The 40,576-nt window shown below is 34.0% G+C and carries 44 protein-coding genes, 4 tRNA genes and 2 rRNA genes (1 of these 50 cut by a window edge); 29 read left to right on the top strand and 21 right to left on the bottom strand.

Annotated elements, in window-relative coordinates; all coding sequences use genetic code 11:
- From EU96_RS00030 to EU96_RS00045, 4 genes are all read right to left on the bottom strand, one after another.
- A 23S ribosomal RNA gene (locus EU96_RS00030) occupies window positions 1-650 on the bottom strand; the annotation flags it as partial.
- Between the two features lie 258 nt (window positions 651-908).
- A tRNA-Ala gene (locus EU96_RS00035) sits at window positions 909-981 on the bottom strand.
- A 12-nt stretch (window positions 982-993) separates the two neighbouring features.
- A tRNA-Ile gene (locus EU96_RS00040) sits at window positions 994-1,067 on the bottom strand.
- A gap of 127 nt (window positions 1,068-1,194) precedes the next feature.
- Window positions 1,195-2,679, bottom strand: a 16S ribosomal RNA gene (locus EU96_RS00045).
- Between the two features lie 611 nt (window positions 2,680-3,290).
- Here EU96_RS00045 and EU96_RS00055 point away from each other — a divergent pair.
- On the top strand, window positions 3,291-4,730 hold the full coding sequence (locus tag EU96_RS00055) for a glycoside hydrolase 100 family protein (RefSeq protein WP_032527608.1): 1,440 nt from the start codon (window positions 3,291-3,293) through the stop codon (window positions 4,728-4,730).
- A gap of 2 nt (window positions 4,731-4,732) precedes the next feature.
- On the opposite strand, the gene petD is transcribed toward EU96_RS00055, so the two are convergent.
- Window positions 4,733-5,215 (bottom strand): cytochrome b6-f complex subunit IV, encoded by a 483-nt coding sequence (gene petD, locus EU96_RS00060; RefSeq protein WP_002808353.1) that lies wholly within the window; start codon window positions 5,213-5,215, stop codon window positions 4,733-4,735.
- Between the two features lie 33 nt (window positions 5,216-5,248).
- On the bottom strand, window positions 5,249-5,905 hold the full coding sequence (gene petB / locus EU96_RS00065; RefSeq protein WP_011375892.1) for a cytochrome b6: 657 nt from the start codon (window positions 5,903-5,905) through the stop codon (window positions 5,249-5,251).
- A 71-nt stretch (window positions 5,906-5,976) separates the two neighbouring features.
- Here petB and ctpZ point away from each other — a divergent pair, with 71 nt between their 5' ends.
- The 6 genes from ctpZ (at window position 5,977) to EU96_RS00095 (ending at window position 10,632) form a co-directional block, all read left to right on the top strand.
- Complete coding sequence (ctpZ, locus tag EU96_RS00070; RefSeq protein ID WP_032527607.1) at window positions 5,977-7,266, top strand: carboxyl-terminal processing protease CtpZ; 1,290 nt, start codon at window positions 5,977-5,979, stop codon at window positions 7,264-7,266.
- Window positions 7,267-7,304: 38 nt separating this feature from the next.
- The gene (locus EU96_RS00075; RefSeq protein ID WP_032527606.1) at window positions 7,305-8,561 is read left to right on the top strand and encodes an HD domain-containing protein; all 1,257 of its coding nucleotides are present in this window, start codon (window positions 7,305-7,307) and stop codon (window positions 8,559-8,561) included.
- A gap of 10 nt (window positions 8,562-8,571) precedes the next feature.
- Entirely contained in the window at window positions 8,572-9,231 is a 660-nt protein-coding gene (locus tag EU96_RS00080; protein ID WP_032527605.1) for a septum site-determining protein MinC, read from the top strand.
- A gap of 111 nt (window positions 9,232-9,342) precedes the next feature.
- On the top strand, window positions 9,343-10,158 hold the full coding sequence (gene minD, locus EU96_RS00085; protein WP_032527604.1) for a septum site-determining protein MinD: 816 nt from the start codon (window positions 9,343-9,345) through the stop codon (window positions 10,156-10,158).
- Window position 10,159: 1 nt separating this feature from the next.
- A complete protein-coding gene (gene minE / locus EU96_RS00090; RefSeq protein WP_032527603.1) occupies window positions 10,160-10,495 on the top strand; it encodes a cell division topological specificity factor MinE in 336 nt (111 codons plus the stop codon).
- Window positions 10,496-10,560: 65 nt separating this feature from the next.
- Window positions 10,561-10,632, top strand: a tRNA-Thr gene (locus tag EU96_RS00095).
- Between the two features lie 178 nt (window positions 10,633-10,810).
- Here the strand turns inward: EU96_RS00095 and EU96_RS00100 are convergent.
- The 4 genes from EU96_RS00100 to EU96_RS00115 form a co-directional block, all read right to left on the bottom strand.
- Entirely contained in the window at window positions 10,811-11,392 is a 582-nt protein-coding gene (locus EU96_RS00100) for an L-threonylcarbamoyladenylate synthase (RefSeq protein ID WP_032527602.1), read from the bottom strand.
- A 22-nt stretch (window positions 11,393-11,414) separates the two neighbouring features.
- The gene (prmC, locus tag EU96_RS00105) at window positions 11,415-12,284 is read right to left on the bottom strand and encodes a peptide chain release factor N(5)-glutamine methyltransferase (RefSeq protein WP_032527601.1); all 870 of its coding nucleotides are present in this window, start codon (window positions 12,282-12,284) and stop codon (window positions 11,415-11,417) included.
- A 10-nt stretch (window positions 12,285-12,294) separates the two neighbouring features.
- Window positions 12,295-12,447: a photosystem II reaction center protein PsbM gene (psbM, locus tag EU96_RS00110; RefSeq protein ID WP_032527600.1), complete on the bottom strand. Its 153-nt coding sequence runs from the start codon at window positions 12,445-12,447 to the stop codon at window positions 12,295-12,297.
- Window positions 12,448-12,550: 103 nt separating this feature from the next.
- Entirely contained in the window at window positions 12,551-12,913 is a 363-nt protein-coding gene (locus EU96_RS00115; protein WP_032527599.1) for a 2Fe-2S iron-sulfur cluster-binding protein, read from the bottom strand.
- Window positions 12,914-13,135: 222 nt separating this feature from the next.
- Here EU96_RS00115 and psbB point away from each other — a divergent pair, with 222 nt between their 5' ends.
- The 7 genes from psbB to EU96_RS00145 all read left to right on the top strand — a co-directional run bounded on the left by psbB (window position 13,136) and on the right by EU96_RS00145 (window position 19,349).
- Window positions 13,136-14,659: a photosystem II chlorophyll-binding protein CP47 gene (gene psbB, locus EU96_RS00120; RefSeq protein WP_032527598.1), complete on the top strand. Its 1,524-nt coding sequence runs from the start codon at window positions 13,136-13,138 to the stop codon at window positions 14,657-14,659.
- Window positions 14,660-14,682: 23 nt separating this feature from the next.
- Window positions 14,683-14,781, top strand: a complete 99-nt coding sequence (locus tag EU96_RS0109550; protein ID WP_032527597.1) for a photosystem II reaction center protein T — start codon at window positions 14,683-14,685, stop codon at window positions 14,779-14,781.
- 99 nt (window positions 14,782-14,880) lie between these two features.
- Window positions 14,881-15,360 carry a transcriptional regulator NrdR gene (gene nrdR, locus EU96_RS00125; RefSeq protein ID WP_032527596.1) on the top strand — a complete coding sequence of 160 codons (480 nt, stop codon included), beginning with the start codon at window positions 14,881-14,883 and terminating at the stop codon, window positions 15,358-15,360.
- A 110-nt stretch (window positions 15,361-15,470) separates the two neighbouring features.
- Complete coding sequence (locus EU96_RS00130) at window positions 15,471-16,562, top strand: 30S ribosomal protein S1 (RefSeq protein ID WP_032527595.1); 1,092 nt, start codon at window positions 15,471-15,473, stop codon at window positions 16,560-16,562.
- A gap of 143 nt (window positions 16,563-16,705) precedes the next feature.
- Entirely contained in the window at window positions 16,706-17,947 is a 1,242-nt protein-coding gene (gene metK, locus EU96_RS00135) for a methionine adenosyltransferase (protein ID WP_032527594.1), read from the top strand.
- A gap of 11 nt (window positions 17,948-17,958) precedes the next feature.
- Entirely contained in the window at window positions 17,959-19,188 is a 1,230-nt protein-coding gene (locus tag EU96_RS00140; protein WP_032527593.1) for an FGGY-family carbohydrate kinase, read from the top strand.
- 88 nt (window positions 19,189-19,276) lie between these two features.
- Window positions 19,277-19,349, top strand: a tRNA-Phe gene (locus EU96_RS00145).
- A gap of 86 nt (window positions 19,350-19,435) precedes the next feature.
- Here the strand turns inward: EU96_RS00145 and EU96_RS00150 are convergent.
- On the bottom strand, window positions 19,436-19,852 hold the full coding sequence (locus EU96_RS00150) for a hypothetical protein (protein WP_032527592.1): 417 nt from the start codon (window positions 19,850-19,852) through the stop codon (window positions 19,436-19,438).
- A 145-nt stretch (window positions 19,853-19,997) separates the two neighbouring features.
- Between EU96_RS00150 and EU96_RS00155 the strand changes: the two genes are divergently transcribed.
- From EU96_RS00155 to EU96_RS00165, 3 genes are all read left to right on the top strand, one after another.
- Window positions 19,998-20,633: a TVP38/TMEM64 family protein gene (locus EU96_RS00155; RefSeq protein WP_032527591.1), complete on the top strand. Its 636-nt coding sequence runs from the start codon at window positions 19,998-20,000 to the stop codon at window positions 20,631-20,633.
- A 118-nt stretch (window positions 20,634-20,751) separates the two neighbouring features.
- Window positions 20,752-20,931 (top strand): hypothetical protein, encoded by a 180-nt coding sequence (locus tag EU96_RS00160; RefSeq protein ID WP_011375871.1) that lies wholly within the window; start codon window positions 20,752-20,754, stop codon window positions 20,929-20,931.
- Window positions 20,906-21,457, top strand: a complete 552-nt coding sequence (locus tag EU96_RS00165; protein WP_032527590.1) for a phycobiliprotein lyase — start codon at window positions 20,906-20,908, stop codon at window positions 21,455-21,457. The genes EU96_RS00160 and EU96_RS00165 overlap by 26 nt, the downstream gene beginning before the upstream one ends.
- Here the strand turns inward: EU96_RS00165 and EU96_RS00170 are convergent.
- Window positions 21,441-21,953, bottom strand: a complete 513-nt coding sequence (locus EU96_RS00170; protein ID WP_032527589.1) for an R-phycoerythrin subunit beta — start codon at window positions 21,951-21,953, stop codon at window positions 21,441-21,443. The two genes, EU96_RS00165 and EU96_RS00170, sit on opposite strands and share 17 nt — an antisense overlap.
- Window positions 21,954-22,112: 159 nt before the next feature.
- Here EU96_RS00170 and EU96_RS00175 point away from each other — a divergent pair, with 159 nt between their 5' ends.
- Genes EU96_RS00175 through EU96_RS00185 form a run of 3 tightly spaced genes read left to right on the top strand, consistent with a single transcriptional unit; the run spans window position 22,113 to window position 26,022 of the window.
- Window positions 22,113-22,331, top strand: coding sequence for a hypothetical protein (locus EU96_RS00175; RefSeq protein ID WP_440589345.1), 219 nt, complete (start codon window positions 22,113-22,115; stop codon window positions 22,329-22,331).
- Window positions 22,332-22,360: 29 nt separating this feature from the next.
- Window positions 22,361-24,769 (top strand): UvrD-helicase domain-containing protein, encoded by a 2,409-nt coding sequence (locus tag EU96_RS00180; RefSeq protein ID WP_032527588.1) that lies wholly within the window; start codon window positions 22,361-22,363, stop codon window positions 24,767-24,769.
- Between the two features lie 5 nt (window positions 24,770-24,774).
- Window positions 24,775-26,022 (top strand): CCA tRNA nucleotidyltransferase, encoded by a 1,248-nt coding sequence (locus EU96_RS00185; RefSeq protein ID WP_032527587.1) that lies wholly within the window; start codon window positions 24,775-24,777, stop codon window positions 26,020-26,022.
- Here EU96_RS00185 and selD read toward each other — a convergent pair whose 3' ends face one another.
- Window positions 26,023-28,194: a selenide, water dikinase SelD gene (gene selD / locus EU96_RS00190; RefSeq protein ID WP_032527586.1), complete on the bottom strand. Its 2,172-nt coding sequence runs from the start codon at window positions 28,192-28,194 to the stop codon at window positions 26,023-26,025. It abuts the gene before it with no gap.
- A gap of 10 nt (window positions 28,195-28,204) precedes the next feature.
- Between selD and mtnP the strand changes: the two genes are divergently transcribed.
- A complete protein-coding gene (mtnP, locus tag EU96_RS00195) occupies window positions 28,205-29,098 on the top strand; it encodes an S-methyl-5'-thioadenosine phosphorylase (protein ID WP_032527585.1) in 894 nt (297 codons plus the stop codon).
- A 41-nt stretch (window positions 29,099-29,139) separates the two neighbouring features.
- Here mtnP and EU96_RS00200 read toward each other — a convergent pair whose 3' ends face one another.
- The 6 genes from EU96_RS00200 to EU96_RS00220 all read right to left on the bottom strand — a co-directional run bounded on the left by EU96_RS00200 (window position 29,140) and on the right by EU96_RS00220 (window position 31,466).
- Window positions 29,140-29,337 carry a photosystem II reaction center protein J gene (locus EU96_RS00200; RefSeq protein WP_011375864.1) on the bottom strand — a complete coding sequence of 66 codons (198 nt, stop codon included), beginning with the start codon at window positions 29,335-29,337 and terminating at the stop codon, window positions 29,140-29,142.
- A 9-nt stretch (window positions 29,338-29,346) separates the two neighbouring features.
- Window positions 29,347-29,466, bottom strand: a complete 120-nt coding sequence (locus EU96_RS09920; RefSeq protein ID WP_002806119.1) for a photosystem II reaction center protein L — start codon at window positions 29,464-29,466, stop codon at window positions 29,347-29,349.
- A gap of 11 nt (window positions 29,467-29,477) precedes the next feature.
- Window positions 29,478-29,624 (bottom strand): cytochrome b559 subunit beta, encoded by a 147-nt coding sequence (psbF, locus tag EU96_RS00205; protein ID WP_052044290.1) that lies wholly within the window; start codon window positions 29,622-29,624, stop codon window positions 29,478-29,480.
- Between the two features lie 2 nt (window positions 29,625-29,626).
- Window positions 29,627-29,875, bottom strand: a complete 249-nt coding sequence (psbE, locus tag EU96_RS00210) for a cytochrome b559 subunit alpha (protein WP_002806020.1) — start codon at window positions 29,873-29,875, stop codon at window positions 29,627-29,629.
- A 136-nt stretch (window positions 29,876-30,011) separates the two neighbouring features.
- Entirely contained in the window at window positions 30,012-31,028 is a 1,017-nt protein-coding gene (locus EU96_RS00215; RefSeq protein ID WP_032527584.1) for a photosynthesis system II assembly factor Ycf48, read from the bottom strand.
- Between the two features lie 9 nt (window positions 31,029-31,037).
- Window positions 31,038-31,466: a rubredoxin gene (locus tag EU96_RS00220; protein ID WP_032527583.1), complete on the bottom strand. Its 429-nt coding sequence runs from the start codon at window positions 31,464-31,466 to the stop codon at window positions 31,038-31,040.
- A 76-nt stretch (window positions 31,467-31,542) separates the two neighbouring features.
- Between EU96_RS00220 and EU96_RS00225 the strand changes: the two genes are divergently transcribed.
- The 3 genes from EU96_RS00225 to EU96_RS00235 are packed head-to-tail and all read left to right on the top strand — an operon-like array spanning window position 31,543 to window position 33,174.
- On the top strand, window positions 31,543-31,905 hold the full coding sequence (locus EU96_RS00225) for an NAD(P)H-quinone oxidoreductase subunit 3 (protein WP_011375859.1): 363 nt from the start codon (window positions 31,543-31,545) through the stop codon (window positions 31,903-31,905).
- A 4-nt stretch (window positions 31,906-31,909) separates the two neighbouring features.
- Complete coding sequence (locus EU96_RS00230; protein ID WP_032527582.1) at window positions 31,910-32,644, top strand: NADH dehydrogenase subunit K; 735 nt, start codon at window positions 31,910-31,912, stop codon at window positions 32,642-32,644.
- Window positions 32,644-33,174 carry an NAD(P)H-quinone oxidoreductase subunit J gene (locus EU96_RS00235; RefSeq protein WP_032527581.1) on the top strand — a complete coding sequence of 177 codons (531 nt, stop codon included), beginning with the start codon at window positions 32,644-32,646 and terminating at the stop codon, window positions 33,172-33,174. Before EU96_RS00230 ends, EU96_RS00235 begins: the two co-directional genes overlap by 1 nt.
- Here EU96_RS00235 and EU96_RS00240 read toward each other — a convergent pair.
- A complete protein-coding gene (locus EU96_RS00240; RefSeq protein ID WP_032527580.1) occupies window positions 33,171-34,556 on the bottom strand; it encodes a gluconeogenesis factor YvcK family protein in 1,386 nt (461 codons plus the stop codon). The genes EU96_RS00235 and EU96_RS00240 overlap by 4 nt on opposite strands.
- A gap of 111 nt (window positions 34,557-34,667) precedes the next feature.
- Between EU96_RS00240 and EU96_RS00245 the strand changes: the two genes are divergently transcribed.
- On the top strand, window positions 34,668-35,477 hold the full coding sequence (locus EU96_RS00245) for an ABC transporter ATP-binding protein (protein WP_241434588.1): 810 nt from the start codon (window positions 34,668-34,670) through the stop codon (window positions 35,475-35,477).
- A 5-nt stretch (window positions 35,478-35,482) separates the two neighbouring features.
- Window positions 35,483-36,328, top strand: a complete 846-nt coding sequence (locus EU96_RS00250) for an MlaD family protein (RefSeq protein WP_032527579.1) — start codon at window positions 35,483-35,485, stop codon at window positions 36,326-36,328.
- A 6-nt stretch (window positions 36,329-36,334) separates the two neighbouring features.
- On the opposite strand, the gene bchD is transcribed toward EU96_RS00250, so the two are convergent.
- On the bottom strand, window positions 36,335-38,482 hold the full coding sequence (gene bchD, locus EU96_RS00255; RefSeq protein WP_052044291.1) for a magnesium chelatase ATPase subunit D: 2,148 nt from the start codon (window positions 38,480-38,482) through the stop codon (window positions 36,335-36,337).
- A gap of 96 nt (window positions 38,483-38,578) precedes the next feature.
- Between bchD and folK the strand changes: the two genes are divergently transcribed.
- The 3 genes in view from folK to EU96_RS00270 are tightly spaced (at most 51 nt apart) and all read left to right on the top strand, a layout consistent with a single transcriptional unit that may run on beyond the window.
- Complete coding sequence (gene folK, locus EU96_RS00260; RefSeq protein ID WP_032527614.1) at window positions 38,579-39,142, top strand: 2-amino-4-hydroxy-6-hydroxymethyldihydropteridine diphosphokinase; 564 nt, start codon at window positions 38,579-38,581, stop codon at window positions 39,140-39,142.
- A 51-nt stretch (window positions 39,143-39,193) separates the two neighbouring features.
- Window positions 39,194-39,757 carry an NUDIX hydrolase gene (locus tag EU96_RS00265; RefSeq protein WP_032527577.1) on the top strand — a complete coding sequence of 188 codons (564 nt, stop codon included), beginning with the start codon at window positions 39,194-39,196 and terminating at the stop codon, window positions 39,755-39,757.
- Window positions 39,754-40,576 carry the 5' portion of a cryptochrome/photolyase family protein gene (locus tag EU96_RS00270; protein ID WP_032527576.1) on the top strand. The gene runs 614 nt beyond the window's last position, so only the first 823 of its 1,437 coding nucleotides appear in the window; it begins with the start codon at window positions 39,754-39,756; the stop codon falls past the right edge of the window. Before EU96_RS00265 ends, EU96_RS00270 begins: the two co-directional genes overlap by 4 nt.

The following is a 40,576-nucleotide window of genomic DNA, read 5'->3' as shown; positions in this document are numbered from 1 at the left end:
CTGTGGCTCCACCATTTCCGGTATAACCCGCCAGTGCCTATAAGTCGCCGGCTCATTCTTCAACAGGCACACGGTCACCCGATTAGTCGGGCTCCCATTGCTTGTAAGCTCACGGTTTCATGTTCTATTTCACTCCCCTCCCGGGGTTCTTTTCACCTTTCCCTCGCGGTACTGTTTCACTATCGGTCACACAGTAGTACTTAGCCTTACGAGGTGGTCCTCGCAGATTCACACGGAATTCCACGTGCTCCGTGCTACTCGGGATACAGCTAGGTCAACTTATCTTTCGATTACGGGGCTTTCACCCTCTGTGGCACGCCATTCAAACGTTTCTTCTAGACTTGTTGATCCATATTGCTGTCCCACAACCCCGACAGTCAAGACTATCGGTTTGGGCTATTCCCCGTTCGCTCGCCGCTACTGAGGGAGTCGTTATTTACTTTCTCTTCCTCCAGCTACTAAGATGTTTCAGTTCGCTGGGTTAGCTCGCACCAACCTATATATTCAGTTGGCCGTACATGGGGTTGCCCCATTCGGAAATTCCCGGATCAAAGTGTGCTTCCAACTCCCCGAGACTTATCGCAGGTAACCACGTCCTTCATCGCCTCTGTGTGCCTAGGTATCCTCCGTGAGCCCTTTGTAGCTTGACCAATAACTTCAAAAATTGAAGCATCAGCTTAATAGAATTGTTATTAATGCATTCGCACAAATAATAAATCTGCATCATTAAGATGCTTATTGTCTTTAAAAATAATCTATGCAGTTGTCAAGGTTCTCTGAAAACAATGAAATTAATTCAATGAGTCCAGCATCTTAATAAGTTTGATTAGGAAGCTAGATTCGTTCAGAATTTGATCACAACTCAAAACAATTCCCTTCTATAAAATTATGGAAGAGGTGGTGATCAGTGGAGGTAAGCGGACTCGAACCGCTGACATCCTGCTTGCAAAGCAGGCGCTCTACCAACTGAGCTATACCCCCAACATAGAGATATGGGCCATCCTGGACTTGAACCAGGGACCTCACCCTTATCAGGGGTGCGCTCTAACCACCTGAGCTAATGGCCCAGGAAAAAGTAATGGGTGTGACCTAGAAAAAACTTAGGAAATAAAATCCTTAAATTAATTTAAGAATGTGAGATACCGATCGACCTAAGGTGACAAAATTAATATTTAACATTTTGTTGTCTCCCTGTTAGGAGGTGATCCAGCCGCACCTTCCGGTACGGCTACCTTGTTACGACTTCACCCCAGTCATTAGCCCCACCTTCGGCGTCCTCCTCCACAAGGGTTGGAGTAACGACTTCGGGCATGGCCAACTTCCATGGTGTGACGGGCGGTGTGTACAAGGCCCGGGAACGTATTCACCGCAGTATGCTGACCTGCGATTACTAGCGATTCCTACTTCACGTAGGCGAGTTGCAGCCTACGATCTGAACTGAGCCACGGTTTATGGGATTTGCTAGCTCTCGCGAGTTTGCTGCCCTTTGTCCGTAGCATTGTAGTACGTGTGTAGCCCAGGGTGTAAGGGGCATGATGACTTGACGTCATCCACACCTTCCTCCGGTTTATCACCGGCGGTCTTTCTAGAGTGCCCAACTTAATGCTGGCAACTAAAAACGTGGGTTGCGCTCGTTGCGGGACTTAACCCAACATCTCACGACACGAGCTGACGACAGCCATGCACCACCTGTCACTGCATTCCCGAAGGCACCCTCAAATTTCTAAGAGGTTCGCAGGATGTCAAACCCTGGTAAGGTTCTTCGCGTTGCATCGAATTAAACCACATACTCCACCGCTTGTGCGGGCCCCCGTCAATTCCTTTGAGTTTCACACTTGCGTGCGTACTCCCCAGGCGGAACACTTAACGCGTTAGCTACGACACCGAAGGGGTCGATTCCCCCGACACCTAGTGTTCATCGTTTACGGCCAGGACTACAGGGGTATCTAATCCCTTTCGCTCCCCTGGCTTTCGTCCATGAGCGTCAGTAATGGCCCAGCAGAGCGCCTTCGCCACTGGTGTTCTTCCCGATATCTACGCATTTCACCGCTACACCGGGAATTCCCTCTGCCCCTACCATACTCAAGCCTTTCAGTTTCCACTGCCATGATGGAGTTAAGCTCCACGTTTTAACAGCAGACTTGAAAAGCCGCCTGCGGACGCTTTACGCCCAATAATTCCGGATAACGCTTGCCACTCCCGTATTACCGCGGCTGCTGGCACGGAATTAGCCGTGGCTTATTCCTCAAGTACCGTCATATCTTCTTCCTTGAGAAAAGAGGTTTACAGCCCAGAGGCCTTCGTCCCTCACGCGGCGTTGCTCCGTCAGGCTTTCGCCCATTGCGGAAAATTCCCCACTGCTGCCTCCCGTAGGAGTCTGGGCCGTGTCTCAGTCCCAGTGTGGCTGATCATCCTCTCAGACCAGCTACTGATCGAAGCCTTGGTGAGCCATTACCTCACCAACTAGCTAATCAGACGCGAGCTCATCCTCAGGCGAAATTCATTTCACCAATAGGCATATGGGGTATTAGCGGTCGTTTCCAACCGTTATCCCCCTCCTGAGGGCAGATTCTCACGCGTTACTCACCCGTCCGCCACTAACCCGAAGGTTCGTTCGACTTGCATGTGTTAAGCACGCCGCCAGCGTTCATCCTGAGCCAGGATCAAACTCTCCGTTGTGTTCAAATCCTTTTGTAGATAAATCTACTCAATATGAATTGCATTCTCCAAATAAAAATAAGATTGACTTATGTTATTTAGGTTCAGCCTCCTTAAATAATTAAGGATTACTTTGAGTGCACATTAAAAATATTTCAAAGTGACTTTCCAAGATCTCAGATCCGTTGGCTTTCAAAAAACTAAAAGTTAGTAATTGAAAACAATTTATATATTCTTGACGGGACCTCACACCTTTATTGCAAATACATCTCAAAATTACCAAATCTAAATTTGATAAAGTTTTGACGCAATAAAAGCATCAGTTCCTAAGTTTTTAAATTTTCTAGGTTCAGAGTTAAGCAACTAGTGGATAACTCACTTCGAAGGGAGAACCCTTCTTCTGGCTGAAAATACTGATCGAAATCAAATCTCCAAAAAACTCATTCAATTACCAAAAATAAGATTTAAGCTAATTGCTTGAATAATGCAAAAAAAAATATTTTTGCCCAGAAGAAAATACTAAACCATCCGACAGTAATTATGCAACCTTTTATACAAAATTTTTTTATTAATTTTTTATTTGTTCAAAGTCTCTTCAAACAACTAGGCTTAAATAAAGGAATATTAATGAAATGGCAGAAAGATTTAGTCAAAAAAATTTAAGGGTAAGACCAAGTTCCGATGAAGAGAAAATTGTAACAAATGCAAAAAAACACTTCGAAAAAACTTTAGTTGAAATATCAGGCGAACTAGTAGGAAGTGTTGCGGCACTAGAACACCCAACAAAAAATAAAAAATTAAATTATGGAGAAATATTTTTAAGAGACAACGTTCCTGTAATGATTTACCTCATTACCCAAAAACGGTACGAAATTGTCAAAAGATTTCTAAGTGTATGCCTTGAGTTACAAAGCACTAATTACCAAACACGTGGTGTATTTCCTACTAGTTTCGTCGAAGAAAACGGAAAGCTCATTGGAGACTATGGTCAGAGATCAATAGGGAGGATTACTTCAGCTGATGCAAGTTTATGGTGGCCCATTTTATGTTGGTACTATGTCAACAAAAGCAGTGATTATGCCTTCGGGAAAAGTCAAAGCGTTCAAAGAGGGATTCAACTATTACTAGATCTAGTTCTTCATCCAACTTTTGAGGGTACTCCCGTACTTTTTGTTCCAGATTGTGCATTTATGATTGATAGACCTATGGATGTATGGGGAGCACCTCTAGAAGTTGAAGTTTTACTTCATGGATGTTTAAAAAGTTGTATAAATTTAATGGAATTAAGTCGAGCAGATCATGTAAGTAGACTTTTGGATCAAAGACTTATTCTTACTAATCAATGGGTTAAAGATTTAGGAAGTTTTCTTTTAAAACATTATTGGGTTACCAGCCAAACAATGCAAATTTTAAGAAGAAGGCCAACAGAGCAATATGGAGACGATCAGCACTTCAATGAATTTAACGTTCAACCTCAAGTAGTTCCCTCATGGCTGCAAGATTGGTTAGAGAATAGAGGTGGTTATTTAATAGGAAATATTAGAACAGGAAGACCTGACTTTCGATTTTACAGTTTAGGAAATTCTTTAGCATGTATGTTTGGCGTGCTGCCCCCTGCAGAACAAAGAGCGTTATTTAGATTAGTTTTACACAATAGACAGCATTTGATGGCTCAAATGCCTATGAGAATTTGTCATCCTCATATGGATGTAGAAGAATGGCAAAATAAAACTGGATCTGATCCAAAGAATTGGCCTTGGAGTTATCACAATGGTGGTCATTGGCCAAGTTTACTTTGGTTTTTTGGTACAGCTGTACTTTTACATCAAAAAAATTATACTTCTGATGATGTCATTCTTATGGAAGAAATGAAATCTTTAATAGAGGAATCTTATTGGTGTCAACTTAATCAATTACCTAAGCAAGAATGGGCTGAATATTTTGATGGGCCTACTGGTACTTGGGTTGGGCAACAATCAAGAACCTACCAAACCTGGACAATTGTTGGTTTTTTGTTAATGCATCACTTTCTAAGACAAGAAAATGAAGATCTAGATATGTTTAAAATTTAAGCTTAAAATAAGCCTAAAGTAAGTGATTTATCTATAGGTAAGCATGCACCAATACCGAGGTATATTGTTAGAAAAGTTCCGAACAAGAAAACGGACATTGCTATTGGTCTTCTAAAGGGATTAGAGAATTTATTAACGTTTTCAATGAAAGGTAAAATCATTAATCCAAGTGGAATTAATGTTTGAAGTGCAATACCCAAAAGTTTATTAGGAACTACCCTGAGTATTTGAAAAACTGGATAAAGGTACCATTCAGGAAGTATCTCTAGGGGTGTTGCGAATGGATTAGCTTTATCTCCTAACATTGCAGGATCTAGAACAGCCAGTCCAACTACGCAAGCAATAGTTCCTAAAATAACTACAGGGAAAATATATAATAAGTCGTTTGGCCAAGCTGGTTCTCCATAATAATTATGGCCCATGCCTTTAGCTAATTTTGCTCTTAATTTTGGATCAGATAGATCTGGTTTTTTTAACGTAGACATTTGGAACTCTAATTTTAATTTGATTGTAAGTGTTTATAAGGGACCTGAAATACCTTGTTTACGAATCATAAGAAAATGCATCAACATGAAAACTGCTAATGACCATGGCAATACGAAAGTATGGAGACTGTAAAATCTTGTAAGAGTGGATTGTCCAACACTTTCTCCACCCCTAAGTAGTTCAACCATAAAATCGCCAATTACCGGGATTGCTGCAGGCACACCAGAAACAATCTTGACTGCCCAATAACCTACTTGATCCCAAGGTAATGAATATCCTGTCACACCAAAAGCAACTGTTATAACTGCCATTACGACTCCTGTAACCCAAGTCAATTCTCTTGGCCTTTTGAAACCACCTGTTAGATAAACCCTAAAAACATGAAGGATTAACATCAACACCATCATAGATGCACTCCATCTATGTACGGATCTTATTAACCATCCAAAACTTACATCGGTCATCAAATAACTTACTGAGTTATAGGCCTGTGTAACCGTTGGCTTATAGTAAAAAGTCATTGCAAAACCTGTTGCAAATTGAATTAGGAAGCATACTAAAGTTATGCCTCCCAAACAATAAAAAATATTTACGTGAGGGGGTACGTACTTGGAAGTTACGTCGTCAGTTATGTCTTGAATTTCAAGCCTTTCTTGAAACCAGTCATAAACAGATGAAGAATTAGCCATCCAAAAAAAAATTAGCTTTGATATAAAGAGCTTACTTAAAATTCTTATACTTGGTGTTAACACTTAACCCAATGAATTCATCTTTTAACAAACTTTTAACATTCAAAATATTGATCACTGTACTAATGGTCAGTATTTTTTCTACCAATTTTTTATTCATCGAAAGAGTAGATGCTCTCAGTGATAGCAAGCAATTAGTACTTGACGCATGGACCTTGGTAAATGAGGGTTTTTATGACCCAGAAAAGTTTGATGAAATCCAATGGAAAAGAATTAGACAAAAAACATTACAGAAACAAATTGAAACAAGTGAAGAGGCTTATTCTGCAATTGAAGATATGTTGAGACCTCTAGACGATCCTTATACAAGAATTTTACGCCCAAAAGATTATGAACTCCTTAAATCAAGTAATTTTGGTAGTGAGATTAATGGAGTTGGGCTTCAATTAGGTGAAGATGATGATAGTGATAAAGTTAAAGTTATCTCTACTCTTGGCGGATCACCAGCCGAAGAAGCTGGAATAGTTAGCGGGGATTTGATAGAGAAAGTAGATGGGACTTCATCAGAAGAATTAGGCCTTGCAAATACTGCCTCTAAGTTAAGAGGTGAATCAGGATCTAAAGTTTTAGTTGAAATATCTACGGAATCCGGGGAAATTAGGGAGGTCGATTTAGAAAGGAGATCAGTAGACCTCAGACCAGTGAGAACAAAAAGATTAAGAGATGATTCTCATACAATAGGATATTTAAGGATAACTCAATTTAGCGAGAGCGTACCCAGAAAATTTGAAGAGGCTCTTCAAGAGTTAAAAGAGAAAGAGGTAGAGGGATTGATCTTGGATCTAAGGAATAATTCAGGCGGACTAGTAAGCTCAGGAATCGCAGTTGCAGATTCATTATTAAGTGAAAGACCAGTAGTAGAGACAAAAAATAGAAATGGAATCAAGGATGCAATAATTTCTCAAAAAGAAACATCTTTTGATGGTCCAATGGTAACTTTGGTAAATAAAGGGACTGCTAGTGCTAGTGAAATACTTGCAGGTTCTTTACAAGATAATGGCAGATCAACTCTCATGGGAGAACAAACCTATGGGAAAGGTTTAATTCAATCCCTAAAAAGTTTGGGGGATGACAGTGGAATAGCAATTACAGTTGCTAGTTATTTAACTCCAAAAGGTAATAACATCCAAGGTCAAGGTATGATTCCTGATAAGTTACTTGATCTTCCGGATGCAAGTGAATACGGCAGTGCTGACGATAAATGGGTGAGAAATGCAGAATTATTTCTGGCTTCACTTCTAGAAAAAGAAGAAGTTTCAATTCAAAATATTGAATTAAGCAATGAAGAAAATATGCCTTAAGCATCAAAAGATTTATAGACAGAAAACTTTAAACAATTATGAGTCTTAAAAGAATTTTTCATGACCCAATTCACAAAGAAATAGTATTTGATTCAGGGAAGCCGGAAGAATTAATGATTATGGAATTAATTGATACGATTGCTTTTCAAAGATTAAGAAGAATAAAACAATTAGGTGCGGCATCATTGATTTTTCATGGTGCAGAATCAAGTAGATTTACTCACTCAATTGGCGTTTTTTGTATCGCGAGAAAAATATACCAGAGGTTAATTGAAAGTAAATCTTCATTTTGTGGAAATAAATTTGTTCTATATGGAGCGGCACTATTACATGATTTAGGTCATGGACCTTTGAGCCATTCCAGTGAAGCAATATTCGATCACAATCACGAACAATGGTCTCAAAAATTAGTTAAAAATTATTCTCCAATCAACTCTATACTCAAAAAATATGACAACGAATTACCTAGAGCAATAGCAGACTTATTTGAATCAAACCAACTATTTTCAAAACCTTTAAAAACATTGATTAGCAGTGAAATAGATTGCGATCGTATGGATTATCTTTTACGAGATAGTTACAATACAGGGACAAAATATGGCTTGGTAGATTTAGAAAGAATTATTTCAGGTCTTACTTTTTCACCTGATGGGAATATTGCAATCAAACCTAAAGGAGTTATTGCTATTGAGCATTTCTTAGTACTAAGAAACTTAATGTACAGAACCATCTATAATCACAGAATTAACGAAATCTCAACATGGATTCTTGAAAAAATAATATCCACAATAAAATATAATTTTAACAAGAAAATCTGGATAGATAGATCATTATATAAATGGATATTTTCACCTAAAAATATTGATTTTGATGATTTCATAAAAAATGACGATATAACCTTTTACTACCATTTAATTAGATGGAAAGATGAATCTTTCGAGCCACTTTCTACCCTATGCAAAATGTTTATTGATAGAGATTTATTAAAAGCATCAGACATAAGTTTTTTAAGTAAAATAGATAGACTAAAAATACTTGCATTTGCTAGAAAATTATGTGAAACAAATAATTATGATTCAGAAACATTTTGTGGAATCAAGGAAAGATCATTTAAAGGTTTTGAATCTAACAATGCATTAAAGATATGGGATGGTACTTATCAAAGCTCATTAGAAAATAGTTCTTCATTAATAAAAACTTTAATGAAATCCAATGAAAGTTCCCTTATTATTTACCCAAATGTGATCAAAAATGAAATTAGAAATCAAATTTTATTAATAAAAAATAATTCCTAATTTTTATTCAATGAAAATAATCATAAATAATACAAGTAACAATCTAGAAATTACATCTTTTGATAATCTGGAGAATATCCATGAAAATTTCAAAAAATTTTCTTTAATCAAAGGCCATCTTGAAGTAAAATTTTTCGCAATAAATGAAACAATAACTTCCCATCAGTTATCAAAATTAAAAAATAATTTTAACAAAATCAATGTTTATTCTTTGCGCCTTTACTCAAATGATAGAGATACAATATTAGCCGGAAAGTCTTTAAAAATAGATTCATTTTTTTTGAAAGAGCACGAGGTCAAGGCTAAGTTACTTCTTCAAGATTCAAAAAAGAAAGACGATCTCCTTCTAGAGGGGACAGTAAGGTCAGGAGATAGAATATCTTCGAATGGAAACCTATGTATTATTGGAGATGTCAATCCAGGAGCCTTAGTTTCAGCCAAAAAGAATATTTATGTTTGGGGCAAACTACTAGGGATTGCCTTCGCAGGAAAGGGTGGAAATAAAAATGCTTCTATTGCATCACTTTATTTAAACCCTTTACAGTTAAGAATTGCTGATGTAGTAGCTATTGGACCAAAGGATAAGCCCAAAAACTATTATCCTGAAATTGCAGTAGTAGATAAACAAACCATAAATATCAAGCCTTACATAATAGAAACTAAAAATTAATCAATGATTTGAAATAAATTAATTCAAACTTTATAAACTTAAGAATTACTTAATATTTAAAATATTTAACTTTCTGAAAGTGGTCTTATTATTTAAAAAATCCTTAATTTCGTGGCGGAAAATACACGCACAATATTAATTTGTTCAGGCAAAGGCGGAGTTGGTAAAACAACTTTAACTGCAAACCTAGGCATAGCACTTGCCAACAGCGGAGCGACCACTGCTGTATTAGATGCTGATTTTGGCTTAAGAAATTTAGATCTTCTTCTAGGATTAGAAAATCGTATTATTTATACTGCTCAAGATGTTTTAGACAAAAATTGTCGTCTAGACCAAGCATTAGTAAGGCATAAAAAGGAGCCCAATCTTGCCCTTTTACCTGCTGGAGATCCCAGGATGTTGGATTGGATGAAGCCGGAAGATATGAAAAAAATTAGTGAGCTGCTTAGTGAAAAATTTGATTTTGTTTTAGTAGATTGTCCAGCTGGAGTAGAGGATGGTTTTAAAAACGCTCTTGCAGCTTGTAAAGAAGCTATTGTTGTTACCAACCCAGAATTATCTGCAGTACGAGATGCCGATAGAGTAATAGGAATTCTTAATACTTCTGATATTGAGCCTATTCAGCTTGTAATCAATCGAGTACGTCCTAACATGATGGCTAGTCAAGAAATGCTATCTATCGAAGATGTTCAAGGTATACTTTCTTTACCTTTATTAGGTATTGTTTTAGAAGATGAACAAGTAATAATTAGTACAAATCGAGGCGAACCATTAACACTCACAGATGGCAGATCTCCAGCAAAAAAATGCTATTTGAATGTTTCTCAAAGACTTACAGATAAAGATGTACCAATTATTGACCCCAAAAAAGAAGGTAAAAGCCTTAAAGATAAATTCATGAGATTAATGCAAACAAAGGTTTTTTAAAATGATGACTCTAAGAGATCTTATAAATAAATTACTAGGCAGAGAAACGTCTAGTGCAAATACAGCTAGAGAAAGATTACAACTTGTACTAGCTCATGACAGAGTTGATATGAGTTCATTAACAACTGATCTTTTGGATAAAATGAGGAAAGAAATCCTCGATGTTGTTGCTAGATATGTTGAGATTGATTTTGAAGAGGTAGCAGTAAGTTTAGAGACTGAGGATAGAATGACGGCATTAGTGGCTAATTTACCAATCAAAAGAACTATTTCAGGAGAAATAAAATTTAAAAAAACTGAAAAAACTGAAAAAACTGATAAAGATATCAAAAAGTAATAAATTTAAAAAAAGCTAAAAAAAATCTGATAATTGACCCTCCCTAATTGTAAGATGGAGAGATTGCCGGCTTAGCTCAGCGGTAGAGCAGCGCTTTTGTAAAGCGAAGGTCATCAGTTCAAATCTGTTAGCCGGCATTTTGGTTTATTTAATTCTGTTCAATAGTTTTTGCCGAAAATAATAAAATAAAACCTATTAGAGCAATGATTGGAAATAATCTTATTTCAAGAACATACTCTAAAAAAGAACCCAGGGGTTCAAATATCCAAGAAGTAAAAAGTTGAATTAATAAAACAAAAAATAATAATAGAAACATTAATACAATTCCCTAACTAATACTTCTCCTTCTCTAATCAAACTCCAATCACCACTTTTCTTCCAAGATATTATAGTACTCGCTTTGCCACTACTTTTTGCCCATGGAATAGGGCCTAGAATTTCTATAGAAGGAAAGTCTAAAGCAACCCCTTCAGCTGTAATTGATCCCGGGAGGCCTGAAATATTTGCACTTGAAGTTAACAATGGGCCAGTTATTTCCAAAAGAGCTTGAGCCATATCTAAATTTGGAATTCTTAAACCAAGAGTAAGATCGTTGCTTGTGAGGATTGCAGTCTGCCTTTCTGAAGAAGGTACTACCATTGTCAGAGCTCCAGGCCAATATTTTGAAGCTATATTTTCGTAATCTTCTTTAGCTGATTTGTGAACATAATCTAGTAATGTTTTTTGCTCTGATCCCATAAGAATTAAAGGTTTATTTCTATCTCTTTTTTTAAACTCATAAATAATTTGTGAAAATTTTGGCAAGCATCCAATTGCAGGTAATGTATCTGTGGGGAAAATTATAGGTAAACCACTTTTAAGCGTCTTCAAAGCTGATTCGCAGTTTATTAAATTCATTTAGATTATTACCAATAATAATCTATTTATATCTCCCAATGGTAAACCTACCAACACCTGAAAGATCATTTACAATTTCTACTGATTTAAATTTATTTTTAATAAGTAGTTGTTTTACTTTTTCACCTTGATCAAAATGATTCTCTAAAATTAGCCATCCCTTCTCTCTCAAAAAAAATGGTGCTTTTTGAATTATTTCTCTTATGTGTTTTAAACCATCTTCACCTCCTAATAAAGCAATTTTTGGTTCGAAATTTTTAACTTCTTCGGGTAATTTTTCATAAGTCTCTTTAGGAATATATGGCGGGTTTGAAATAGCTAGATCGAATTTTCCTTTAAAACTTTCAAGAGGATTCCACCAATGTCCACAAGAAAATTTCAAATTAGATTTATCAGAACAATTCATATAATTTTTATTAGCTATTTCTAAAATGTCTTGATCAATATCAGTTGCTATACCATCCCACAATGGATAAGCTAATGCCAAAGCAATACTGATAGCGCCTGATCCAGTTCCTAATTCAGCAAAAAATAATTTTTGTGATTTCTTTGCAAATATCTTAAATACAATATCAACTATAAGTTCTGTCTCTGGCCTAGGAATAAGTATTTTATCTGTAACTTCTAACTTTAAATCCCTCCAAAAAGTTATCCCACAAAGGTATTGTATAGGCGAAGAATTTAGTAAATGATCATCCCAAAGGGATTCTAGATAACCTAAGTTTTTTTTTAAATACAAATTATCACTAGACTTAATCCTAGATAGGTTGAGATCACTATTTGATATACCGCCTATAGAATCAAGTAAAAGAGCAAGAGATTGATGATCTCCCCCTTTAGAAAGTTGTGTTTTTTTCCAAAATAAAAATTCTTTTACAGAAATGCTAGGCATTTATGAAAGTTTAACGTTTTGGGCCAAGCTTACCTTTACCGGATTCTGAGAAGAAGCTTGATTTTTCGCCATCTTGAGTAGAAATAAATAAACCTATAAGGAATATTGTTGGTACCCCAACGAATAAAAGACTAGCTACGAATCCAAAATTAGTTGTTTCCATTTAAATTTACAGTTCTAATAAGTATTAAGACTATAGACATTTAACTTGAACTAAAGTGGAAAAATCAATAAATATTATCAACTGATTAACAGTCTTAAACAATTTAGCGAGGTAATTTTTTAATTTCACTATTTTTTTTAAGTTCTTCTAAGTTTGAAGGAGGAGATTGTGGTTTTGTTAAAATTACTGCAGAGGATTTTATTAATGTTTGGCATGCAAGTCTCCAATTTTCTGGTCTATTTTTAAGTTTCTCTTCCTCAACAGAAGTTAGTGGGCTCAAGGAATTTTTGCTTCCTCCTTCAACAGAAATGAAACATGTACTACATTGTCCTGCTCCTCCACAGTTTCCTAAAATACCTTTTAATCCATAGAGTTGTAAGTTCTCTTTCATTACTAGTTCCCTTAAATTTTCACCAGAATTGCATTGAATTTCTAAATCCTCACGGATGAATCTAATAGTTGCCATTTTTTTAGTTATTTTTCTTATTTTGGCGCTTTACTTTGAGAATTGTGACCAAAATATTAACATTTTTTAGTCAAAAATTCCTTGAAAACTCAGTAATGTAAATTGATTTGCCCAATTTTTGCAAGAAAATAAATTTATTTACAAAAATCCCTGAAAGACTAAAAAACCCTTACTATCATGATGTTTAGCTGTTTATTCAGCATAGTTACTAGAAATTAACCGATGGGATTGCCTTGGTATCGAGTTCACACAGTAGTTATTAATGACCCAGGTCGACTACTTGCTGTGCATCTTATGCATACTGCATTATTAGCCGGCTGGGCCGGTTCAATGGCTCTTTATGAATTAGCCATTTTTGATCCATCTGATGCTGTTCTCAATCCTATGTGGAGACAGGGAATGTACGTTATGCCTTTCATGGCTAGACTAGGTATCACAAGTAGTTGGAATGGATGGGATATTACAGGTGCTACAGGAGTTGATCCTGGATTCTGGAGTTTTGAAGGTGTTGCTGCTGCACACATTGTATTTAGCGGACTATTGATGTTGGCCTCCATATGGCACTGGACATATTGGGACTTAGATTTATGGGAAGATTCAAGAACAGGTGAGCCAGCTCTTGATCTGCCAAGAATCTTTGGAATTCATCTTCTTCTAGCTGGACTTACATGCTTTGGCTTTGGAGCATTTCATTGCGCAAATGTGGGGATTTGGGTTTCTGATCCTTATGGCTTAACTGGTCATGTAGAGCCCGTATCTCCTTCTTGGGGAGTTGATGGATTTAATCCTTTCAATCCAGGAGGAATAGTTGCAAATCATATTGCGGCTGGGCTAATGGGTATCATTGGAGGTATTTTTCACATTACCAATAGACCTGGAGAAAGACTTTATAGGGCATTAAAACTTGGAAGTCTTGAAGGAGTTCTAGCTAGTGCTCTAGCTGCTGTACTTTTTGTATCTTTTGTCGTTGCAGGCACAATGTGGTACGGCTCAGCGACAACTCCAGTTGAGTTATTTGGACCTACAAGATATCAATGGGACTCAGGCTATTTCAAAACTGAAATTAATAGAAGGGTTCAAAGTGCAATGGATAATGGTGCCACTAAAGAAGAGGCATATGCATCAATACCGGAGAAATTAGCCTTCTACGATTATGTTGGTAATAGTCCTGCTAAGGGAGGATTGTTCAGAGTTGGAGCTCTCGTTAATGGTGATGGTTTACCAACTGGTTGGCAAGGTCACATTGCTTTTCAAGATAAGGAAGGTAACGATTTAGAAGTTAGAAGAATACCTAATTTCTTTGAAAACTTCCCAGTTATACTTGAAGATAAAGAAGGTAATGTAAGAGCCGATATTCCATTTAGAAGAGCCGAAGCGAAGTATTCATTTGAGCAAACTGGCATTACAGCAACTATCTATGGAGGAGACTTAAATGGTCAAACATTTACTGATCCTGCAGTAGTCAAAAGATTAGCTAGAAAAGCGCAGCTTGGAGAAGCATTCAAGTTCGACAGAGAAACTTATAAATCTGACGGTGTATTCAGAAGCTCCCCAAGAGCATGGTTTACATATGCACATTTATGTTTCGGATTGCTATTCTTGTTTGGCCACTGGTGGCATGCTTCAAGAACTCTTTACAGAAATTCCTTCGCTGGAATTGACGCTGAGATTGGGGACCAAGTTGAATTTGGTTTATTCAAGAAGCTTGGTGACGAATCCACAAGAAGAATCCCAGGCAGGGTTTAAACTAAACTTTATTACTTAATTTTATGGAAGCTTTTGCATACGTTCTAATTTTAACTCTCGCAGTTGTTACTTTATTCTTTGCTGTCGCCTTTAGAGACCCCCCTAAATTCGATAAAAAATGATCATAAAAAAACCTCTTTAAAATAAGAGGTTTTTTTTTTACTTTTCATAATTAGCATATTACTCTACTATTAGAGTTAAGGTTCAAATTATTTCACTACATGCAGTGTCCAACCTGTCAAAATACAGATAGCAGAGTTTTGGAATCAAGATCTGCTGATAGTGGAAAAAGTGTTCGAAGAAGAAGAGAGTGCTTAAATTGCAGCTTTAGATTCACCACTTATGAAAGAGTTGAAACAATGCCAGTTTCAGTTATTAAAAAAGATGGAAGCAGAGAATTTTTTGATAAACAAAAATTATTTACTGGTATCTCACGAGCTTGCGAAAAGACTACCTTCAGTAGTGAGGCAATAATTAATTTTGTAGATGGAATTGAATCGCAAATCATACAAGATTCTAATAAGGATATTAAATCCTCACAAATTGGAGAATTAATACTTAAAAGCCTCAGGAAAGAAAACGAAGTCGCTTATATAAGATATGCCTCAGTTTACAGAAAATTTAATGGCGTAAAAGATTTTATCTCTACTCTCGAATCTCTAAAAGGCAGTTCAAAAAATCAATTAGCTTCAATTTTATAAAATTCAGCGCCTTAAAGTGTAGAATATAAAACACAAATATTTTTTTGCTATTGGTTTGCAGGCTAGTAGCATCCCTTTCTAACTACCATAGGTAGTCTGCGATTCAACAAATGAACGAAAATTCTTCCCAAACTATTAAAGAACTTTCTGAAGATAAAGAAATTAAAAATTCTTCTGAATTAGATAATGATTCAGTATCCCAAAATGAGGAAGATTTATCATTCGAAAAGAACGATATACCTTCAGCAGACTCCTCCTCTAGCAGAACAAATACGGATTTTGATAACGCAGGATTCACTCAAGAGGAATTTGCATCACTTTTAGGTAAATATGACTATAACTTTAAGCCTGGTGATCTTGTAAAAGGTACCGTTTTTGCTCTAGAGCCCAAAGGGGCGATGATAGACATAGGTGCAAAAACAGCTGCGTTTATGCCTGTTCAGGAGGTTTCGATAAATAGAGTCGAAGGACTAAATGATGTTTTACAACCTTCAGAAAGCAGAGAATTTTTTATAATGAGTGAAGAAAATGAAGATGGTCAATTAGCACTTTCGATTAGAAGAATTGAATATCAAAGGGCATGGGAAAGAGTTAGACAACTGCAAAAAGAAGATGCAACTATTTATTCTGAAGTTTTCGCAACGAACAGAGGTGGAGCTCTTGTCAGAGTTGAAGGATTGAGAGGTTTTATCCCAGGGTCACATATAAGTGCCCGAAAAATTAAAGATGACTTAGAAGGTGAGTACCTACCATTAAAATTTCTCGAAGTTGATGAAGAGAGAAATAGATTAGTATTAAGTCATAGAAGAGCCTTAGTCGAGAAAAAAATGAATAGGCTTGAGGTTGGTGAAGTTGTGGTAGGTTCTGTTAAAGGTATTAAGCCTTATGGAGCTTTTATTGATATTGGAGGAGTTAGTGGTCTATTGCATATTTCTGAAATCAGTCATGAACATATCGAGACGCCTCATAACGTTTTAAATGTTAGTGACCAAATGAAAGTCATGATCATAGACCTAGATTCGGAAAGAGGAAGAATTTCATTATCTACAAAAGCATTGGAACCTGAACCAGGGGATATGCTAACTGATCCTCAGAAAGTGTTTAGTAAAGCTGAAGAGATGGCTGCGAAATACAAACAAATGTTATTTGAGCAAACTGACGATACTGAAGAAAACCCTATAGCTGCTCCTGAAACAGTCTAAATACTCTTATTTTTATATAAAACAGGGATTTCAAAACCAATAGGCTTTTTAATTTTAATACAAGTATTTTTTAATTAACAATCATTGATTAGGAACTAGAATCTAATTTATGATGGGATTTAATCTTTTACAAATTATATGTAATGAGTGATTTCATTTTCACTTCTGAATCAGTAACTGAAGGTCATCCTGACAAAATATGTGATCAAATTAGTGACGCAGTTTTAGATGCTTTATTAACAGAAGATCCAGAAAGCAGAGTTGCATGCGAAACTGTCGTTAACACGGGTCTTTGTCTACTTACTGGAGAAATAACTTCAAAAGCAAAAGTCGATTACATAAAACTTGTTAGAAATGTAATTAAAGAAATTGGATATGAAGGCTATAGAGCAGGTGGTTTTGACGCAAATAGTTGTGCTGTTTTAGTAGCACTTGACGAGCAATCACCAGATATTTCACAAGGAGTAAACGACGCAGATGATGTTAACGATGATTTGGAAGATAATACCGGAGCTGGTGACCAAGGCATAATGTTCGGCTATGCATGCGATGAAACGCCTGAATTAATGCCCTTACCGATTAGCTTAGCTCATAGATTAGCTATTCAACTTGCCAAAGTGAGACATGAAGAAGTCCTGAATTATCTACTCCCTGATGGTAAAACTCAAGTAAGCATTGATTACGAAAAAGGGGAGCCAGTTTCAATTAATACGATTTTAATTTCAACTCAACATAATCCTGAGATTGATGGAATAACAAATGAAGAAGAAATTCGTCAAAGAATAAAAGAAGATTTATGGACGCATGTTGTAATTCCTGCTACTGAAGATTTAGAAATCAAACCAAACATTAGCAAAACAAGATTTCTAGTAAACCCCACGGGAAAATTTGTCGTAGGCGGGCCTCAAGGAGATGCTGGGCTCACTGGTAGAAAGATTATTGTAGATACTTATGGTGGATATGCCAGACACGGAGGAGGGGCATTTTCTGGTAAAGATCCAACAAAAGTAGATAGATCAGCCGCTTACGCAGCACGTTATGTAGCTAAAAGCATAGTTAAAGCAAAACTGGCAAAAAAGGCGGAAGTACAATTAAGTTATGCAATTGGAGTAGCAAAACCAATTTCCATTCTCGTGGAAACTTTTGATACTGGTCTTATTTCACAAGCTAATTTGACTGAGCTAATTAAAGAGCACTTTGATTTAAGACCCGCAGCAATAATAAAAGAATTTAACTTAAGAAATCTACCAAAAAAAATGGGAGGAAAATTTTTTAGAAAGACTGCCTCCTATGGACATTTTGGCAGAAGAGATCTTGAGCTGCCTTGGGAAAATGTAGAAGAAAAAGCAGCCAAATTAGCAGAGGCTTCCAAAATCTTTTTATAAATATTTTTTCTATGCCTGATAATTTTTATGGAGGGTTAGATTTTGGAACGAGTGGGGCAAGAATATCAATAATTAATCTTCATAAGAAATTAGTATATTCAAATTCAGTACCTTATTCATACAGCTTTAAAAATCCAAATTCTTGGATCAATTCTTGTGAAAATCTCTTAGTTAATTTACCTATTGAGATAAAACTTAACCTTAATAAATTGGCTATCTCCGGCACCTCAGGAACTTTAATAGCATCCAATTTGCGAGGAGATCCAATAGGAGAAGCAATACCTTATGACCAAGCATGTATTGAACATAAGATCCTTCTTGAATCCTTAACTTCTGGAGAAGATCATCTGCGAACTCCATATAGTAGTCTTGCTAAAGCATTAAAACTAATAGATAAATATGGGACAAATATACTTTTACGACATCAATCTGATTGGATCACTGGTTGGTTTTTAAAAGATTGGACTCATGGAGAAGAAGGTAATAATCTAAAACTTGGTTGGGATCTAAAAAAAGAATCGTGGCCAAAAAGCTATCTCAATACTTCATGGCAAAAATGCCTACCGCATATAGTGAAAAGTGGAAAAATTATTGGACAAGTAAATTCTGATTTAGCAGAGAGATTTAACTTAAATAAGAAATTAATATTAACCTCAGGCACCACTGACTCTAATGCAGGTTTAATAGCTGCAGGTTTAGGTAAAGAAGATGGCCTCACAGTTTTAGGAACAACAATAGTGGTTAAAAAAACTATTGATAACCCTATAAAAAAAAAGGGCATTACAATCCATAGAGTAAACGACAATTGGATATGTGGAGGAGCATCAAATGCTGGATGCGGCATCTTGTCTAAGTTCTTTTCTGATTTAGAAATAAAGGAACTCAGTCGACAAATTAATCCATCGAAAAACACTTCTTTGGATCTTTTACCTCTTAATAGTAAAGGAGAGAGATTTCCTGTTAATAATTCTAATTTAGAGCCGATACTTGGCCCCAGACCAGTAAGCGACTCACTTTATTTACATGCATTATTTGAGGGGCTAGCTAAGATCGAATTGAAAGGATGGGAAGAACTAGGCAAACTAACAGGTTCACTTCCAAAAAAAATTATTACTATTGGTGGAGGTTCAAGAAACCCTCAGTGGAGAAAAATAAGAGAAAAAATTATAAATATACCAATAGTTTCATGTAATAAAACCACTTCTTTTGGTACTGCCTTATTAGCGATTAATTCAAAGTAATAATTTTTGATATTTGATAAAGATATAAAATTTTTAATGAAAAGGGTTTCACAAACTACACATCTTAATTTAAAGTATATAGGTTAGAGCCGGGATAGCTCAGTTGGTAGAGCAGGCGACTGAAAATCGCCGTGTCCCCAGTTCAAATCTGGGTCCTGGCACCTTTAAAACCCCTTCATAGAAGGGGTTTTATATTTTCTAGAAATGTAGAAACTCAATTTCATTTTATTTTTAAAATTTAAAATTTTTAGTTATCGAATCTGCAGACTTGACCAATAACACCCAAAATCAGTTTATCTCCATTTGGATCTTGCCAATCAGCTAAATCATTGAAATTACTATGTACTTCATCTATAGAGACATCAACGTCTCTAAATGATTTTTCAAAACAATTTATATCCATTGTATAGAGAATATCCTTAGTGATTTCACTTTTTGTTTTGGGAATAAATTTACTCAATACTCTCACAGAGCCATCCTCGTTCCTTTTTATACTTTGCCTATCCCATAACTGTTCTCCATATTCACTTTTAGGTACTCCAACCCATTCATGAGGCATAGCATTAGATTGTTTTATTGAAATAAATATGGAAACTATTATCGAAAGGACTAAACCAATGCTATTTATAAATATTGAATTAACTTTATTCTTAGAATGAACCATGAATACTTCTGAAATAAAAAATCTTTTATCGGGAGTAAATATAAGATTAAAAACTTATAAAAATTTTTATTGATTAGTATTTCTATTATAGATACAATCGAATATTAAATTAAGAATTTACTTCCAATAAATTTATTAGAAAATAATGAATAAAATACAGAAATTTCTCTCAGTAGTTTTTTTTATCACAATATTTATTGTATTGATTTATTTAATCCAAAATTATGGGATTGAACCCCTCAGGAACAAAATAGAAAGTATGGGGATTTGGGCACCTTTTGGAATTTTCATACTAAGAGGAGTGAGTATTATTTTGCCAGCTCTTCCAAGTTCAGCTTATTCTCTGCTAGCAGGTTCGTTATTAGGATTTCAAAAAGGTTACATGACAATAATCATTTCTGATATCGTTTTTTGCCAAGCTGCTTTCTTTATTGCAAGAAATTATGGTCGGGTTCCTGTACGTAATTTAGTAGGCCAGAAAGCAATGAAAAAGATCGAAAGTTTTAATCAAAACCAACTAGAAGAAAATTTCTTTCTAATGACTGGCCTACTAATGACTGGCCTTTTTGATTTTCTAAGCTACGCAATTGGTATCGGAGGGACTCGCTGGAAAATATTCACTCCAGCATTATTAATAAGTCTTCTAATTAGTGATTCTATCCTAGTAGCTGTAGGAGCTGGTGTTAGTCAGGGAGCAGGATTATTTCTTGGAGTAGCTCTTCTAGGAATGTTTGCATTAGCTACTATTTCAGGATTGGCAAAAAATAAAATGCCTAAATAACAAAACAGCTAAATTTTTTTTATTAAAAGAAGAGAGATATGACATTTTCGCAAACAAGAACTATATGAATAAGAATTCATGCAAAAATAGAAATCGATTAATTTTTTAAAGTTCTTAGATGACTCCATTTAGACCAACTTCATATGATCGCCCTGGAGAACAAATATCAACCACTCCTTCTGGATTAAAAGTAACTTCAGCAAAGAGATTAATGGTGGATTCAATGGTAAGAATGATTCAAAAAGCAGAAAATCATTCCGTAGAAGATAAACTTGACGAAGAATCTAACAACAATTAATCAATTCATTGATAAAAGTATAGGAGAGTGGAAATCCATACGAAGTACTCATACTTTAGCTTTTCAGGAATTTGAAAACTCAACTAGTAAAATATACATTAAAAATATCAACTCAAACAATAAAAAAGTTATTGAAATTTTTAAAAATTACAAATTAAGTTTAAACCTAGAGAGCATAGCCATTTCTATAAAATGGCAAGCTTTTAGTGATTGGGGAGAAGATAATATGAGTGAGGGAGATGAAACTATTTTGATATTTTCACCAAAGAATGAGAATTCAGGAATTGTTTTACGAAATAAAGGTTATACAGAATCCTTTATTTCATCATCCAATTATTTTTTTGATGAACAAAATAATTTACACATTAAAACTATTTACAAATCAAAAGTTTCCGAAGAAAGAATTTCCTTTTTATCCACTCACATAAGATCCAGATTTTCTACTATTAGAAATCTGGGAAATAACTCAGTAATACAGACTTCACATACTTCAGAGATAAGGAATTTAGCTAGTTTAAAAGATTAATTATCCTTTCAAATTGAAACTCTGTTTCAGATATTAATTTAGGAAGAAAGCCTTTGTTTCCTTTCATATTATTAACTGTTGAATTTAAATCAGAGATTGTTGCATCTCGCATTAATTCAATAACCCTTCTTGCATTTCTTAAAGGTACCCCAAGAGCAAGATAAGTGTTTTTAAGATCCTTCAAACAACTTTTTTCTAAAACTGAATCCTCATTAGAAATTAAAAGATAAGCAACAATCCTTAGGATTATTTCTCCATCTCTTAAACAAACGGACATCTTGTTAGTTGTATTTAAAGATATTTTTGAATTAACTGAATCTTGATTTTCGCAAATCATTGCTGTTACAGCATCTGCTGCAATTGCATGTGAATTATTGGTTATTGAGGATATTGCATCTAATCTAGAGTTTGCACTATTAATAAATTCTTTTATATTGCTTAAATCATTTAATTTCTTATCAGCGGACAATAGTTGATTATTCTTTGAAACTGACATTCCTGAAGTGAAAATTTAAAGTTAGAGTTTAAGATTAGTACAAAGCTAGTAAAAACAATACAATTTCAAAATTAACGAAACGCTTCTTAATTAATAACTTCATTCCAAAGTGATAGTTGAAATAATTCAAATAAAAAATTTTTTTCCGCTAATATAAAATTGCGTTTTAATAAATTTTTGGATCAACAAGATTTAAAATTATCAAAGAAACTTATTTCCTCATATAAAAAAAGATTGGAAAAAGAAATTCTTGACAGAAGTATGAAATTAAGAATGCCTCAAAATAAATTTGAAGAAATAATTAATAACAATAATGAACTTATAAATTTAAAAATAGCTTTAGAACGCCTAGAAACGGAATCTGAACCTCATAAGTAAATTCTGATTTTTGAAAAAACCTTCCAAAAGTGTCTCAAACTAACAATTTCCTTTTTAAGTCTTTAAACAATGAACAACTTCAAGCAGTAAAACATGTTTATGGACCACTATTAGTTGTAGCAGGTGCAGGCAGCGGAAAGACAAAAGCTCTTACCCACAGAATTGCAAATCTTATTGAAAACAACTCTATAGATCCCCATAACATTCTTGCAGTCACTTTTACTAACAAAGCTGCTAAAGAAATGAAAGCAAGATTAGAGGTTCTTCTAGCCCAAGAATTAGCTTTTAATCAATTTGGGCAGCCTTGGACAACTCTCAAAGAAATTGATCAAAATCAATTAAGAATAAACGTTCACCAAGAGAGGCTTCAGAACCTTTGGATCGGTACTTTCCATTCCTTATTTTCAAGACTTCTGAGATACGATATTGAAAAATATACTGATCCAGAAGGCCTAAAATGGACAAGGCAATTTTCAATTTACGATGAAACAGATTCTCAAACATTAGTAAAAGAAATTATCAGTCAAGATATGAATCTTGACCCAAAAAGATATGATCCCAAAAAGATTAAAAGATTAATAAGTAATGCTAAAAATCAATGCTTAACTTCTAATGATCTTTTAGAAAAAGCAGATAATAATTTTAATACAACAGTTGCAGAAGCCTACAAGAGGTATAGAATTTCACTCTCAAAAAATAATTCTTTAGACTTTGATGATCTTCTACTTTTGCCTGTTTTCTTATTAAGGCAAAATGATATAGTCAGAGATTACTGGCACAAAAGATTTAAACATATTTTAGTTGACGAATATCAAGATACAAATAGAACACAATATGAACTTATAAAATTAATTACGGCTGGAAATACTGAACCAAAAAAATTCTTCAATTGGGAAGATCGGTCAATTTTTGTAGTTGGGGATGCTGATCAAAGTATTTATAGTTTCAGAGCAGCTGACTTCAGAATTTTAATTGGTTTTCAAGAAGATTTTAAAACTTCAATCAACGACGATACAAAATCATCTTTAATTAAATTAGAAGAAAATTATAGGTCATCTTCTAATATCCTTGATGCTGCAAACTCACTAATTGAAAACAACTCTGAAAGAATTGACAAAGTTTTAAAGGCTACTAAAGAAAAAGGGGAACTTTTAACGTTACTCAGCTGTGATGATGAAATTTCCGAGGCAGAAGCAATTACCAATAAAATAAAATCACTCAAAAACCATAATCAAAACCCAATTTGGAAAAATTTTGCAATTTTATATCGAACCAGAGCTCAGTCAAGAGTATTAGAAGAGTCTCTTGTAAGGTGGCGCATTCCTTATACAATTTTTGGAGGATTGCGTTTTTATGATAGAAGAGAAATTAAAGATGCAATAGCATATTTGAAAGTTCTGGTTAATTCTTCAGATAACGTTAGTCTTTTACGAATCATAAATGTTCCTAGAAGAGGGATTGGTAAGACTACTATTCAAAAACTTAATGAACTATCTAATAGGTTAAATATCCCATTATGGGAGGTTCTTAATGATAAGCAAAGTCTTGAAGAAACAATAGGCCGATCATCAAAAGGAATTAATAAATTTACTGAAGTTATGAATGATCTACTTTGTTATCTTGAAAATTCAGGACCTGCTCAACTATTACAACTAATCTTAGAAAAAAGTGGTTATTTAAGTTACTTGCTCTCTAGTGGGACTGAAGAATCTGAAGATAGAAGAAATAACTTACAAGAACTAATTAATGCAGCTACTCAATATGAAGAAGAAACAGAAAGTGGAGATGTAGAGGGATTTCTTTCTACAGCAGCCTTAACAACTGATAATGATACGAAGAAAAATAATCCCAACTCAGTAACTCTAATGACTCTGCATAATAGTAAAGGTTTAGAATTTCAAAATGTTTTTATCACTGGACTAGAACAAGGTCTCTTCCCTAGCCATAGATCAATAGATACCCCCTCACTGCTTGAAGAGGAAAGGAGATTATGCTACGTAGGTATTACTAGAGCTAAAGAAAGAGTTTTCTTAAGTCATGCCAGAGAAAGAAGATTATGGGGTGGAATGCGTGAAGCAACAATTCCTTCAATATTTCTTTCAGAAATACCTGAAGATTTAATGGATGGCGAATTACCGCAAACTGGTGGTGCTTCAATTAGAAGAGATTGGCATCTTGATCGTTTAACTAGAGTTGATCGAAACAATCCAAATGAATTTGTTAACAAACCAATAAATGCAGTAAGGAAATTATATTCCGGTCCCAGCAAAGGGAAAAGCTGGATAGTTGGAGATAAGCTAATTCACTCAAAGTTTGGGAAAGGTGAAATCATACATATTTTTGGGAGTGGGGAAAAAATATCCTTAGCAGTAAAATTTGGTGATAAAGGAAGTAAAATTCTAGATCCCAGATTAGCTCCAATTCGTTATGTAAGTTAAAACTCATGAACGATATCTCTGATTACATACAAGGGGAATTAATCAAAACTCCATTTAATCTGTATAACCTAATTGCTAAATACATAGAATCTAATAACAATACTAAAGTAGCTTTTGTTGGCGGTTATTTAAGAGATTTATTAATTAGTAAATTCCACAAAAAATCGTTTTCTAAACCTGTAGATATTGATCTTGTTATTGAAGGATCCTCTATTTCTCTTGCAAAATTTATAAAAAAAAATATTGTAAATGTAGATTTATGTTTAATCAAGGAATTTAATTTATACAACACTGTAGAAATAAATATTAATGACTATAAAATTGATATTGCTTCTGCAAGAAAAGAAATTTATTCTGCTCCAGGCTTAAATCCCACAGTAAATAAAAGTACTATTGAGGAGGATCTTAAGAGGAGAGATTTCACTATAAATTCAATAGCCTTCGAGGTCTCGACAAGGAAAATCTATGATCTTTATGGAGGAATTTCTGATATTAAAAGTAAAAGATTGAACTTACTTCACAGTAATAGTATTTCAGATGATCCAAGTAGATTAATTAGATGTGCAAAATATGCTTCAAGGTTAGATTTCAATATTTCAAAAAATTCCCTCAAACAATCTCAAGAAACAGTTAGACAATGGCCATGGAAAAGTTCAGAAATACATCAGAAAATGATTTACCCTCCTGCACTAGGCATACGAATAAGGATGGAACTAGCTGAAATATGCAAACACGATAACTTGACTAATGTAATTTCGATAATTTATAAATGGGAAATTATCTCAATCTTAAATGAAAATATTAAAGTCGATAAAAGGTTTTTAAGAGGACTTAATTGGATTCAGAAGTTAAAGGGAAATCATATTCTTTACTTATTAAAAGATTCAGAAGATTTAGAAAAAGCATGTCAAAGATTTTTGGTAAATAATAGTGAGAAAAAAATATTAGAAGATTATTTAAATATCAAAAAGATATTAAATACAAACCAAACAAATTTCAATCATTTTTCTCCATCAAGTTGGACAGAATTTATTGAGGACAGACACCTTAATGATGATACAGTCAAATTATTAATTTGTGATGGAGGAGCATACTGGCGTAAATTGTTTAAGTGGTTATTTATTTACAAATTCATAAAATCAAAAAAAGATGGAGAAACATTAAAAAAAGAAGGATGGGACTCAGGGAAGAAGATGGGAAAGGAAATTAAAAGATTAAGATATTTGGAAATTGACAAATTAAATAGAAATTAATTACATTTTTACAACTTCACCAACCTTGTACCAATTTTCTTTTAAATGCTCTTCATATTTAGGATTGCAACTAATCAACAAGGGTCCGCATGTTTGAGGATCTAATAGTAATGATATTCTGTCGTTAAAAGTCTCTTGATCTAATGAATTTTCGTTTAAAAAATTAATTATTCTTTTTTGCTTATTTACTTTATAAATTTTGTCAAAAATTTCTTTATTAGATTCAAAGAAAGTACTTTTAACATCTTTTCTTATTAAATCAAATACTCCAGGATAAGCTTTAAATGCAAATAAATCTAATAAAACTTTTAGTGGCTCAAGATTATTGCTTTGCCTATATAAATTAGATGATTCAACCATTTCTTTAAGATGTCCAATAAATCCATATCCAGTAATGTCAGTCGCAGCATTAACTAATAATTCTTTAAATTGATTTTGAAAAAGATAAATTTCATCAATCAAATATTGCTGACTCTTTACTAAATTATTAATTACTTCAGAAGAACTATCTAGCATATTAATATTTTGCATTTGACTGGCAAAGTAAATCCCAACGCCAAGAGGTCTAGACATCATGAGAATATCTCCAATATTCATTCCAGATTTAAACCATGGCTTTGCTCCATTTTTTAAAATACCTTGAACGGTTAAAGAAATATCTATTCCTAATGAATAAGGTTTATTAACTAAACTTCTTGCCTCGAAAGTATGGCCTCCAAGTAATTCACCTCCATGATCCTCAACTGTTGATTTAATACCTTGAAGTGATTGAGAAAAGAGGTAACTCTGAAATTCCCTTTCAACTTTTGGTAATGAAATTAAAGCCTGCGCGGATGAAAGTTTTGCTCCGCATGCCCACAAATCTGAGCAAGCATGCAAAGTAGTAATTTTTGCATTAAGCCAAGGATCACTTACCAAAGCAGGAAATCCATCTACACTTTGTAAGATAATATCTTGACCATTTTGATATATCTCAACTGAATCTTCAGGTGATGAGGCAAAAGAATTTAAATTAGAATTTATTAATGATTTATTCAAAACAAACTGAGGAATTTTAGCTGCACATCCTCTGCAATCATTCAATGAAATATTTTTTTCACTACTTTTCATAATTAGCCTTTTTGATCTGAACTTTTTAATAAAGTTCAGATCAATTTTATGCTTTAAAATCCAAAAAATAAAAGAAGGGCCGAAAACAAAATTGCGATAAATAGCAAAAGCCTTTGGATGATGGCTTGGAAATATATTTACTATTTGCAATCCGATCTTTTGAGGAAACCACTTTTTTAATGATCTCCCTTCTATATCTTTTTTTAGATTTTGGACTAATCTATTTACAACTTTTACTGCAAAAACTCCCGATGCTGGTCTTTTTGCTGAACCTACAACTGCGCAATCACCAACAGCAAAGATTCCAGAGAAACTTTTTATCTGCAAATTCTGATTTGTAATTATTCTGCCATAAGAATCCGAATCTAATAATTTTTTTTGTCCCCATAACGGAGATGTATTTCCAGTACACAAAAGAATCTTGCCATAATCAAAATTAAGTTTTTCAACTAAATCAATATTGGAGTTCCGTAAACTTTTTAGAATTTTATTATTGATTTTCATTGAATCACATAATAGTTTTAAGGATCTATCTCTCCATCTTTTTCTTAAAGCATATGAGACTTCAATTGCAGCGAGACCACTCCCAACAATTACAAAAGGCGGTTCTTTTACTGAATCTAAAATATCCTCCTTTTGTATCAAGTCATAAGCTCTTAAAAAAGGTTTAATTGAAAAAGCCTTTCGATTTTTTACTAGAGTCTGAAATTCTCTTGGAATTTTTGTTTGACTTCCATAATTAAGAACTAACTTCGAATAATTAACTGGGGGTCTATTACTTAAAACAATTTCCTTTAAATTGAAATCAATATCCCTTACTTCTTCTTCTATAAAAGTTACTTTTGCATTTTTTGCTAAAGATTTTATATCAATTAAACTCTCTTCAAAAGAAATTGATTTTGAAATCACTGATGGGAACATCGCCGAATAAACCAAATGAGAATCTCTAGATATAATTGAAATAGGAATTTCTGGCATTAATTTCGGGCACATTAACCATTTCTTCATTAAAAGAACATTTGTGTGTCCTCCTCCAATTAGTACTAGATGATTAAAAGTCATTTACATCACAATGAATAAAGAACATTTATTACCAATTGAAAAATCAAGATTAGGAGTAATTGGCGGGAGTGGATTTTATTCAATGGATCAAATAGAGTACATAAGAGAAATAGAAATCAATACTCCCTATGGTAAACCTTCTGATTCAATAAGAGTATATAAACTTGGAGATCTTGAGATAGCATTCATTCCTAGACATGGCAGAACACATAGATTAAATCCTTCTGAAATTCATTACAAAGCTAATATATGGGCCTTAAGATCAATAGGAGTAAGATGGATTATCGCTCCATCGGCAGTTGGTTCATTGCAAGAACAGATTAGGCCACTTGATATAGTGGTGCCAGATCAATTTATAGACAGGACAAAAAATAGACCAGCAACATTCTTTAATGATGGAGCTGTAGCACATGTAAATATGGGAGATCCCTTCTGCACAAATTTATGCCGAATATTAAGTGAAATAGGGGAAAAAAATATTCCTGGCGGTAGACAATTGCATAGGGGGGGTACTTATCTAGCAATGGAAGGGCCCGCTTTCTCAACTAGAGCAGAATCTAATTTATATAGAAGCTGGGGATGTTCAATAATAGGAATGACTAACCACACAGAAGCAAGATTAGCTAAAGAGGCTGAAATAGCTTACTCCTCATTATCTATGGTTACTGATTATGATTGCTGGCATCAAACTCATCAAGAAGTTTCTGTAGAGATGGTTTTGGATAATCTTAGGACGAATACTGCAGTGGCAAATAAAATAATCTTTGAAGTAGCTAAATTAATAGAAAAAGAAAGACCAAAAAGTAAGTCTCATTTTTCATTAAGAGATGGCTTGATAACCCAAAAAGAAAATATCCCAAGCTCCACAATTGACAAGCTAAGGATATTTATCGATTCTTATTAGGCTTATGTATAAGTTACCGTAGGGATAAAATAAGAGTTTTGTTAACCCCCAGCCCCTACACCTTGGTATGAACCATAAAAGAATATTCCTAAAACAAAGATAACTGCAATTCCACCTGCTGTAGCAACAAGCCACAAAGGAAGAGTTCCTTCAGTCCATCTTCTTTCCCATGCAACTGCTGGTCTACCGTCTGGAAGTCTATCTGGAATTCTTCCATCAGGTCCTTTTAATTTGCTCATAATTTTAATTTAATTGAAAAAGTAACTGGAAAATAAAATTCCCAATACAAAAACTGATAATAAGCCTAAATAAAGACTTGTACGGTTAAGTTCAACTGGAACTTTGTTAGGATTTTCGTTTACTTGCATGATAGTTAAATTTATCGGGCTACAAATTGCATAGCGGCAATAGCACCCAAAAAGAATACTGATGGAATTGCTAGAGCATGAACTGCTAACCAACGAACAGTAAAAATTGGATAAACGCGGACTTCCGCAGCTTGCATTGGAGCTTGAGAATTAGTCATTGTTATTTTGTTCTTAAATCTAGTTGGGACTTAGCTTCATATCTTTGTGTTACGACAGGCGCTTTAGATTCAGATGATTGGAAATAACTATCCGGACGAGGAGTTCCGAAAGCATCGTAGGCTAAACCTGTATATACGAATAAGAAGCCTGCTATAAAAATAGCTGGTAATGTTACTGCATGAATAATCCAGTACCTAATACTGGTGATTATTTCAAAGAATGGGCGTTCACCCGTTGAACCTGCGGCCATAATCACAAATGTTTACCCTATGATCTTACAGTGTAAAATCATAAGTTCGTGAAGAAATTAACAGCTTGGTTACAGACAGTTGCTAAATTCATCGAAAATTAAGTTTTTTTTTAACTATTTAACTAAATATTCAAACTTAGCTATTCCATTTAAGGATATAACCACGTTCACCAAGTACGAATCCTTTTCGATTATCTAAAGTCTCCTTATCAAGAAAAACAATTTTGATGTAGTTTGTAGGCAATTCAGAAGCAGTAGGATCTGAATTCCAAGTTTTACCTTGATCTTTACTTACTATTAAAGTGCCATTACCACCACCTGCCCATATATCACCATTTGGATCCCATCCCATGTTTAGATAATTGTATCCGTTAAGAATAGGAATTATAGGCTTTGACCAATTTTCTAGGTCCTTATTATCATCATTAAATCTAATTTCTGCACCTCTAGAAAGCATCCATAAACTTCCTTCTGGATTAAAACCAATACTTTGAACTCTTTTGCTACTTGCTCTTTGATGAGCTATCCATGTATCACTATCCTTTTCCAAAGTAGAAAAGAAATTTCCCAGACTACTTACACTGACATAATCTCCATTAGAAGTTCTCCTTAAATCTCTAACCCCTCCAGAGACTGAGGCATCTAAAACTTTCGCATTCCATGATTCACCGCTATCTGTTGTTTGATATATTGCTCCTGCAGTCGTAGCCAATTCTGCAACACCATCATCAACTGTTGTTATAAGAAAAGGTTGGCCTGGTAATTTATTTCCTAGTGATAAACGAGTCCAGTTTTTTCCCGAATCAACTGTGTGCATAATTAATGATGGTTGGCCTATTAACCATCCTTCTTCACCTTTAAAATCAATATCTAACAGACGAAAGTTCTCTTCACTTGGTAAATCTAAATTCCTTTTTTCCCAAGTTTCGCCTCCATCATTTGATTCCATAATAAGTCTGTTAGAGCCAACTAAAAAACCATTATTATTATCTATAAAATCAACATCTAGAACATTTGCCTGGTCTTCGAACTGAATTGTTTTCCAAGGGCTGCTTGCATTCATCTTTACTCCTGTAGATGAACAACTGCTCAAGACAAAAGAAAGAAGTAAAGATAAAAGAAGATTAGGAATGCTGGTAAAAGTTTTTTTCATTTAATTATTTTAATGCAAAGAGTATAAAGAAAGGAAACATGCAGCAGCAAAAGCTAAACCTCCAAAGATTAATATATTTTTCTGGCCAGGAGGTAAGCTATTGAAACCAAATCCGTAAGTTAAGTTTTCTTCAAAGCCACTAGGTTTAGATTTTGGACCAATATCTTTATAAAAGTTTTTTCCAGCTCTGCAAACGGGGCAAACGAATGTATTACCGTCCAATTCTGAAAAGGGCGTGTTTTTGGGAATGTTTAATTTTTTGTTTCCTTCAGACGGATCATAAATGTATCCACAACTTCTACATTCGAATCTATTTTGTTCTAAGTTAATAGAAGATTCTTCAACATTTACTCCTAAAGGTTTTTCGGATAGTTTTTCCTTCTCAAAGTTTTCAACTATTTTGTTTTCCTCAGAGGCTGGTTGAATGTTTTCACTCACGGTTTATTATTATTCTTTAAGAACTTTAAAAGATTTTGCTTAATTAAGCGAATTTTATTCAAAATTAATTTTTAAGATGTTTTTATTAACTGGCTATGAATATTTTTTAGGTTTTCTCTTAATTGCCGCTGCTGTTCCAATATTAGCTCTAGTTACTAACCTAATAGTTGCACCTAAAGGCAGAACTGGTGAAAGAAAACTAACATATGAATCTGGAATGGAGCCTATCGGAGGAGCATGGATTCAATTTAATATTCGTTATTACATGTTCGCCTTAGTTTTCGTTATATTTGATGTGGAAACAGTATTCCTTTACCCTTGGGCTGTTGCTTTTAATAGATTAGGCTTATTAGCGTTTATTGAGGCATTGATTTTCATTGCAATACTTGTTATCGCTTTAGCTTACGCATGGAGGAAAGGTGCTTTAGAATGGAGTTAAAAAATTGAACCCACAATTATCCCCAAAAGCAATAAGAGAAATCAGGGAAGGGACTTGCAATCCACTTGGTGCACCACAAGTTACCACAGATTTAAGCGAAAATATCATACTTACAAGTCTAGACGATCTTCACAATTGGGCTAGATTAAGTAGTCTTTGGCCTCTACTGTACGGCACAGCTTGTTGTTTTATTGAGTTTGCTGCCCTAATTGGATCTAGATTTGATTTTGATAGGTTCGGATTAGTGCCGAGAAGCTCGCCAAGGCAAGCTGATTTATTAATAGTCGCAGGTACAGTAACAATGAAAATGGCTCCTGCTCTAGTAAGACTTTATGAGCAGATGCCTGAACCAAAATATGTTATTGCCATGGGAGCTTGTACAATCACAGGAGGAATGTTTAGCGCAGATTCCACTACTGCTGTCAGAGGTGTTGATAAACTGATACCAGTAGATTTATACCTTCCTGGATGTCCTCCAAGGCCAGAAGCAATTTTTGATGCGGTAATAAAATTAAGAAAAAAAGTTGGTAATGAATCAATTTCAGAGCGTACAAAAACTGAGCAAACACACAGGTACACAACATTTGATCACGAAATGAATCTTATTTTCTCTGAAAATAATGGTGAATATCTAAACAAAACCTCAACAAATGTTATTTCTTCCTCCAACAAAGAAAAAATAACTCAATTATCTGAGATCAGCGAAAAATCTGAAATTATTAATACTAAAGAAAATTAATGGAAAAAGACGATTTAGCCAAATCCTCTGACAAATCAATAGAATCAGGAGGATTTGTGAGCCAAAATTTATATAAGGATGGCATTCCAAATCAATCATTAGCTAATGATCACTTAGGAATAGAAAATATCTCAGTGGAACCTAGCAAATTATATGAAGCTGTATCGGCTTTAAAAAATTACGGTTTTAACTATCTCGAATGTCAAGGTGGTTATGATGAGGGGCCAGGAAAAAATCTTGTAAGTTTCTATCATTTTATAACTGTTGATGACTTGCAAAAAATTAGAAAGATTAAAGAAGTTAGATTAAAAGTCTTCTTAAAAAGAGATTCGAATTTATCAATCCCTAGTTTGTACAAGATTTTTAAAGGTAGTGATTGGCAAGAAAGAGAAACATATGACATGTTTGGAATAAATTTTATTGACCATCCAAATCCCAAGAGACTCTTAATGCCTGAAGATTGGAGAGGGTGGCCATTGCGAAAAGACTATATTCAACCAGACTTTTATGAACTTCAAGATGCTTATTAGTTTAATTTCTTTAATTTGCGATACATAAAAATAACTGCTCTTGCCAATCTTCTCGGATCATGTCTAAGGGTAGGAGTTATTCTTTTTGAGTACAATGGTGCCTTCAAAACATAATAACCCTCGGATATTAATTTCCCTTTATTACATTGGACAGGCTCTGCTCCTCTACTTTCGTAAAAGTCTACTAACGGAGACTTTTCAAATTCGGCCTGAGATAAGATTGCGTTAAAAATTCGAGTATTAACCCCAAAATTTGATAATTGTTTTTCTATTGATTTAATATGTTGATAAACATTAAGTCCATCTGTTTCGCCAGGTTGAGTCATCAAATTACTTATGTAAATTTTGGGAGAATCACTTTGCAATAAAGCATCAACAATTTCTGGTACCAATAAGTTAGGTAATAGAGAAGTGTATAGACTGCCTGGGCCAAGAATAATCAAATCAGCATCTTTTATAGATTCGAGAGCACTAGGGAGTGCAGAAGGATTTTCTGGTAGAATTCCAATCTTTGAAATTAACTTTTTAGATTTGCCGATCTTGCTTTCCCCAAAAATTTTTTTACCATCCTCTAATTCGGCCCATAACATAACATCAGTATTTGTTGCCGGTAAAACTTGACCTTGTACCGCCAAGACTTTACTAGAGGCTTGAACTGCTTTTTCTAGACTACCTGTAATTCTTGTTAAAGCTGACAAGAATAGATTGCCAAAACTATGTCCCTCTAGATCACTTCCTCCTGAAAATCTATATTGAAATAATCTAGTTAAAGTAGGTTCTTCGTTTGATAAGGCAGCTAAACAATTTCTAATATCTCCTGGAGGTTGTACGCCTAATTGTTTTCTAAGAATTCCACTACTTCCACCATCATCAGAGACAGTTACAATTGCAGTAATATTAGTGCTGTAATTTTTCAATCCTTTTAATAAAGTCGATAAGCCTGTGCCGCCACCAATTGCAACAATATTAGGACCTCTATTTAATTTACTCTTAAATCTTAATGCATCCACTAAGAATGTATTTTTTTCTGGAACAAGTGCTTTTTGAATAGAATTAATACTTCTATTTTGTCCGATTCCAATTAATAAAAGTCCAATGACAACAATTAATGGCCCAAGTATTGAAACAGGCAAGAAACTAGTTAAACCCGTCATTAAACCAAAAAATATTTCAATTAGCCAATATAGTGGCCTTAAATTTGTCCAAATTACAAGGCCTAATAATGTAGTTAAAAATCCTATCGCAGATGTAATCAACCATCTTTTTATAACTAGTCCAGGCAAAAGCCAACTTAAAATTCTTATAATTTTGTTTAAAAAGTTAAAATTAGACTTTTTAAAATTTTTATAATATCTTCTTATTCTTTTTTTACGCTTATTCATTAAAAACCTCTTAAATTATTTTTCTCAAATTTAAAAACTTCATAAATTCATTATAAATCAAATTCATACATCCTTTTTTTATTTCTAAAAATAGGCAAAATGTAATAGAAGATGACTTTTTCTTTAATACAGGTCTTGAAAAAATCAAAGTATGCAGTTGAAACAAAAAACCTCTCAATAGGCTGGGGGGAAGTTAATGTACTTAATCAACTAAATTTTGAACTCTATAATGGCGAGAAATTAGCTATTGTTGGCCCCTCAGGTTCAGGTAAATCAACTATTTTAAAAATATTAGCGGGCCTAATTTTACCTACCAATGGAGAATTAAAGATATTTGGTGAAAAACAAACATATTTAAGACTAGATCAAAATAATCCTCCTGATGTAAGGCTGGTGTTTCAAAATCCAGCATTGTTAGGATCTTTAACTATTGAAGAAAATGTTGGTTTTCTCCTTAAAAGGAATAAAAATCTATCTAAAAAATTAATTCATGAAATCGTTAGTGAATGTTTGGCTGAGGTAGGATTATTTAATGTTGATAATAAACTTCCGAATGAATTAAGTGGAGGAATGCAAAAAAGAGTAAGTTTTGCTAGAGCTCTAATTACAGATCAAACTCTTAATGCAAAGACTAAACCTTTATTACTTTTTGATGAACCGACTGCAGGTCTTGATCCAATTGCCTCCTCAAGAATTGAAGATTTAATTAATAAAACAAATGATAAAGTCAACGGATCATCTATTGTAGTTAGCCATGTTCTTAGTACTATAGAAAGGACTTCAGATAAAGTTTTAATGCTTTACGGAGGCAAATTTAGATGGTCAGGTTCTATTGATGAATTCAAAAAAAGTAATGATCCTTATGTATTCCAATTCAGAAATGGGAAACTTGATGGTCCAATGCAACCCAAAGAAATTTAGAAATTATGCGTAGAAGCTTTCGAGATTCAATAGTTGGATTTTCCTTACTAGGAGGAATTTTAATATTCACATTTTTTTCTTTTTGGCTAAGAGGAGTAAGATTATCTTCAAAAAATTGGTATCTCTTTGCAGAATTCAGTAACGCAAGCGGCTTATCAAAAAAATCTCCAGTTACTTATAGAGGAATTTTAGTAGGCTCAATAGAAGATATCTTATTTACGAACGAATCAATTAAAGCAAAAATAGTTTTAAATAATCCTGAAATTATTCTTCCTAGGCCTACATTTGCAAGTGTAGTTACAAATTCTTTCTTAGGAGGAGATGTGCAAATCGCTTTAGAGTCGAGTGAAAAAACAATTCCTAAAAATATTGCAAAACCTACATCAGAAAAATGCGATACAAAATTAATTATTTGTCAAGGAGATACTATCACAGGGAAACAACTATCAAGTCTCTCAAATATAACGAACAGAATAAATCAAATTTTAAAAGAAACAAATCAAGAAAATTTAATTGAGAATATCGTGAAATCAATTGACCAATTTGATAGAACACAAGAAAACCTTGATGAATTAATTTTTTTATCGAGAAAAGAAATACTAAGGATTGAACCTTTAATAACAGAAATTACAAGTGCTGCTAATCATTTGAATAGCATCTTGTCTACTATCGATGATAAAGAAACTCTTAATGACATTAAATTGACAATTAAAGCTGCGAATTCCATATCCAGAAAAATAGATGATATGAGTGATGATTTTGAAAACTTAACAAAAGATAAAGAATTAACTAAATCCATAAGAGATTTAACTATTGGGCTTTCAAAATTCCTCAACGAAATTTATCCTTAAGTAGTTTCAGAATTCATTTATGGCATTTAAAGCCATAGCTGCGATTGCTTTATCTGTAGCTTTTGGTAGTTGAACATATTTCCCTTGAGCTGCCTCTGCTAATTCTTTACCAAAGCCACTTGCAATAAATTTTCTCTCTGTATCAATTATTAAGAGTTTTATACCAAGCATGGGATATTTTGCAGCAATATCAAGAACTTCTTGTTTTAAATTGGCATTATCTTTATCTTTATCTTTATCTTTATCTTTACCTTCAACATCATTTTGTCCTAGAGATAATCCTAAGGGTACATTGCCTCTTCCATCTGTAATCCCTACAACAATAACTTGACCAATATCTCCTGTAGAAAGAGCATTTTTTGCTACTTTCGCTGATTGTGTTAGCCCATGAGCCAAAGGCGATCCACCTCCGCAAGGCATTGTTTCTAGCCTTCTTTTTGCTGCAGTTATAGATCTAGTTGGAGGCAAAAGAACTTCAGCCTGATTACCTCTAAAGGGAATTAAAGCTACTTCATCTCTGTTCTCATATGCCTCTGTTAAAAGTCTTATTACTGCACCTTTGGCACTTTGCATTCTATTTAGAGCCATAGAGCCGCTAGCATCAACCAAAAAAATAACTAAAGCACCCGCTTTTTTCTGTAGAAGCTTTGCCCTAAAATCATTTTCTTCAATAATTATTGATTTATTAGGATTCCTTAATCTTCTTGATTTTTGATAAGGAGCCGCAGCTCGAAGAGTAGCATCTACAGCAATTCTTTTTACTTTTCCTCTTGGAATTATAGGTTTCACATATCTTCCTCTACTATCACTAAATATCACTGATCTACTTCCACTATTTCCGGCTTTTGCTTTAGCTGATGAAAAAAGTAATAAATCAGGATCGACCATACATGCCTCAGGATCTAGTATAAATTCTTCAGGTATTTCAGGAGTAGATTCTTCTTCTCCATCAGAATTATCTTCTTCTTGTTCTTGCTCTTGATTATCGTCATTTTCATTTGCCTCAGGCTCGGATTCATCATCATTTGATTGAGGTGGGGGTGGGGGACTCTGATCCTCTGGAGGTGGCGGTTGAATATCATCATCTTCAGGGGGTATTTGCATTGCTCTTGGGAGAATAACTAGTCTTACTGCGACTTTTAAGTCCTCAGAGTTAACATTCTCATCACCTCGAAGAGCTGCATTTGCCTTAGCAACTTTCACTGCAAACAATTCTGATCTATGCCCCTCGACACCGCCTCTGAGAGCTTCATTAACTAAATAGGTTATTTGCTCTTTTGTTATTTTTACATCCTTAAGCCATTGCCTCGCCAAAATTAATTGTGTGGATAAATTATCAGATTCTTCAGACCACTTTTCTGAAAATTTAATATTATTTTCGGCGTGTGACAAAACAGATTTTGTAATCTCAACTCTTTGAGCATTATCAATAGATTGATCTGCAGAAAGAACAATTGCAAAACGATCTAAAACATGATCTCTTAAAGCTCCTTCTTCAGGATTATAAGTTGCTATTAAAAGGGACTTACAAGGATGAGAGAGGCTTAAACCATCTCTTTCAATATTATTTTGCTCTCTTCCTATAGCTTCAAGAATTAAATTTACAATTCCATCATCCAATAAATTTATATCGTCTACATACAAAACACCTCTATGAGCTTCTGCTAAAATTCCAGGCTGAAAAACTTGTTCTCCCGTACTTAATGAGGCAGCGACATCAATTGATCCAACAAGTCTATCTTCAGTTATACCAATAGGAACTTGAATAAATGGTGCCTCTTTTACTTTTTTTGGAATTTCATCAATTTGATTCAAATAATCACTTCCAATTACCTCCTCTAACAATTTATTAGTACTAATATCCCATTCCTCTGGTTTATCTGGATCTAGGTTCCTGCCAATAGGTCTTAATGAAGTATTACTATTTCTCTTAGATAGTGTTTCCAGTATTGATTCATTATCTAATACCTCTACAGGAGGTATTAAAGTATGCAAACCCCTTGCTAATACTGACTTACCAGTACCTCTTCCGCCAGCAATAATCACTCCTCCTAAACTCGGATCAACTGCTGCCAAAAGCAAAGATAATTTCAATAAGCTATGACCCGTAATTGCCGCCAAAGGGAAAGCTCTAAAAGAATCCTTTGAGTTCATTAAATCTTTTATTTCTCCTTTTTCTTTTAACTCGGGGTTCAAAATCACTTTAAAAATGCCTGATATAGAATTTATCCAATAACTTTGTTTTTTGTAGTGGAATTATCAAATCTTAATATCAAAAATGGACTATGTATATCCCTCGGAGCAAATATTGATAGTAAATTCGGAAGCCCTCTTGAGTCACTATTAATTTGCAAACCAAAAATAGAGGAAATAATAAATGAATGGGGAGATAGTTCTAACAAAAAAAAAGAAGAGAAAAGCAAATTTCATGCAAACTTTTTTTGGTCTTCAATTTATGAGACATTACCCCATGGTGTTGAAAATGAGCAGCCAAATTATTTAAATACTCTACTACTGATAAAAAGTAATTCTTTTCCTAAACCATCAAATAAAAAAGCGAAATTACTTTTAAAAGAGCTAAAAAAGTTAGAGAGATTTTTCGGACGCGAAGAGACGCCAAAGGGTAAGAAATGGCTATCAAGATGTCTCGATTTAGATATTCTTTGGTGGGAAGATTTTTATACGGTTGACGAGGAATTAACATTACCTCACCCTAGATTCATGAATCGCAATTTCGTTATTACACCACTATCTGAAATCTTAAGTAGAAGCCAAAAAATCACAAAGTTTGATGCCCCAAAATGGTCTATATAAATTATTTACAAAACCAAAAAATAACTGTTAGGCTATTTTTATTTAAAAATTATGGGCAACAAAAACCTTATAAAAAGATCCATTTTTAAAGAAAAAATATCTGAGTTAAAGTCAAAAAAATTTAGTTTCGAAATAAATAGAATTGAGCTTCCAAATGGACATGAAGGTGAATATGGATACATTAAGCATCCTGGGGCAGCATTAGCCGTACCTATTACAAAAGACAATAAAGTTATCATTCTTCGGCAATATAGATTTGCTGTTTCAAGGTATTTATTAGAATTTCCAGCAGGTACATTAGAAATAGGTGAAACACCTATTAATTCAATTCAAAGAGAAATACAAGAAGAGACTGGATTCAGTGCCAACAAATGGGATGAACTAGGAACTCTTGTCCCTGCTCCTGGTTATGCAGATGAAGAAATTTATTTATTTTTAGCTCGTGATTTAAACAAACTCAATTCCGAGGTTAAAGGAGATTTAGATGAAGATATAGAAGTATTAATTTTAGATCCCGACGAACTAGATAATCTTATTTCTAGTGGGGATGAAATTCTTGATGCAAAAACCGTGACGGCTTGGTTTAGAGCTAAACAATTTTTAGATAAATTATGAATAAACCTAGAATACTTTTTTGGCATAGAAAGGATTTAAGAATATTTGATAATCAATCTTTAATCAAAGCATTTTCATTATCAAATGCTATTACTTCAACTTATATATTTGATAAAAATTACTCACACGATTTCAATGCAAGTTCAAGAGCTTGGTTTCTAGGAAATTCGCTTCAAGAATTAGGAAATAATTGGAAAAAAATGGGTAGTAGATTAGTGATGGAAGAAGGAGATCCGGTATTAATAATTCCTCAATTAGCAAAGAAAATAGATGCTAAATTTGTTTTTTGGAATAGATCAATTGAACCTTATGAGATAAATCGCGATTTACAAATAAAAAATAATTTAAAAGAACAAAATATTCAAGTTATTGAAACTTGGGATCACTTATTAATAGAACCTTTAAAAATATTTTCAGGGAATAATAATCCTTATTCAGTTTATGGACCTTTTTATAAAAACCTTAAATCAAAAATGAATTTATTAGGTTCATATGAACAAGATAAAGTTGTTTTCCAGTTTAAAGATATAGATAATAAACTCAAAGAAAATAAGACAATAAATTCATCTAATTCGGTTCTAGAGAAATTTATCAAAAATATCAAATTTCCTGGTTCGAATATTTGTCCATGTAGACCTGGAGAGAATGCTGCAGAAACATTATTAGAAAACTTCATTAACGAAAAAAACATATATTCTTATAATTCTGCGAGAGATTTTCCTTCCCATAATGGGACATCTTTTCTAAGTGCATCTCTCAGATTCGGCACCATCAGCATTAGAAAAGTTTGGAACGCCACATTAAATTTAAATTCAGATT

It is taken from the genome of Prochlorococcus marinus str. MIT 9302 (genome assembly GCF_000759975.1).
Lineage (GTDB): Bacteria > Cyanobacteriota > Cyanobacteriia > PCC-6307 > Cyanobiaceae > Prochlorococcus_A > Prochlorococcus_A marinus_M.
Note: the sequence above shows the minus strand (reverse complement) of the source record. Positions and strands in the feature narration are given on the sequence as shown.

Bases quoted from the DNA above. Each gene is read 5' to 3' on its own strand.
- EU96_RS00155 (WP_032527591.1), top strand. From the start codon at position 19,998: ATGAATAAAATACAGAAATTTCTCTCAGTAGTTTTTTTTATCACAATA.
- EU96_RS0109550 (WP_032527597.1), top strand. From the start codon at position 14,683: ATGGAAGCTTTTGCATACGTTCTAATTTTAACTCTCGCAGTTGTTACT.
- EU96_RS00200 (WP_011375864.1), bottom strand. From the start codon at position 29,337: ATGAGCAAATTAAAAGGACCTGATGGAAGAATTCCAGATAGACTTCCA.
- EU96_RS00215 (WP_032527584.1), bottom strand. From the start codon at position 31,028: ATGAAAAAAACTTTTACCAGCATTCCTAATCTTCTTTTATCTTTACTT.
- petD (WP_002808353.1), bottom strand. From the start codon at position 5,215: ATGTCTACGTTAAAAAAACCAGATCTATCTGATCCAAAATTAAGAGCA.
- EU96_RS00130 (WP_032527595.1), top strand. From the start codon at position 15,471: ATGAACGAAAATTCTTCCCAAACTATTAAAGAACTTTCTGAAGATAAA.
- EU96_RS00170 (WP_032527589.1), bottom strand. From the start codon at position 21,953: ATGTCAGTTTCAAAGAATAATCAACTATTGTCCGCTGATAAGAAATTA.
- EU96_RS00150 (WP_032527592.1), bottom strand. From the start codon at position 19,852: ATGGTTCATTCTAAGAATAAAGTTAATTCAATATTTATAAATAGCATT.
- EU96_RS00115 (WP_032527599.1), bottom strand. From the start codon at position 12,913: ATGGCAACTATTAGATTCATCCGTGAGGATTTAGAAATTCAATGCAAT.
- bchD (WP_052044291.1), bottom strand. From the start codon at position 38,482: ATGAACTCAAAGGATTCTTTTAGAGCTTTCCCTTTGGCGGCAATTACG.
- EU96_RS00235 (WP_032527581.1), top strand. From the start codon at position 32,644: ATGGAAAAAGACGATTTAGCCAAATCCTCTGACAAATCAATAGAATCA.
- EU96_RS00055 (WP_032527608.1), top strand. From the start codon at position 3,291: ATGGCAGAAAGATTTAGTCAAAAAAATTTAAGGGTAAGACCAAGTTCC.
- EU96_RS00080 (WP_032527605.1), top strand. From the start codon at position 8,572: ATGAAAATAATCATAAATAATACAAGTAACAATCTAGAAATTACATCT.
- nrdR (WP_032527596.1), top strand. From the start codon at position 14,881: ATGCAGTGTCCAACCTGTCAAAATACAGATAGCAGAGTTTTGGAATCA.
- EU96_RS00240 (WP_032527580.1), bottom strand. From the start codon at position 34,556: ATGAATAAGCGTAAAAAAAGAATAAGAAGATATTATAAAAATTTTAAA.
- EU96_RS00225 (WP_011375859.1), top strand. From the start codon at position 31,543: ATGTTTTTATTAACTGGCTATGAATATTTTTTAGGTTTTCTCTTAATT.
- ctpZ (WP_032527607.1), top strand. From the start codon at position 5,977: ATGAATTCATCTTTTAACAAACTTTTAACATTCAAAATATTGATCACT.
- EU96_RS00250 (WP_032527579.1), top strand. From the start codon at position 35,483: ATGCGTAGAAGCTTTCGAGATTCAATAGTTGGATTTTCCTTACTAGGA.
- EU96_RS00140 (WP_032527593.1), top strand. From the start codon at position 17,959: ATGCCTGATAATTTTTATGGAGGGTTAGATTTTGGAACGAGTGGGGCA.
- mtnP (WP_032527585.1), top strand. From the start codon at position 28,205: ATGAATAAAGAACATTTATTACCAATTGAAAAATCAAGATTAGGAGTA.
- EU96_RS00075 (WP_032527606.1), top strand. From the start codon at position 7,305: ATGAGTCTTAAAAGAATTTTTCATGACCCAATTCACAAAGAAATAGTA.
- EU96_RS00160 (WP_011375871.1), top strand. From the start codon at position 20,752: ATGACTCCATTTAGACCAACTTCATATGATCGCCCTGGAGAACAAATA.
- EU96_RS00265 (WP_032527577.1), top strand. From the start codon at position 39,194: ATGGGCAACAAAAACCTTATAAAAAGATCCATTTTTAAAGAAAAAATA.
- psbE (WP_002806020.1), bottom strand. From the start codon at position 29,875: ATGGCCGCAGGTTCAACGGGTGAACGCCCATTCTTTGAAATAATCACC.
- EU96_RS00100 (WP_032527602.1), bottom strand. From the start codon at position 11,392: ATGAATTTAATAAACTGCGAATCAGCTTTGAAGACGCTTAAAAGTGGT.
- EU96_RS09920 (WP_002806119.1), bottom strand. From the start codon at position 29,466: ATGCAAGTAAACGAAAATCCTAACAAAGTTCCAGTTGAACTTAACCGT.
- petB (WP_011375892.1), bottom strand. From the start codon at position 5,905: ATGGCTAATTCTTCATCTGTTTATGACTGGTTTCAAGAAAGGCTTGAA.
- metK (WP_032527594.1), top strand. From the start codon at position 16,706: ATGAGTGATTTCATTTTCACTTCTGAATCAGTAACTGAAGGTCATCCT.
- EU96_RS00185 (WP_032527587.1), top strand. From the start codon at position 24,775: ATGAACGATATCTCTGATTACATACAAGGGGAATTAATCAAAACTCCA.
- EU96_RS00245 (WP_241434588.1), top strand. From the start codon at position 34,668: ATGACTTTTTCTTTAATACAGGTCTTGAAAAAATCAAAGTATGCAGTT.
- selD (WP_032527586.1), bottom strand. From the start codon at position 28,194: ATGACTTTTAATCATCTAGTACTAATTGGAGGAGGACACACAAATGTT.
- psbB (WP_032527598.1), top strand. From the start codon at position 13,136: ATGGGATTGCCTTGGTATCGAGTTCACACAGTAGTTATTAATGACCCA.
- minE (WP_032527603.1), top strand. From the start codon at position 10,160: ATGATGACTCTAAGAGATCTTATAAATAAATTACTAGGCAGAGAAACG.
- prmC (WP_032527601.1), bottom strand. From the start codon at position 12,284: ATGCCTAGCATTTCTGTAAAAGAATTTTTATTTTGGAAAAAAACACAA.
- psbF (WP_052044290.1), bottom strand. From the start codon at position 29,624: ATGACTAATTCTCAAGCTCCAATGCAAGCTGCGGAAGTCCGCGTTTAT.
- psbM (WP_032527600.1), bottom strand. From the start codon at position 12,447: ATGGAAACAACTAATTTTGGATTCGTAGCTAGTCTTTTATTCGTTGGG.